Here is a 57,671-nt window from a genome sequence, read left to right as displayed (position 1 = left end):
CGCACGACCGTCACTTCCTGAACATGGTCTGTACGCACATGGCTGACCTGGACTACGGCGAGCTGCGCGTTTATCCGGGCAACTACGACGAATACATGACGGCGGCAACGCAGGCTCGTGAACTGCTGAATGCCAACAATGCCAAGAAAAAGGCGCAGATTGCCGAACTGCAATCTTTCGTCAGCCGCTTCAGCGCCAACGCCTCGAAATCCAAGCAGGCGACCTCGCGTGCCAAGAAGATAGACAAAATCCAGCTGGACGAAGTCAAGGCATCAAGCCGTCAAAACCCGTACATGCGCTTCGAGCAGGACAAGAAACTGTTCCGTAACGCGCTTGAAGTGGAAGGCATCACCAAAGGTTTCGACAACGGCCCGCTGTTCAAGGGCTTCAACCTGATGCTCGAAGTCGGCGAGAAAGTCGCGATTCTGGGTGCCAACGGCGTGGGTAAATCCACCCTGCTGAAAACGCTGGTCGGCGATACGCTGCCAGACGCCGGTACCGTCAAATGGTCCGAAAACAGCAAAATCGGTTATTACGCGCAGGACCACGAATATGAATTCGATGACAACCTGAACGTGTTTGACTGGATGAGCCAGTGGAAAGCCGAATCAGACGACGAGCAGGCCGTGCGCGGTATTCTGGGCCGTCTGCTGTTTGGTCAGGACGACATCAAGAAGAAGGTCAAAGTGCTTTCCGGTGGTGAAAAGGGCCGTATGCTCTTTGGCAAGCTGATGATGCAGAAACCAAATATTCTGGTCATGGACGAACCAACCAACCACCTGGATATGGAATCCATCGAATCACTGAACATGGCGCTGGAAATGTACGAAGGTACGCTTATCTTCGTATCCCATGACCGTGAATTCGTCAGCTCGCTGGCTTCCCGCATTATCGAAATTACGCCAAACAAAATCACTGACTTCACCGGTAATTACGAAGATTACCTGCGTAGCCAGGGCATCAACAGCTAATCAGGCGCGTTGAAAACGAAAAGGCCGATCGCGATGATCGGCCTTTTTTTATGCCCGAAAGTCAGGTTTTAGCTTCCGCACACCTCGCAACGCGGATTCTTCGCAAGCGTCATCTCTCTAAATTGCAGCGTCATGGCGTCGAACATCAGCAGTCGACCCGCCTTGACCTCGCCATAGTGCGTGAGCAGTTTAATCGCTTCCATCGCCTGCAAACTGCCGATGGTGCCGACCAGCGGCGCCATGACGCCCGCTTCGACGCAGGTGAGCGCCTGGTTCGCCGAAAAGTCGGCTAAGGCAACGATAGCAAGGTTCGCCATCCTGATAGGTAAAGACGCTGATCTGGCCTTCCATGCGAATCGCCGCGCCCGACACCAGCGGCGTTTTATGGGTAAAGCAGGCGCGATTAAGCTGATTGCGCGTCTCGATGTTATCGGTACAGTCGAGCACCAGGTCACAGTGGGCGACAAGCGCCGAAAGCGCGTCGGATTCGAGCTGCGTGTCGATTTGCTCGAGCGCCACATGTGGATTGATGCCCGTCAGCGAAAGCGCCGCCGAGGCCACTTTTTTCATGCCGATACGTGCGTCGGTATGCAGCGTTTGGCGTTGCAGATTGGAGAGCGACACGCAGTCGAAGTCGAGCAGGGTAAGACGACCGATGCCGGCGGCGGCCAGATACTGCGCCGCTGCGCAGCCCAAACCGCCAAGCCCGACCACCAGCGCGTGGCTGGCCTTGAGCTTTTCCTGTCCATCGAAATCGAAACCGCGCAGAACTATCTGGCGGTTATAGCGCAGCGTTTCCGCATCGCTCAACTCGGGCAGCGTCATAAGCCTATCCTTTCAGCAGTGCGTTAAACGGCTCGACCTCAACCCATTCGCCGACGGCCACATCGCCGCGTTCGCGTTCAAGCACCACAAAGCAGTTGGCGAGGCTGTAGGAGCTAAAGACGTGCGAACCCTGCGGGCCTGTAGTTCGCGCCTCAAGTTCGCCCTGCGAATTATGACTGAACACGGCGCGCTGGAAATCCAGTCGGCCCGGTGTTTTTTTGAAGGCGGTCGCGGCTTTGGCACGCAGGCGCGGCGGCAGACTCCAGTCACTTTGCGCCGAAAGTTTGGCGATGAGAGGCTGCACTAGTTGATAGAAGGTCAGCGCGGCAGACACGGGATTGCCCGGCAGACCGCAGAACCAGGCGTTGCTCAGTTTCCCGAAGGCAAACGGCTTGCCGGGTTTGATAGCCAGCTTCCAGAAACCGATTTTGCCTATCTCTTCGAGCATGGTTTTGGTGTAGTCCGCTTCGCCGACGGAAACGCCGCCGCTGCTGATAACCAGATCGGCAAACGCGTCGGCCTGGTTAAACGCCTGACGCAGGGCCTCGGGATCGTCGCGAATAATGCCGAGATCCAGCACTTCGCAGCCAAGCTGGTTCAGCATCAGATGTACCGCAAAACGGTTGGTGTCATAGATTTGCCCCTCTTTCAGCGGCGTGCCGACCGGCTGAAGTTCATCGCCGGTCGAGAACACGGCCACCTTGAGACGACGATTGACTTCCACTTTCTCGACGCCCAGGGACGCCAGCAGCGGCAGTTGAGCGGCACCCAGACGCACACCTGCACCCAGCACTTCCTGGCCTTCACGGATGTCGTCGCCTATCAGGCGAATATTCTGTCCCGGCACGATAGAGGCCGTAAAACGTACACCGGCGTCCAGCACTTCTGCTTCTTCCTGCATGATAACTACGTCGGCACCGGCGGGAACCGGGGCGCCGGTCATGATGCGGATGCAGCTTCCCGTCGGCCACTCGCCCGAGAAAGGCGCGCCGGCAAAGGCTTTGCCCGCGACAGGAAAGACGGCGTCGGCATGAAAATCGGCACTGCGAAGCGCATAACCGTCCATCGCGGAGTTATCGAAAGGCGGAACAAACACCGGCGAGCGAACGGGGCTTGCGGTAATGCGCCCGGCCGAGGCGGTCAGCGGCAGCCACTGCGTGTCGTTTTGGGTCAGCGGCGCGGTTTGCGTCAGCATTTTTTCCAGCGCGTCCTGCAAAGAAATCAGGCCGGAAGTGAAGGTGTTTTCCATCATTGAACCCTTTTTTACCGGCCAAAACAGGGCGAAACCTGGCCGGTGATGTAAAAAATATTCTTTCATTATGCCAGAGAAATGGTGGTCCATTAAGCGTACAGCCCCAAGTCGGTGTGCTTTCGTTTAAAAGAAAATGGCGCGTAAAAATGAAATTTATAAAAAAGATCTCAAAATAATGAGATCGATCGCAAAAATGGGTGAGACAACAGCGTATCATTAGCCTCGATTTTGTGATGGATGTCACATAAAATTGTCTTCCGCGTTTGGAGTTGCATCGTGATGAAAAAAACCGCCACCAGGCCATACTGAAATTGGTGGATCAGCATGAGGTAGTTCAGGTAAACGAGTTAGCGCAGTGGTTGGCAGTGAGTCTGGAAACGATTCGCCGCGACCTCAACGAAATGCAAGACAAAGGATTGATTCAGCGCCGCCACGGTAGGGCACGTCGCGTAGATCCCATGCCGTCCTTCGGCTGGATCAACAGCTTGCAGCGCATCTCGCCGAATTGACTATCTCGCCATAAAAAAGGGGAAATCAGCGCCGCTGGTTTTCCTTTTTTATCATTTCCCGCCCCACGTTATTCGATTTTATCCGCAATTTTCTCTAAATATTCTAAGCAATTAACCGCTTTTGCGTGGACTTCACTTTCAGCTTTACTTACGCTGACCGGCTAAATATAGTCAAAATCTTCGACTATTCTTTAGACTGCCTTTGCGGCAAAAGAGCACACTCATGACGAATTCAAGCACCTTGTCTCGCGGCGCTTCGCCACAATCCACCGCGCCGGTTGCGGTTATCGCCATTCACGGCGGCGCAGGCGCCATTACCCGTGCGGCAATGAGCGCCGAAAAAGAGCGCCTTTATCTGCAGGCGCTGGAGCGGATTGTCGCCAGCGGTCAGGCGATTCTGGCGGCGGGCGGCACGGCGCTGGACGCCGTGACCGAAGCCGGTTCGCCTGCTGGAAGAGTGTCCGCTGTTCAATGCGGGGACAGGGGCGGTAATGACCCATCAGGGCACGCACGAGCTGGATGCCTGCATTATGGACGGCCGCACGCTGGATGCAGGCGCGGTGAGCTGCGTCAGCCATATCCGCAACCCGATTCTGACTGCGCGAAAAGTGATGGAAGAGAGTCCGCACGTCCTGTTTACTGGCGCAGGTGCCGAGCAGTTTGCCCGCGACCATCAGCAGGAAATGGTCGCGGCAGACTACTTTTATACGCAGGAGCGTTATGACCAGCTTCAACGCGCGCGCCAGTGAAGGGATCATGCTCGATCACGATGCCGCCTCGCTTGCGGCGTCGCCGTCGGACGATCCTCTCGATCCCGATCGCAAATTTGGTACGGTAGGTGCCGTCGCGCTGGACATAATCGGTAATCTGGCGGCGGCAACCTCGACCGGGGGCATGACCAACAAGCAGGCCGGACGTGTGGGCGATACCCCCATTATCGGCGCAGGGTGCTACGCCAGCAACCGCACGGTCGCGGTTTCAAGCACCGGCACCGGCGAAGTCTTTATGCGCACCGTCGCCGCCTATGATGTGGCAGCACTGATTGAGTATGCGGGCATGACGCTGCAACAGGCCACCGACAAAGTGGTGATGGAAAAACTCGTCGCCCTTGACGGCGCGGGCGGCATGATTGCCATCGACCGTTTCGGCAATGTCTGTTTGCCGTTTAACAGCGAAGGCATGTATCGCGGCTTTGGCTATGTCGGCCAGGCACCCGAGGTTGGCATTTATCGATAAACCATGCGTTTCAGGGAGCAGTAAATGAGCAAGGAGTTACGGTGAACCAGAGAAACCCGGCCCCCTCCATACGGGCAATGCCTGACGAACAGGTCTTGTCGGTGCGCAATCTCGGCGTGCGATTTGCGCACGACGGACAGGTCATCGATGCGGTGCGTCATCTCGATTTCGAGGTAAAACGCGGCGAGACGCTGGCGATTGTCGGAGAGTCGGGATCGGGTAAATCCGTCACGTCGCTGGCGTTGATGCGGCTGGTCGAGCAGGGTGGCGGCGAGCTTCATCAGGGCGACATCCTGTTTCGGCGGCGGGCGGGAAACGTGGTTTCCCTGACCGCAGCCAGCCAGTCCGACATGCGCAAATTGCGCGGCGCGGATATGGCGATGATTTTTCAGGAGCCGATGACCTCGCTGAATCCCGTGTTTTCGGTCGGCGAGCAGATTGCCGAATCCATTCGACTCCATCAGGGCAAGGATAACGCCGCCGCCCGAGCCGAAGCGCTGCGCATGCTTGAGCTGGTACGTATTCCCGAAGCCAGAAATATCCTCGACAGTTATCCCCATCAGCTTTCCGGCGGTATGCGCCAGCGCGTAATGATAGCCATGGCGCTCTCCTGCAAACCCGCGCTGCTGATTGCCGACGAACCCACGACCGCGCTGGACGTCACCATTCAGGCGCAAATCCTGCAACTGATTCGTGTGCTGCAGCAAGAGATGCAGATGGCGGTGATTTTTATCACCCACGATATGGGCGTAGTCGCCGAAATCGCCGACCGCGTGCTGGTGATGTACAAGGGCGAAAGCGTGGAGGAGGGCGAGGTGAGCCGAATTTTCACCTCCCCGCAGCATCCTTACACCCGCGCGCTGCTGGCCGCCGTGCCGCAACTCGGGGCGATGAGGGGAACACAGCTGCCCGCCCGTTTTCCGCTGCTTGACGCCACGGGCCACACGTCCGCCGCCGGGAGCGAGGCGCTGATTCAAACGACCTTGGATCCCGCCGCCCGTCCCGTCCTGCAGGTGCGCAATCTGGTGACCCGTTTTCCGCTGCGCAGCGGCTGGCTCAATCGCGTCACCCGTTATGTTCACGCGGTCGAGAAGGTCAGCTTTGATCTGCATCCCGGTGAAACGCTGGCGCTGGTGGGCGAGTCGGGATGTGGCAAATCCACCACCGGGCGCTCGCTGCTGCGGCTGGTCGAAAGTCAGGGGGATCGGTGATTTTCAATGGCAAGACGGTGTTTGACGGCGAGCACGGTGGGCAAATCTCCGCCTCGTCGTTGCAGCATCTTCGGCGTGATATCCAGTTTATCTTTCAGGATCCCTATGCGTCGCTGGACCCTCGTCTTACCGTCGGGTATTCGATTATGGAACCCTTGCTGGTTCACGGTATCGGCACGCGTCAGGAAGCCAGAGAACGGGTGGCGTGGTTGCTTGAAAAGGTCGGGTTACTGCCCGAGCACGCCGAGCGTTATCCGCACGAGTTTTCAGGGGGCAGCGACAGCGAATCTGCATCGCCCGCGCGCTGGCGCTGAATCCGAAGGTAGTGATAGCCGACGAATCGGTGTCGGCGCTGGACGTCTCGATTCAGGCGCAGATAGTCAATTTGCTGATGGATTTGCAGAAAGAGTTCGGTATCGCATTTCTGTTTATTTCTCACGATATGGCGGTGGTCGAGCGAATCAGCCATCGCGTGGCGGTAATGTATCTGGGGCAAATTGTCGAGATTGGGCCGCGTGCGGCGGTGTTCGAGAACCCGCAGCATCCTTATACCCGCAAGTTGATGGCCGCCGTGCCGGTGGCGTCGCCGCAGCATCGGCGGGTCGAGCGCACATTGCAGGTCGACGAGATCCCGAGCCCGATTCGCCCCGTTGGCGACGACCCCGTGGTTGCGCCGCTGGTCGAGGTGTCACAGGGGCATTTCGTGGCACGTCATGCCGTCTCCAGCCTCTATTGACAGACGCCGTAGCAGGCACAATTGTTACTTTTACAGATGACTAAGGAAAAGGAATCAGTATGCAGCAGAAAATGATGCGCAAGGCTGTTTTGGCGACGCTGATGGTCAGCGCGATGGCCTCCGGCTCGGCCTGGGCGGCGAAGGACGTGGTGATTGCGGTGGGGTCGAACTTCACCTCGCTCGACCCTTACGACGCCAACGACACGCTGTCGCAGGCGGTTGCCAAATCTTTCTATCAGGGCCTGTTCGGCTTTGATAAAGACATGAAACTCGTCAACGTACTGGCCGAGAGCTACACGGTAAGCCAGGATGGACTGACCTATACCATCAAGCTGCATCCGGGAGTGAAATTCCAGGACGGCACCGACTTCAACGCCGCTGCGGTCAAAGTCAACCTTGACCGCGCCAGCAATCCCGACAGTCATCTCAAGCGCTACAACCTGTTCAAGATGATCGCCAACACCGAGGCGGTGGATGCCAACACGGTTAAAATTACGCTGAAAGCGCCGTTCTCGGCCTTTATCAACAATCTGGCGCACCCGTCGGCGGTGATGATTTCTCCTGCCGCACTGAGCAAATACGGCAAGGACATCGGCTTCCATCCGGTCGGCACCGGGCCTTACGCGCTGGAACAGTGGAACCAGACCGATTTTGTGAAGGTGAAGAAGTTTGACGGTTACTGGAAAAAGGGCGAGCCGAAGCTGGACACCATCACCTGGCGTCCCGTGGTGGACAACAACACCCGCGCCGCGATGCTGCAAACCGGCGAGGCGGATTTAGCCTATCCCGTGCCTTACGAACAGGCTGCGCTGCTCGAGAAAAACAGCAAACTGCAATTGGTGACGTCGCCGTCTATCCTGCAACGTTATATTAGTTTCAACGTAACGCAGAAGCCGTTCGACAACCTCAAGGTGCGTCAGGCCATTAACTACGCCATCAACAAGCAGGCGCTTATCAAGGTTGCCTTCGCCGGTTATGCCGTGCCTGCCGAAGGCCCACTGCCTGCCAATATCGAATTCTCCGCCAAATATCAGCCGTGGCCTTATGATCCTGCCAAGGCGCGCGAGACTGCTGAAGGAAGCCGGATATCCCAACGGTTTCAGCACCACGCTGTGGTCGTCGCACAACTCCAGCACCGCGCAGAAAGTGATTCAGTTTGCCCAGCAACAGCTGGCGCAGGTGGGCATCAAAGTGACGGTTACCGCCTTTGATGCCGCGCAGCGCGCCGCCCAGGTAGAAAACGTCGGGCAGAAAGAGTCGGGTCTGCGGATGTTCTACACCGGTTGGTCTGCCTCGACGGGTGAAGCCGACTGGGCGCTGTCGCCGCTGTTTGCCACCCAGTCTGCGCCGCCGAAACAGTTCAATACCGCGTTTTACAGCAATCCGCAGGTCGACAAAGATTTGAGCGATGCGCTGAACACCACCGACAAGGCCGAGAAAGCCAAACTGTACAAAGATGCACAGGACAAGATCTGGGCCGACGCGCCTTGGGCTTTCCTGGCGACCGAACGTCTGCTGTCGGTGAGCAACAAACGCCTGAGCGGTTTCTATGTGATGCCGGATACCTCATTCAACTTCGATGGCGCGGATGTGAAATAACCGCCGATTTGGCCGCTGCCCCGAGGCTACTCGGGGCAATAAAGGGATGAGAGCGTTGATGACAATACCCGTTTTATTATGCTGAATTATTTTATCCGCCGCCTGTTGGGGCTTATCCCGACCCTGCTTATCGTCGCCGTGCTGGTGTTTCTGTTTGTTCACCTGCTGCCCGGCGATCCGGCGCGTATGCTCGCCGGTCAAGATGCCGATGCCAGCGTCGTCGAGCTGGTCCGTCAGGATCTGGGCCTCGATAAACCTCTGTGGCAGCAGTTTATTACCTTCTTCGAGCGCGCGTTGCATGGCGATTTCGGGCATTCGATGGTTTCGAAACGCCCCGTAAGCGAAGAGATAAGTTCGCGCTTTATGCCAACGCTCTATCTCACGCTGACCAGCATGCTGTGGTCGGTGATCATGGGGCTGGTGATAGGCGTGGTTTCCGCCGTATGGCGCAACCGCTGGCCCGACCGTCTCGGCATGGCGCTGGCCGTCTCCGGCATTTCGTTTCCGGCGTTCGCGCTCGGCATGTTGCTGATGCAGGTCTTCTCGGTGCAGCTTGGCTGGCTGCCGACCGTCGGGGCCGACGGCTGGCGTAACTATATTCTGCCGTCACTGACGCTCGGCGCGGCGGTGGCTTCGATCATGGCGCGCTTTACCCGTGCCTCTTTTGTCGAAGTCATGCAGGAAGATTACATGCGCACCGCGCGCGCGAAGGGCGTACGCGAGTCGGTCGTGGTGGTGAAACACGGCCTGCGCAATGCCATGATCCCCGTGGTGACCATGATGGGATTGCAGTTCGGATTCCTGCTGGGCGGCTCCATAGTGGTCGAAAAGGTCTTCAACTGGCCCGGACTCGGACGTCTGCTGATAGACTCGGTGGAGATGCGCGACTATCCGGTGATTCAGGCCGAAGTTCTGCTGTTTTCGCTGGAGTTTATCCTGATTAACCTGTTGGTCGACATGCTCTACGCGGTCATCAACCCTTCCATTCGATACAAGTGAGTGAGCGCATGAAAAACTGGCGACGCAAGGCCGCGCTGGCATCCATGCCGCTGGTCACCCCAGACACACTAAGTCGAACGCCGGTGCGCACGCCGTGGCGCGCCTTCTGGCGACGTTTCCGCAAACAGCATATCGCGCTGGCCGCCGGATTGTTCGTTTTCCTGCTTATAGCCGCCGCCGTGTTTGCGCCGTGGCTGGTGCCGTTCGATCCCGAGAACTATTTTGATTATGACCGTCTGAACGAAGGGCCTTCCGCGATGCACTGGCTGGGTGTGGATTCGCTCGGACGCGATATCTTCAGCCGCATTCTGATGGGCGCACGAATTTCACTGGCGGCGGGCGTGCTGTCGGTTATTCTCGGCGCGGCTATCGGCACGGTGCTGGGGCTGATGGCGGGATATTACGAAGGCGGGTGGGACAGAATCACCATGCGCATCTGCGATGTGCTGTTTGCCTTTCCGGGGATTTTGCTGGCGATTGCCGTGGTGGCGATTATGGGCAGCGGCATGTCCAACGTGATTATCGCCGTCGCCATTTTCAGCATTCCGGCCTTTGCCCGACTGGTGCGCGCCAACACGCTGGTATTGAAGAATCTGACCTATATCGAGGCCGCGCGCAGCATTGGCGCGTCCGATACTGCGATTCTCTTTCGTCATATTCTGCCCGGCACCCTGTCGTCCGTGGTGGTCTATTTCACCATGCGCATCGGCACGTCGATAATCACTGCCGCCAGCCTGTCCTTTCTCGGCATGGGTGCGCAGCCGCCAACGCCGGAGTGGGGCGCAATGCTGAACGAAGCCCGCGCCGACATGGTGATGGCTCCGCACGTCGCCATCTTCCCGAGTCTGGCGATATTCCTGACGGTGCTGGCGTTCAATCTGCTGGGCGATGGCCTGCGCGATGCGCTGGACCCCAAACTCAAAAGTTAGCGGATCGGGCGTCGGGCAGGGTGCAACGGCCTGCTCGACGCCAATTCGACGGAGGGGGATTACTGCAGATTCTCGGCGTGGAAACGCAGGTGATCGTCGATAAAACTCGCAATGGTGAAATAGCTGTGGTCATAACCCGGCTGCACACGCAGCTGCAACGGCCATCCGCGCTGGCGGGCGATTTCGGCGAGTTTCGACGGTTGCAGCTGATCCGGCAGGAACTGATCGCTGTCGCCCTGATCGACCAGGATAGGGAACGTGGCCTGATCCGAAGGCAATACGCTCAGCAGATGACAACTGTCGTACTGCAACCACTGACTTTCGTCTTCACCCAGATACGCGGTGAAGGCTTTTTGACCCCACGGCACCTGTGCCGGATTGACGATAGGCGCGAAGGCCGAAACTGAACGGAAGCGCTGCGGATTGCGTAGGGCCAGCATCAATGCGCCGTGGCCGCCCATCGAGTGCCCCATGATAGACTGGCGATCGCTGATATTGAAATGGCTTTGTATCAACTGCGGCAGTTCGTCCACCAGATAGTCATACATGTGATAATGAGCAGACCAGGGCGCCTGGGTGGCGTTCAGATAGAATCCTGCGCCCTGACCCAAATCGTACCCCTGATCGTTGGCGACGTCGTCACCGCGCGGGCTGGTATCGGGCATGACCAGCACTATCCCCAGCTCGGCGGCTACGCGCTGGGCGCCGGCTTTGGTGGTAAAGTTTTCATCGTTGCAGGTCAGGCCGGACAGCCAGTACACCACCGGCGGCGGGTTGTCATCGCGGGGCGGCGGCAGATAAATGCTGAAAGTCGTGCTGCTCTGCAAGCTGCTGGAAAAATATCGATAGCGCTGCTGCCAGCCGTCAAACATCCGGTGTTCTTCCAGAAGTTCCAATGATGTGCTCATCTATTGCTCCTTGAGTATTTGTATTTTAATGCTTTATTATCAATGGATTGCGTTTATGACAATCAGTGGCTCGGCAACAGCTCGGGCGTGGCCGCGACGGCCTGCTGCTCCAGAATCTGTGCCTTGAGCGCCCGCACGTTCGGACCAAACGCATCGCGTCGCCAGAACAGCCAGGTAGTCGCTTCGGCAAAGGCATCGTCTATTTCATTAACCTGCACGCGCTCGGCACCCGGCAACTGGGCCAGCAGACTACGCGGCAGCATGGCGATGCCCGAACCACTGGCGACGCAGGCCAGCATCGAGTGATAAGACTGAATCTCCATCGTGTTATTGGCCTGCAAACCGGAATGTTTCAACCAGTTTTCCAGCCTTTGACGATACGAGCAGCTTGGGCGAAACGCAAATACCGTGTGTCCGGGGCGGCCCGGCAAATCGACCATCGGCGCTTCACCCAGGGGAGATATGATCACCATTCTTTCATGAAACGCGATGCAACCGCTCAAATCATCATAGTCTATCGGGCCGTCGGCAAGTCCGGCCGCCAGGCGACCCGACCGCACGCCTTCTATCGTTTCACCGGATGTCGCGGTAACGAGGGAGAGGGCAACCTGCGGATAATGCTGATGATATGTCGCCAGTAACGCAGGCAGCCGCGTGGCGGCCGTGCTTTCCATCGCGCCAAGAGAAAACTGGCCTGCGGGTTCACCGGCGTGGGTCAGCGCCATGGCCTCTTCGCTCAATGCCAGAATGCGCTGCGCATAATCGAGGAAGTTGCGTCCAAGCGCAGACAGCCTCAAACGCTGCTTTTCACGAATAAACAGGTCACTGCCCAGCTCCTGTTCAAGCTGGCGCAGGCGGGTTGTGAGATTGGAAGGCACGCGGTGCAACAGTTCGGCCGCGCGGGCCACCGATCCTGTTTCTGCCACGGAACAAAACATGCGGAGCTGGGTAAGATCCATAGCTGTTCTCTTATCGTCACTAAGTTGGTTTTAATTATTCACTATTCGTGATTCTATCTTTGGACCATGATGATGGAAAGCATTTATTCCAGCCGCCGACGACAGAAGTTTCGCGGCCTATCAATTCAAAAGGGGCAGGTATGGCATTTCGAGTGGCATTGACGGGATTTTTAGCGTTCGTGGTGGCGATGGGCATCGGGCGGTTTGCCTTTACGCCTCAGGTTCCCCTGATGATAGCCGAGCACCAGTTTACCCTGACGGGCGCGGGGCTGGTGGCGGCTTTCAACTATCTCGGCTATCTGTTCGGCGCCTATGATGCCATGAAATCAACGCGCCACGTCGAGCGCCGCTTGTGGATTGGCGTCTGGGGCGCAGTGGTGTTGACGCTGTTGTCTGCCGCCGTCACCGGCGAAGTGTGGCACTCGGCAATACGTTTCGCGATTGGCTGGACCAGCGGCTGGGCGATGGTGCTGGTGTCGGCCTGGTGCAATGAACGCCTCGCGCACTTTGGTCGTCCTGCGTTGAGCGCGGCCGTATTTGCAGGGCCGGGCGCGGGGATTCTGCTGAGCGGTATTCTGGCGGTGATTATCCACGGTGCCGCTCTGAGTGCGGCCGAAGCCTGGGCGGTGTATGGCGTGCTGGCCCTGATTCTGGTGGTGCTTATTACCCGCAATCTGCCGCGCGTCGGCGAACTGCATCGCGCCAACACCGTTGCCGAGCCGCTGGTCATGACGCCCGCGCTCAAGCGCCTGCTGCTGTCTTATAGCCTCGCCGGATTTGGTTATATCCTTCCCGCGACTTTTTTCTCGCAGATGGCGAATGCCCGTTTCCCCGACAGCCTGTTTGCCCAGTTTGTCTGGCCGGTATTTGGCGGCGCGGCGATTATCGGCATTATTATCGGTATTTTGACCCGTCATCTTCTGACCACGCATCAGCGGCTGGCGATTACCTTGTGGTTGCAGGGCTGCGGCGTGCTGTGTGCCGAGGTGGTGCCGGGTGTGAACGGCCTGATTCTGGGGGCCTTGCTGACCGGCGGCGGTTTCCTGTGCGTGGTGCAGCTGGCGTTGCAATACAGCCGCGAACTGGCTCCGAATCACAGCCGCTACATGGCCGGATTGCTGACCACGGGATATGCGGTCGGGCAGTTGATGGGCCCGCTGCTGTCGGCGATTTCCACTGCCTTGACACATCGGCTCGAACCGGCGCTTTACGTGGCAATGGCCGGATTTTGCGTGGCTGGGGCTTTGGTGATTCGACGCGGTCGATAACTTGCAGCTATTTCACCCATCATGAAGGACAATCACTGGATTCTGACGGCAGACTCCACTACAGTAAGCCACCTCATTTTGGTGTGCTTGGCACCAGGGTGGTATTAACTGCTGGAGAAGAAGAGAATGGCAACATTGAGTAAAGAAGCTGTACTGGTTCATGAGGCCCTGATGGCCCGTGGTCTTGAAACCCCGCTGCGTGAAGAGCCATCGCTGGACGCCGAGACACGTAAGCAGCGTATTAAAGAGCACATGACCGGTATCATGCAGTTGCTCAATCTTGATCTGACCGACGACAGTCTGGCCGAGACGCCAACGCGCATCGCCAAAATGTACGTCGACGAAATCTTCTCCGGTCTGGATTACGCCAACTTCCCGAAAATCACCGTCATCACCAACAAGATGAAGGTTGACGAGATGATTTCCGTGCGTGACATCACCCTGGTGAGCACCTGCGAGCACCACTTTGTCACCATCGACGGCAAGGCGACGGTAGCCTACATCCCGAAAGATGCGGTCATCGGTTTGTCTAAAATCAACCGTATCGTTCAGTTCTTCTCGCAGCGCCCGCAGGTGCAGGAGCGACTGACTCAGCAGATCCTGATTGCCCTGCAAACGTTGCTGGGCACCAAAGACGTTGCGGTCTCCATCGACGCGGTGCATTACTGCGTGAAGGCGCGCGGTATTCGTGACGCCACCAGCGCCACCACGACCACGTCACTGGGCGGCCTGTTCAAGACCAGTCAGAATACACGTCAGGAATTCCTGCGCACTATCCGCACCATCCGTCATAACTGATTGAAAGCAGTAAACTAAACTTCAGCACTTGCGGCACCTTATGGGTGCCGTTAGTCTATCTGTTTTCCGCTACAGGACGTCATCGATGCGCCCACGTATCGCCACGCTGGATTTCGCCCGTGGTATCGCCATTTTCGGCATTCTTCTGCTTAACATCAGCGCCTTCGGCCTGCCAAAAGCCGCCTATCTGAATCCTGCCTACGCCGGGCAACCTTCGTCGCTCGATGCCTGGACCTGGGCCGTGCTCGACGTGCTGGCGCAGGGCAAATTTCTGATGATGTTCGCGATGCTGTTCGGGGCAGGGCTGCAACTGCTGCTGCCGCGCGGCAAAGCCTGGATCCAGTCACGGCTGTCGCTGCTGGTCCTCTGTGGCCTTGTCCATGCCATTTTTTTCTGGGACGGCGATATTCTGCTGGCCTACGGCCTGATTGGGCTGGTGGTTCTGGCGGCTGGTCGGAGAGGCGAAAAACACGGCGTCGCTGCTGCGCACCGGCATTGTGCTCTATCTCATCGGCGTAGGCGTGTTGCTGCTGCTCGGGCTTATCTCTTCACCCAAACCCGGCAGTTTCTGGACGCCGGGTTACGCCGAAATTCAGTACGAGCGTTTATGGCATATTCAGGGCGGCCTGCAGGCCATCGACAATCGCCTTGATTTGCTGTCCTCGAGTCTGATTTCGATTGCGGTGCAATATGGCTGGGAGTTGGGCGGCGCGATGTTGATTGGAGCGAGCCTGATGCGCAGCGGCTGGCTTCGCGGCGAGTTTGCGCCCCGGCATTATCTGCGCCTTGCGGGCTTGTTGTTACCGCTTTCATGGTTGATGCAGATTGCCGCAGCGACCACCGCCTGGCAGACCGGCTGGGACTATCGCTGGAGCGGGTTTTACCTGCAGATTCCCCGCGAGTTAAGCGCATTGATGCTCGCCGTCGGCTATCTGGCGCTGTGTTACGGCTTTTGGCCCCTACTGGTGAGTCGTCGCTGGGTATGGGCGATATCGCAGGTCGGGCGAATGGCGCTGACCAACTATTTGCTGCAAACCCTGATCTGTGTATTCTTCTTCAATACCCTTGGTTTTTATCAGCATTTCAACCGGCTGCAACTCGTCGCGCTGGTGCCCGCGGTGTGGGCCATCAATTTACTGGTCACGTTAATATGGCTGCGGTATTTCAGGCAGGGACCGCTGGAATGGCTATGGCGCAGACTGACTGCGAAAGTGGCGGGCAGCCCCACCTGATGCATCGAGGCCGAGGCATTCTGTGACTTTTCAGGGAAAGTTGAAAAATTGTATGTAAACGTTTTCTATGCTGTGACGAGATTCACGCTGAACCTTCGTTAAAGCGTTTAGGATAGCGGTCGTGCAGAGTAAGCCGATCGCTTAACTAAAAACAGGAAACACCCATGATCACTGTACTTCTCCCTTTGTCAGACTTCGCCTCTTATCCCCGGGATCTCTCTTCTTCCTGCTCCTGTCGGCCGCTGTTGATGACCCACGGAGCGGCCTATGGTCACCATTCGTGATGTCGCCCGACTCGCCGGCGTGTCCGTCGCTACCGTCTCCCGCGTTCTGAATAATCCGGCCATTGCCAGCGAACAGGCCCGCGAACAGGTGCTGAAAGCGGTCAAGACGCTGGGTTATCGGCCCAATGCCAACGCGCAGGCGCTGGCGACGCAAAGCAGCGACACCATTGGCGTGGTCGTCATGGACGTGTCTGATCCCTTTTTTGGCGCGCTGGTGAAAGCGGTTGATACTGTTGCCCAGCAGCACAACAAATATGTGCTGATCGGCAACAGTTATCATCAGGCTGAAAAAGAGCGTCACGCCATTGAAGTGCTTATTCGCCAGCGATGCAACGCGTTGATTGTGCACGCCAAAGCGTTGAGCGATGCCGAGCTGGCACTGTTTATGGACCAGGTGCCGGGCATGGTATTGATTAACCGCATGGTAACCGGTTACGAGCATCGCTGCGTCTCGCTAAACAATGTCGTGGGGGCCGAAATGGCCACTAAATTGCTGATAATGCAGGGACATCAGCGCATTGGCTATATCGGTTCCAGTCATCCTATCGCCGATCAGCAGCAGCGGCTGGAGGGTTACCTGACCGCGATGCAGCAGACACGTCATTTCCCTTCGGAAAGCTGGCACGCCGTAGGTTCACCCGATCTCGCGGGCGGCGAGGCGGCAATGGTCGAACTGCTTGGCCGTAATCTGCACCTCAGCGCCATCTTTGCCTATAACGACTCTATGGCGGCCGGGGCGCTTGCGGTTCTAAAAGAGAATGGAATCAGCGTACCTCAGGATTTCTCGCTGATTGGTTTCGATGACATTCCCATTGCCCGCTACACCAGTCCCAAGCTCACTACCGTGCGTTATCCCATCATTTCAATGGCGACGCTGGCTACCGAACTGGCCTTGCAGGGGGCTGCCAATCAGCTGACGGCGGGTGTGTCCCACTGCTTTATGCCTACCCTCGTTCAACGCCATTCAGTCGCGCCGTTTCAAAGTGTGGCACCCGTCACTCAATGAGTATTTATTATCATGTAACCGTTTTCAATCTGTGAGAACTTTCACAGTTTATTAACAGGGCACCGATTATGATTCAGGCGTTTTCAGGATGATTCATGATGTGTCATCCCGTTGGCTACACGGCAGCAGTGAGATTGCATCGTCTGATTAGGGTTTTTAAAACAGACGATGAATTGAGCCAAAAATAATAACTATTGATGATAAGCAATTCCGGAAGATCCTGGTCAAGGAAGGCAGGTATCCAGTCACTCTTTCCCCAGGAGCGGCGGATGCCAACTTAGTACCCCCTACATAAAACCGGAGATACAAATGAATAAGAAGGTTTTCACCCTGGCGACTCTGGCTGCCTGCATGATGTTTGGCACTGCCGCACACGCTGCCGACACGCGCATTGGCGTCACTATCTATAAATACGATGACAACTTCATGTCCGGTCTGCGTAAAGACCTCGAAAAAGATGCCAAGGCCGCGCCAAATATTCAGCTGTTGATGAATGACTCGCAAAACGACCAGTCCAAGCAGAACGATCAGGTTGACGTGCTGATTGCCAAGGGCGTTAAAGCGCTGGCGATTAACCTCGTTGACCCGGCGGCCGCGCCTGTGATTATCGAAAAAGCCCGTGGCGCAGATATCCCTGTGGTGTTCTTCAACAAAGAACCTTCCCGCAAGGCGCTGGACAGCTATGACAAGGTTTATTATGTCGGCACCGACTCCAAAGAGTCCGGCGTCATTCAGGGCGAACTTATCGGCAAACACTGGAAGGCGAATCCGGCCTGGGACCTCAATAAAGACGGCGTAATCCAGTACGTGTTGCTGAAAGGCGAGCCGGGTCACCCTGATGCCGAAGCGCGTACTTCTTATGTCATCAAGACGCTGAACGAGAAAGAGGGCATCAAGACCCAGCAGCTGCAACTTGATACCGCGATGTGGGACACCGCTCAGGCGAAAGATAAAACCGACGCCTGGTTCTCCGGCCCCAACGCCAACAAGATTGAAGTGGTTATCGCCAACAACGATGCCATGGCGATGGGAGCCATTGAAGCCCTGAAAGCCCACAACAAAACGGCGATTCCGGTATTCGGTATCGATGCCCTGTCAGAAGCGCTGGCGCTGGTGAAATCCGGTGCGATGGCCGGTACCGTATTGAACGATGCGGAAAATCAGGCGAAAGCGACCTTTGATCTGGCGAAAAATCTTGCCGAAGGCAAACCGGCGGCAGACGGAACCCAGTGGAAAGTGGTTGATAAAGTCGTACGCGTTGCCTATAAGCCGGTCGATAAAGACAACTTGTCCGACTACGTGAAATAATGTTTTGGAGTACCGAACGCTGTAAAAGTTATTAAGTTTCGACCTTTATATTTAAAGAAAAAAGTCAAACGGCTAATAAGCTAAAGCAGTGGCATGTTTTAAGCAAAACTTTAAGTAATAAAGACTCTGCGTTATGTCGCTTAGGTCAGCCGGTCAGGAACGTTCTGGCCGGCGATTTTAATCATTAGCCAGATTTCATTTAATTAGGTAGCGCTATGGCCGATCTTGGTACGGAACAGCCCCGCGAGTGGCTGCTGGAAATGAGCGGTATTAATAAATCGTTTCCGGGCGTAAAGGCGTTAGACAATGTGAATTTAAAAGTGCGTCCGCATTCTATCCATGCCTTGATGGGAGAAAACGGGGCCGGTAAATCGACATTATTAAAATGCCTGTTTGGTATTTACAGTAAAGACTCGGGGACGATTCTTTTTCAGGGTAAGGAAGTTAATTTTAAAAGCTCCAAAGAGGCGCTGGAACAGGGCGTTTCGATGGTTCACCAGGAATTGAATCTGGTGTTGCAACGTACCGTGATGGACAACATGTGGTTGGGGCGTTATCCGACCAAAGGTTTCTTTGTCGATCAGGACAAAATGTATCAGGACACCAAAGCTATCTTTGATGAGCTTGATATCGATATCGATCCCCGTGAAAAAGTCGGCAAGCTTTCCGTCTCGCAAATGCAGATGATTGAAATTGCCAAGGCTTTCTCCTACAACGCAAAAATTGTGATTATGGATGAACCGACCTCGTCTCTTACCGAGAAAGAGGTTAATCATCTGTTCACGATTATTCGTAAATTAAAGGAGCGCGGCTGCGGCATTGTCTATATTTCCCATAAGATGGAAGAGATATTCCAGCTGTGTGACGAAATCACGATACTGCGCGACGGACAGTGGATTGTGACCCAGCCGCTTGAAGGGCTGGACATGGACAAAATCATCTCGATGATGGTGGGCCGTTCGTTAAGCCAGCGTTTCCCGGATCGCCTGAATACGCCGGGTGAAGTGATTCTCGAAGTACGCAATCTGACGTCTTTGCGCCAGCCTTCCATTCGCGATGTGTCGTTTGATTTGCACAAAGGCGAGATTCTCGGCATTGCCGGGCTGGTGGGCGCCAAACGTACCGATATCGTCGAAACGCTGTTTGGTATTCGCGAAAAAGTGCAGGGCACCATCAAACTGCATGGCAAGAAAATAAATAATCACAGCGCCAACGAAGCCATTAACCACGGTTTTGCACTGGTGACGGAAGAGCGGCGGGCAACCGGTATTTATGCCTATCTGGATATCGGCTTCAATTCGCTTATTTCCAATATTCGCAGCTATAAAAATAAAATCGGCCTGCTGGATAATAACCGCATGAAAAGTGATACCCAATGGGTTATCGATTCAATGCGGGTGAAAACACCGGGGCACCACACCAGTATTGGTTCATTGTCAGGCGGTAATCAGCAAAAGGTCATTATCGGCCGTTGGCTGCTGACCCAGCCCGAAATATTAATGCTGGACGAGCCGACACGCGGTATCGATGTTGGCGCGAAATTTGAAATCTATCAGTTGATGACAGAACTGGCGAAGAAAGAGAAAGGGATCATTATTATCTCTTCCGAAATGCCCGAGCTGCTGGGAATTACTGACAGAATTTTAGTCATGAGCAATGGACAGGTTGCCGGGATCGTTGAAACCAAAACGACCTCGCAGAATGAAATATTACGCCTTGCCTCTTTGCACCTCTAATTTTAAGGGTTCTTATTATGAAAGCATTAAATAAGAAAAGCCTGCTCACTTATTTCAAAGAGGGCGGGATTTATGTGGTGCTGTTTGTGTTGCTGGCGATTATTATCTTCCAGGATCCGACATTCCTGAGCTTGATTAACCTGGGTAATATTTTAACCCAGTCTTCCGTGCGCGTAATTATTGCGCTGGGTGTGGCCGGACTCATTGTCACGCAGGGTACCGACCTGTCCGCAGGGCGTCAGGTAGGGCTTGCGGCAGTAGTGGCAGCGACCATGTTGCAGGGAATGGACAACGTCAACAAGGTCTTCCCGCATCTTGAGGTTGTGCCAATCCCGCTGGTGATTCTGGCCGTATGTTTAATCGGTGCCATTATCGGCCTGATTAACGGGATTATTATCGCCTATCTCAACGTGACGCCGTTTATTACCACGCTCGGCACGATGATTATCGTTTACGGGATAAACTCGCTGTATTACGACTTCGTGGGAGCTTCGCCCATTGCCGGATTTGACTCTAATTTCTCGCATTTCGCGCAGGGCTTTATCAACGTCGGCGGCTTGAAGCTTTCCTATATTACCTTCTACGCGATTATTGCCATCGCCTTCGTCTGGGTGTTGTGGAATAAAACCCGCTTCGGCAAAAATATCTTTGCCATCGGCGGCAACCCGGAAGCGGCGAAGGTTTCGGGGGTCAACGTTCCGCTCAACCTGATCATGATTTATGCCCTGTCCGGTGTGTTCTATGCTTTCGGCGGCCTGCTTGAAGCCGGACGTATCGGCAGCGCCACCAACAACCTCGGCTTCATGTATGAGCTCGATGCCATCGCGGCCTGTGTGGTCGGTGGCGTGTCGTTCGCGGGAGGCGTGGGGTCGGTAGCAGGCGTCGTAACGGGGGTACTGATATTTACGGTCATCAACTACGGTCTGACCTATATCGGTGTGAACCCTTACTGGCAATACATCATCAAGGGCGGGATCATCATCTTCGCCGTTGCGCTCGATTCACTTAAGTACGCCAAGAAGAAGTAAGTTAAAACTTATCGATAGCCACGCTCAACGTCACGGAAGTGCAGTTTCCGGCGCGATGAGTCAGCAGAAGCCCTTTATGCAGAGTACAGGATTGTACTCTGCTTTTTTTATGCCCGTTATTTGGCGGGAAAGGGCGGGATGACATCCTGCGATGCGGCTTCGGGGCGCTCGACCTTGTCAGGCTGCGCGGCTAGCCGCTTCTTCTGGGCCGCTTTCTTCTCGGCTGCCAGCGTTTGTTGCAGCGCAACCACCTGTTCCGGCGTGACGGCAGGATAACCCTGGGCATCGTCGGGAATGCGGTGAACGGCAGGAATAGGGATAAGCGGGCCGAGAAAACGCGGCTGACGCTTGAGAATATAGAGATCGTTAAGTGCGCCGAGGCGGGCAAAGATCTCGCGGCTGCGCACATTGAGCATGTTTTTGGGTGACGGCACGGCGAAACACTGCGCCTGAATGCCCATATGCAGCGCGATAAACAGCGCACGTTCACAGTGGAAACGCTGGGTTATCACCAGAAAATCGTTAGTATCGAATACCTTGCGGGTACGGACGATGGAATCGAGGGTGCGGAAACCGGCGTAGTCGAGCACGATGTCGCTGGAAGGAATACCGGCCGCCATCAGGTCACGGCGCATGGTCATCGGTTCGTTGTAACTTTGCAGCGCATTGTCGCCGCTCAACAGCAGGTATTTCACTTTGCCGCTGTTGTAGGCGTTGATGGCACCCTGAATGCGGTAAAGATAATACTGATTAATCACGCCGGTACGATAATACTTGGCAGTGCCGAGCACGACGCCAACCTGCCGATGCGGCAACTCCTGCACCTCGTCGTAAATATAATCTTTGGTTTTCCAGCTTATCCAGCGGTCAAGTCCAATAGCGACAATCAGCATTAACACGATAATGCCGATGAAGCCCACTATTAGCCGCTTAATCATGGAATTGCCTTAAAGTCACAGAAGAGTTACAGAAGATTCAAGGCTACTTTACCTGCGGGGCTGACGCAATAAAATGGGACTTAATGCGGCACGTCCGCTGTATTTTTCAGCTAAATCCGGCGTCGTTGACGTGATGACTGCGTTGACTGCACTGACTCACCCGAATCACTTACCAATATAAGCTCACTCACTTAAACAACATCAAGGGCGCGGCAGCGCCCGGAATGACGAGTTAGAACGAGGTGCGCTTATAGCTACGGTATTGCGGCGCCCAGAAGTTGTGTTCGATGGCTTTCGACAGCGCTTCTTCGGTGGTGACCTGTGCAACGCCTTCGATTTGCGCGGCTTTGCCCACTTCCATTGCGATGCATTTCGAAACGCCCTGAATATCGTTTACATCGGGCAGCAGGGAGCCTACGCCGTCGGTGGCGAGCGGTGAGCATTCGGCGAGTGCGCGACTGGCGGCCATCAGCATGCCGTCGGTCACCTGCCTGGCCCCCGAGGCTATCACGGCAAGGCCGATGCCAGGGAAGATATAGGAGTTATTGCACTGTGCGATCGGGTAGACCTTGTCTTTGTAGCTCACCGGCGCGAAAGGACTGCCGGTCGCGACCAGCGCTGCACCGTCGGTCCAGCTGATGATGTCGGCCGGATGCGCCTCCACGCGCGAGGTCGGGTTCGACAGCGGCATCACGATAGGACGTTCGCAGTGCTTGTACATCTCGCGGATGATCTCTTCCGTAAACAGGCCCGGCTGACCGGAAACACCAATCAGGACGGTCGGCTTGGCGTGGCGCACCACTTCCAGCAGCGAAATGTTGTCTGTGTTGACGTCCCAGCCCTGCAAGTTGTCACTCTTCTGCACCAGTTTGCTCTGGAAATCCAGCAGGTTGGTCAGTTTGTCGGTCAGCAGACCAAAACGGTCGACCATAAAGATGCGTGAACGGGCCTCGTCTTCGCTCAATCCTTCCGATTTCATCTGCGCAATGATTTGCTCGGCAATGCCGCAGCCCGCAGAACCGGCTCCGAGGAAGGTTACAGTCTGATCGCGCAGGCGGCTACCTGCGGCGTGGCTGGCGGCCAGCAGACTGCCTACGGTGACGGAAGCGGTGCCCTGGATATCGTCATTGAAGCAGCACAGCTCCTCACGATAGCGGTTGAGCAACGGCATGGCATTCTTCTGGGCGAAGTCTTCGAATTGCAGCAGCACGTTCGGGAAACGGACCTTGACCGCCTCGATGAACTGATCGACGAACGCATAGTATTCATCGCCCGTAATACGCGGATGACGCCACCCCATGTACAGCGGGTCGTTGAGCAGTTGCGGATTGTTGGTACCGGCGTCGAGTACGACCGGCAGCGTGTAGGCCGGACTGATGCCGCCACAGGCGGTATAAAGGGAAAGTTTACCGATAGGAATACCCATTCCGCCGATGCCCTGATCGCCGAGGCCGAGAATACGTTCGCCGTCTGTCACCACGATAACTTTAACGTGCTGTTTGGTGGCATTTTGCAGCATGTCATCGATGTGTTCGCGATTCGGATAGGAGATAAACAGTCCACGTGCGCGACGATAGATTTCAGAGAAATGCTCGCAGGCTTCGCCGACCGTCGGCGTATAGATGACCGGCATCATTTCGCTTAGATGCTCGTCAATCAACCGATAAAACAGCGTTTCGTTGGTGTCCTGAATATTGCGCAGATAAATGTGTTTATCGATATCGGTTTTGAAATCCTGAAATTGACGATAGGCGCGCGCGGCCTGTTCTTCAATAGTTTCAACCGTTTCCGGTAGCAGGCCGTGCAGGTTGAAGTTGGCGCGCTCTTCCTGGCTAAAGGCGCTGCCTTTGTTCAATAAGGGGAATTCAAGCAGGATAGGGCCTGCATGCGGAATATAAAGCGGGCGTTTACTTTCGTATTCTAGTTCCATTGATTTTACTCTTCAGGTCTCGGAAAGGGCAGAAAAGGCAAAGTGAATAAGTGTAGATGATCACATCGATTTTATAATGGCCTGTGTGACCCAAGGACTTTAGCAGAGGAGAAAGGCGCAACTCAATGGTTTCCCTGTCGGGAAGCGGGCAGTTGATGCTTTGTTGAAGAGAACCGCGGAGCAGGCCATCCGCGATGGCCTGTTCGGGTCGATTAAAGAGGGATGTGATCCAGTGCCAGACAGCCAAGCGCGGCGAGCGTGGCGCGTGTGGCGTCATACTGACTGACCAGCGGATCCTGACGCTCGACCAGCACCGCCCGGGTAATCTTCAGGCAGTCTTCTCCGGCAAGATTCAACACCACCAGCGCCGCCTGCAAAGGCGGCAGGCTCGGGTTGAACGCGGCGTTTTCGGCGTAGCGGCCGGTAAACAGCTTGCCGTTTCCGCTTTCCAGCGCAATACCGCTGTGAGACTGGCTGTAGGGAGCATGGCTTTGGTTGCAGGCAATCAGCGCCTGCTGCGCCAGTTCGTCGTGATGTGGCGTGTCGGCCGGAAGCGAATAGCCGTGATCGACGTCGTCCATCAGCAGCGTCGCGATGTCCAAATCACGAGGTCCGAAGGAGTAGGGAAGGTAGTCCCCCAAACTGGCGACCGCTCTGTCCGGCAAGTGGATAGCCAACTCGGTACCGCTATTCAATTCATTCATAAACTGTCGACAGTGGCCACACGGCGTGTAGTTGACCGTGATTGAGGCAAGGCGCGCTTCGCCCCGCATCCAGGCGTGCGTCACCGCCGATTGTTCGGCGTGAACCGTCTGTTGCATCGATGCGCCGCGAAACTCCATATTGGCACCGAAATAAAGATTGCCGCTAACGCCGCGAGCCACGGCACCGACATAAAATCTTGAAATGGGTGCGACGGAGCAGGCGGCGGCGAGGGGCAGTAACGCAAAGGCCAGCGCGGCGTCGTCCAGTCCTGTCAGGGTCTTTATCGACTCGACCTGAGTGGCTGTGAGCATCGCGGGGAAGTCATCATGGCGGAGTATCGGCTCAAGGGCAGATTGCAGTGAAGCGGTCAGGCCGGCGAAAGCATCGATAAAACGAGTGTGCATGGAGACATCCTTGAAAACGTTGTGGCAGGCTATTCTAAGGGGCTTTTTGCCTGTTTAGTGTGACAATAATCACTTTATTTATGTAATCACTGCAATAAATCTCGAGATTGCGAGAGGTATCGCCGTCATCGCGTCCTTATCCATTCGCCTTGGCGGCTTTTTTCCACCTAATCAACCTATTCACCAAGCCTATAATCACGTATCTGACCATAAAATTTGGACATGGATTATGCCTATAGGAAAAATCTACCAGAACTTACCGTTGACTCAGGGTGACCGTAAGCTCTCTTCCGGCTCTTCAAATTCCACGGATTCCTCCAACTCTTCCAAGACCTCCGGCTATTCGTCCGCCAGTCAGCAGAGCCAGAACCGGCTGGAGACGTATCTGGACAAACAGAAAATGAGGGCTATCGTCAACCGGGTCAATGCCGCGAATCAGGTAAAAATCGAGTTCGTGACGGAACAGCACATGGCGGCGATGGAAAACGCATCGCGAACCGGTAATTTTGCGGGGAGTTTCCGTTCTGCCGGTGGGCCGACGCTCGATGCGCTGAATCAGGGCGCTGCCGCCAAAGGGCACAACATCCTCGAGAAAACCATCAAGAAAGCCTCGGTAGAAAAAGCCTATGGCGCGGCAGAAAGCGGCAATATTTTGCAGTTGGCGAGAGATAAGGGCCTGATTGGCATGGTGGGCCGTTGGGACAAAGAGACCAAAAGATCACGGGCGTATACATCTATGACACCAAAGCCAAAATGGATACCGTGTTTGAACTGGATTTAGATGACGACGCCAAGATTGGTCAATATAAGCAGGCTGTTGAAAATAAAGAAATAATTCCATATACGGGCGATTACGACATGCACGACATCATCAGCTTCGACAAAGGGGGCAAAGGCGGGCATGTGCCCGTGGCGGATGAAAGTGAAGAGGAGAAGGTGAAGAATCTGATCAACCTTGAGGTATCAAAACTTGATGCCAACAGACCTTATGACTTCATCGAAAAAAATGTCGTGCGCCACGGGCCACAGGTCAACTTTGTTCCCCACATGTGGAATCATGAAAAAGACAACGTGGTTAAAAGCGGAGGTTACCTCGGCGTAGTGGCAAGAATGGGGAATTCCCTATCGCCTTTGTGAATAAAGGCAAGTGGGAGATAGTCCGCAACTGGGTTGATTTATATCGCTATTATTTCGAAAACGGCACCAAGATCCCGAGCCATTGGCAACAAGGCGGGTTGACGGAAAGGAAGAATGGCTTTGTGGCTACGCCCGAGCATGCGGACGAGCTGGACAAGAAGGGAAGTTAACCGTTTGAAAAGGCAGGGAACAGGACACATCATCATGCATCGATGATATGTCCTGCTGCCATGTTAGTCTCGACGTTCGAAAGCCAGCGCACGGCGTTCAATCAGGCGCATCATCAGCGTGAGCAGCCCGTTGACACACAGATACACCACGCCCGCCGCACCAAAGACCATCACATCGTAGCTGCGGCCATACATCAACTGGCTGTGCCCCATGATATCCATCAGCGTAATGGTGTACGCAAGCGAGGTGCTTTTGAATACCAGCACCACTTCGTTGGAATAGGAAGAGAGCGCGCGTTTAAAGGCAAACGGCAGCAGAATGCGCAGCGACTGCTTTCTCGACATCCCGAGAGACTGGCAGGATTCCCACTGACCGCCCGGAATGGCCCGCACCGCGCCAACAAACAGCTGCGTGGTATAGGCCGCACTGTTCAACGCCAGCGCAAACATCGCACAGAGCCAGGGTTGCGACAGCGTCTCCCACAGCCACGGGATCTCGCGAATCGAGGGAAACTGCCCCGGTCCATAGTAAATCAGGAAGATCTGCACCAGCAGCGGCGTACCGGTAAACAAGGTGATGTAAGCACGCACTATCGGGCTTAACACCGGCACCTTGAGTGTCAGCACAATGGTAAACAGCACGGACAATACCAGCGCGACAAGCAGCGCCGCCAGAGTCAGCGTCAGGCTGGTATGCAGACCTTTCAGCACTTCAGGCAAATATTCCCACATCAGGAAGCACTCCGTTCAAAGCGGGTGGTACGGAGTTCGATGCGTTTAATGACGAACTGGCTAACTAGCGTCACAACCAGATAAATCGCCGCCGCCGTCATGTACCAGGTAAAGGGTTCCTGCGTGCGCGTGGCAATGCTCTTGGTTTGCAGCATCAGATCATTGACGCTGATAAGCGACACCAGCGCGGTATCCTTGAGCAGCACCAGCCACTGATTGCCGAGACCCGGCAGGGCATGACGCCACATCTGCGGCATGATCAGGCGGAAGAAGATGGCGACTTTGCGCATCCCGAGCGCCTGACCCGACTCCCACTGGCCGTGCGGTACGGCTTTCAGCGCGCCACGCAGCGTTTGCGACGCATAGGCCGAGTACAGCAGCGACAGCGCAATCACGCCGCAGACAAACGGGCTGACTTCGACGTTGTCGACGGGCAGTTTGACCGGAATCTGCACGAAATACAGATTGATGTTGAATCCATCGGCCAGCGTCAGCAGCAGCTGCGACGAGCCGAAATAGATAAACAGCACCACCAGAATTTCGGGCAGGCCGCGCAGGATGGTGACCCACGCGGTACCCAGCCAGCTCAGCGGTTTCCAGGGCGCGGACTCCCACACGGCAAACAGCATCGCCAGAAACAGGCCGAGGACCAGTGCGCAAAGGGCAAGGCCGACGGTCATGCCGGCGGCGCTTAGCAGAGGTTGAAAGTCAATCATCACTGTTCAGATTATTGCTGGAACCATTTGGTATACAGCGCCTTGTAGGTCCCGTCTTGTCTGACTTTGGCCAGCGCGTCGTTCATTTTGCCGAGCAGCTCGGTGTTGTTCTGACGAACGGCGATACCTAAACCGCTGCCGAAGTAGCTCTGGTCGGTGATTTTATCGCCCACGGTAGACAGATTAGGGTTCTTTTTCAGGAACTCCTGGACCACGGCGGTATCACCAAAGACGGCGTCGATACGGCCGTTTTTCAGGTCCAGCACGGCATTCTGATAGCTGTCGTAAGGCACGGCCGTGATTTCGGAATGTTTGTCCATCAGGAATTTCTGGTGGGTCGTACCGTTCTGAATGCCGACACGTTTGCCTTTCAGCGCGGCCAGATCGGCGAATTTGCCTTTCTGCGCGAAGAAAATGGCGGAGTTGTCATAGTAGGCGTTGGTGAAAGCTACCTGCTTCAAACGCTCTGCTGTGATGTCCATGCCGGAGATAACCGCGTCGATACGACGGAATTTCAGGCTTGGGATCAGGCTGTCGAAGGACTGATTGGTAAAGGTACAGGTCGCCTGCATCTCTTTGCACATGGCATTGGCGAGATCGATATCAAAGCCCTGAATCTGGTTGTTCGAGTCCACGAACTCAAACGGAGCATAACCGGCTTCTGTCGCGAAGCGGATGGTATCAGCGGCACTGGCAGAGAGGCTGACACCGGCTAAAACGGCCGCAATAATAAGCTTTTTCATTGCAAACTACTCCATTAGGTAATCTATAATTTTATATGAATCAATGGGATAAATAGCTGGCAAACTCGCGAGTCTGCGGCTGCGCGAAGCAGTTGGCATCGCCTTGTTCAACGATGCGGCCATTTTCCATGTACACCACGCGGGTTGCCGTTTTGCGGGCAACGTCGACTTCATGCGTGACGATAACCTGTGTAATGCCGGTTGCAGACAGCTCGCGAATGATGCTGACGATTTGTGCGGTAATCTCCGGGTCCAGCGCGGCGGTCGGCTCGTCAAACAGCAGAACCTGCGGCTCCATCATCAACGCGCGGGCAATCGCCACACGTTGCTGCTGACCGCCGGAAAGGTGAAGCGGATAGCGTTTGGCATAGTCGTTGAGGCGCAGGCGCGTCAGCAGTTTCTCGGCGCGCGCGAGGGCGGCCTCCTTGCTTAACCCCAATACGCGGCACGGCGCTTCGAGCAGGTTGTCGAGCACGGTACGGTGCGGCCACAGGTTGTATTGCTGGAACACCATGCCCACATTCTGACGCAGTTCGCGAATGGCCTTTTCTTCCGGCTTCTTCTGGAAGTCGAATTGATTGCCGGCGATGTGCAGCGTGCCCGAACGCGGCATTTCAAGCAGGTTAAGCACGCGCAGCAGCGAACTTTACCCGCGCCGCTTGGGCCGAGCAGCACCAGAGTTTCACCCGCAGGGCACTCGAGCTGGATGTCAAAGAGAGCCTGATGGACTCCGTAGAAGCAGTTGATACTGTTTAGTTGAATACTCATGCGCAAATACTGAATAGCCATTAATGCCGCAGAGGGTACCCTCTGTAGCATAGTTATGCAACAAAGGAGGGTTAAAATTTATTTGTGTGCGGACTGAATCATAAAGCTAGCATAAGATCTCGTTAACGCCCTGTTACAGGCATGCTTAACTTATGCGTAATAAATGCGGGAATTCAGCTCCGACCGCAAAAAATTCCTTTTCAATCATCCTCATCCTTGATGGCCCAACGTTGAATGCGTTGAAAGAATAAGTATAAAAGCGATTTCTAATGTTGCATCACCCGTTACACTTCTACCAGACATAAAGCGCTCATTCAGCAAAGGCAGGACGATGAACTTTTTACCATATTGGCGGCATTTGATCTTGCCAAGCCTCCTGTTACTGGCGGGATGTCAGTCACATAACCCGCAAAAACCTCTCGCGGGCTATGTGCTGGAACAATCTCGTCAGGCGCAGGGGGCGGATCAGCGGATTCGTTTTCTGGTGATTCATTACACGGCCGAGGATTTTCACAGTGCCTTGAACACCCTGACCGACGAGCACGTGAGCGCCCACTATCTGATTCCCGAAGAACCGCCATTGGCCGAAGGGAAACCGGTCGCCTGGCAGCTGGTGCCGGAATCGATGCGCGCGTGGCAGGCGGGGGCCAGCTTCTGGCGCGGCAGAACCAATCTCAATGACACCTCGATTGGCATCGAGCTGGTCAATAAAGGCTATACCCGCCGCCTTCTCGGCAGGCGATTCTATCCGTTCCCGGCCGCGCAGATGAGTTTGCTGACCTCGCTCAGTCGCGACATCGTCGCGCGTTATCAGATAAAACCGCAGAAACGTGGTGGCGCACAGTGATATCGCGCCGCAGCGCAAAGAGGATCCCGGCCCGCTGTTCCCGTGGCAGCAACTCGCGCAACACGGCATCGGGGCGTGGCCGAACGCCGAACGCGTCAGGGTCTTGCTGGCGGGACGTGCGCCGCTGCAACCGGTCGATACCCGGGGATTACTCGACAGGCTGGGGCGTTACGGATATCCGGTCACGGAAAATATGACGCCGCAGGCGCAGCGTCGGGTGATTGCGGCTTTCCAGATGCATTTTAGGCAACAGGACTATCGCGGCAATGCGGATGCAGAGAGCGAGGCTATCGTCGATGCGCTGCTTGAGCAGTATCCGACCACCAGCGATTAGTTCGGGTGGCCGACAATGCCTTGCTGTTTTTGCAGTTTGCCATGATCTTTCAGCCAGACGGCGGTGCGGCGGATCCCTTCGTCGAGCGAGACAATCGGGCGATAGCCCAGCTCGGTTTCGGCGCGCTGCGTGTCGAGAGTGACATCAAAATTCAGCTTCGCAACGCTGTAGTGTGTCAGCATCGGCTCGTGGTGCTGCTTGCGGCCCAGTTTTTCCATGCCGCGCGCCATCATGTCGAGCAGGGGATACGGCACCGAGCGAATGCGGTATTTGACGTCAAGCCCGCTCATCAGCTGTTCAATCAGTGACTTGAGAGGGCGCGGCTGCATGTTGGAAATGTTGTAGGCGCGCCCCGAGGCGTGATTCTGGCTTTCGGTTGCCAGCCACATGGCGTGCGCGACATTCTCCACGTAGGTCATGTCGACCAGCGCCTCGCCGCCGCGCGGCAGCATCAGCGTACCGTATTTGATCATTTGCAGCAGTCTGGGCAGCAGCACATTGTCGTGCGGACCAAAAATCCCCTGCGGACGCAAAAGGGTGAAACGTGTCTGCGGATTCGACAGCGCAAGCGTTGTTATCACCTGTTCGGCGGCGGCCTTGCTGCGCGCAAACTGGTTGGCGAAGCGCGCAGGGCGAAAGTCTTCGCTGATATTGCGATGGTGGTGAAAATCGAAATAAATAGCCGGTGACGAGAGATGAATAAAGTTCTCGACGCCATAGGCGGCAGCCCATTCGCCCAGACGACGGGTGGCGCGAACGTTGGCCAGCTCGAAATCCTGTTCGCTGCCCCACGGTGCGCTAAGGCCGGAGCAATGCCAGAGGGTATCGACGTCGGCAAGCAGCACTTTCGCCTGCGAGGAAACCAGATGGGTCAGGTCGGCATGAATGAATTCTGCGCCCAGTTTCTCAAGCAGCGGCCCCATCGCGGCATTGCGGCCCGTGGCCCTCACCTTGATGCCTTTTTTCCGCAGATATTCTACTGCGTTGCGGCCGGGACCACTGGTTGCGCCGGTAACCAATACCTTCATAAATATCCGAATTCCGTAAAAATGTCGTTGCCCGGCAGGCTATCCTGCCTTACGGGCAAATAGGCGCTCATTCTTTCGTGAAATCAGACTCTATGCAATGAGAAACAGGGAAAGTTGTGAGCCTCGGAGTGCGTTTGCCTGCAAAATAGCCCGGCCCCGTTTTCAGTGGCCGCGACGGTCTTTTTGACGCGCCAGACTGGCGATTCGTTTGGCCATCCCGCGGAACAGGAAAAGATGGGCGGGCATCATGCCGTACCAGTAACACAGTCCGCGAGCGCCCGCCGGATGCCACCACGCGCTGATGTCCAGACTGCGCCGTTCGCCATGATCTTTCAGCGTAAAGGTGAGCCTGCCGAGGCCGGGGGCTTTCATGCCAAACAGCAGCGTCAGGGATTTCTCCGGCACCAGGCTGATGACCGTCCAGCCATCGATGCTGTCACCGACCGCAAGTTTTGGCCGAGCGGGACGGCCGAGGCGAGTCTTGTTGCCCGCCAGCCGGTCGAGACGCTGGCGCAGACGCCACAGGGCGGGCGCATAGAAAAATCCTTCTTCGCCCCCAGCTGTTGCAGCACGGACCACATCGCCTGCGTGGAGGCCGAGGTTTCCAGACGAAATCCGACCTGTTTCGGGTAAAAGGCATAGCCCGGCCGCCAGCGCCGATGGGCATCGGGAGAGCTGGCCCATTCCGGCGTATTCAATACCTGCTGCGCCTCGGTGGCGAGCGTGTGGTTAATCGCCTCGTCAATCGTGGTCAGCGGCCGGGGCAGCAGTTGACGCAGCGCGTCACTGTTGGCCGGTAAATCCTGACGTAACCCCTGAATCAGTGATTTCACCAGCGGCGAAGGCACCGAGGTGAGAAGGTTGAGAAAGGCCAGCGTCAGCAGCTGCGTCGGCAGGGGAACCGGCACCAGCCAGCGCCGTTTGCCGCTCAACGCGATAAAGCGCTCCATCAACTGACGATAACTCAGGTATTCGGGACCGGCGGCCTCGAAGATCCGATGCTGTTCGGCCGGATGCTCGACCAGTCCGGCGAGATAATACAATAGGTCATTCAGTGCAATCGGCGAGGCGTGCTTGCGCACCCAGCTCGGCGGTGTGAGAACGGGCAGGTTGTAAATCATGTCGCGCATGACTTCAAAGGCGGCGGACCCCGGACCGATAACCATACTTGCCCGCAGTTCGGTCACCGGAATGCTGCCCATACGAAACAGCGTGCCGGTCAGCTTGCGGGCCTGCAAATGGGTCGAAGACGGTTTTTCGGGCTGCATCGCGCCAAGATAGATAACCTGCTGAATAGACGAATCTTTCAGCGCCAGCAATGTATTTTGTGCCGCCTGACGCTCTTTTTCGAACAGCTCGTCGTCATCGCTCATGGCGTGGACCAGATAAATCAGGATATCGGCATCGGCAAAGGCATCACGCAGGCTGGCATTGTGATAGACATCGGCAAAGCAGCAGCGCACGCCCGGCCATTTCTGTGCAACCAGCCAGTCACGGCGTCTTGCGGCGGCCGTGACCTGATAACCCTGCTGACGGAGCAGCGGAACCAGATGCTGGCCGATATAGCCACTGGCACCGAGAACGACGACGCGTGTCTCCGAGGTTGCCCGTGTCTGTAAGTGAGATAAAGGCATCTTCCATTTTGCTCGTTCAAAGTGACAAGGAAAATGCCCGCAGGCGGCGAGTCAACTCCCGACTCGCTCCCTCTGCGGGCCGTAGTTTAGCCCGGATCGCGCAGGAAACGCTGCCACAGTTCGACAACCTTCTCCAGATCCTGACGGCTGATATTAATGTGCGTAATCAAACGGGTAAGCGGAGCGGAGGAGATAAGCACGCCCCGTTCGCGCATCCACGGACCCAGTCGGGCCGCCCTTTCGGCAGACTGGCGAAGATACAGAATATTGGTCTGCGCGCCGGGTGCCACGATGTCGAGGCCGATGGCGCGCAGCTGCTGTTCCAGCCAGCGGGCGTTATCATGGTCTTCCTGCAAGCGCTGCACATTGTTTTCCAGCGCATAAATCGCGGCTGCGGCCAGAATACCCGACTGGCGCATTCCGCCGCCGGTCATTTTTCTCCAGCGGTTGGCGCGCTGGATGAACTCCCGGCTGCCGCACAGCACCGAACCTACCGGCGTACCCAGCCCTTTCGACAGGCAGATTGTCAGCGTGTCGCAATAACGGGTGATGTCGCCCAGCGGAACGTCTAGCGCGACCGCCGCATTCATGATGCGTGCTCCGTCGATATGCAGCGCCAGACCTTTTTCGCGCGTGAAGGCGAAGGCCCGTTGCAGATAGTCGAGCGGCAGCACTTTGCCGCTGTGGGTATTTTCGAGGCTGAGCAGGCGGGTACGGGCGAAGTGGATGTCATCGGCCTTGATGGCGGCGGCGACCTTGTCGAGCGGGATTGTGCCGTCTTCGGCCATATCCAGCGGCTGAGGCTGAATACTGCCGAGCACGGCCGCACCGCCGCCCTCATACATGTAGTTATGGGCCTTCTGACCGACGATATACTCGTCGCCACGCTGGCAGTGAGAGAGCAGGGCAACCAGGTTGGCCTGAGTTCCGGTCGGGAAAAACAGCGCGGCTTCCTTGCCGGTTAGTTCACAAACCTGCGCCTGCAGCGCGTTGACGGTCGGGTCATCGCCGTACACATCATCGCCGACTTCGGCCTGGTACATGGCCTTGCGCATCGCCTCACTCGGGCGCGTAACGGTGTCACTACGTAAATCGATCAACGTTGCTTCCTCTCACTCTTGGCATTAAAAGACAGGAGACGACACGCGCCTCCCCGGGAATGTGACTTCCACTATATACCTCTAAATTGCCAAAAAGCAGAGCGCTTTCCCTAACGCAGCCAGTTAGTTTTCGCCAAATCAACGACTTCATCACCGCGACCGTTGATGATGGCGCGCAGCATATAGAGGCTAAAGCCCTTTGCCTGCTCCATTTTTATCTGTGGCGGCATCGCGAGTTCTTCCTTGGCGGTACGGGCGTCGATAAGTACCGGGCCGTCGTGCGCGAAGGCTTCCTGCAGGGCGGCATCGACGTCGGAGGCTTTTTCAAGACGAATGCCCTTGATGCCGGTCGCCTCGGCAATGGCGGCAAAATCGGGATTGTTCAGCTCGGTGCCGTCTGTCAGATAGCCACCGGCCTTCATCTCCATCGCCACAAAACCCAGTGAACTGTTGTTGAAAATCACCAGTTTGACCGGCAGTTTATGCTGCGCGATAGACAGGAAATCGCCCATCAGCATCGCAAAGCCGCCGTCGCCACACATCGCGACGACCTGACGGTTTCTGTCGATAGCCTGTGCACCGATAGCCTGCGGCATGGCGTTGGCCATGGAGCCGTGGTTGAAGGAGCCCAGTAGACGGCGTTTGCCGTTCATTTGCAGATAACGACAGGCCCAGACGGTCGGCGTGCCGACGTCGCAGGTGAAAATCGCATCTTCATCGGCAAACTTGCTGATTTGCTGCGCCAGATATTGCGGGTGAATCGCCTGCTTGTCATTGGCGGTGGCGAGGTCGTCCAGACTTTTGCGCGCATCGAGATAGTGCTTGCGCGCCTTGTCGAGGAAGCGGGTGTCGCTCTTGGCCGCCAGACTCGGCAGCAGCGCCGTGAGGGTCGATTTAATGTCGCCGACCAGCGCCATATCCACGTGGCAATGCGAGCCAATGCTGCCCGGATTAATATCAATCTGAATGATGTTGGCATCGGACGGATAGAAGGCGCGATAGGGGAACTGCGTGCCGAGCAGCACCAGCGTATCGGCGTTCATCATCGCGTGATAGCCCGACGAGAAACCAATCAGCCCGGTCATGCCGACGTCGTACGGGTTGTCCCATTCCACGTATTCCTTGCCGCGCAGGGCGTGAACAACCGGCGCTTTCAGCGTTTCGGCAAGCTGAACCACTTCCTGATGCGCGCCCGCACAGCCACTGCCGCACATCAGCGTGATGTTGGCCGAACCGTTGAGCAGTTTCTGCAAGCTTGTCCAGCTCCGAGCGTGGCGGATGAACCACCGGCAGGAGAGGCTGATACCACGTGGTGTCTGCCCCTTCCGGAGCCGGTAGCAGCGCCACATCGCCCGGTACGACGATGACTGAAACGCCCTTGTTCAGAATCGCCTTGCGCATCGCGATGCCCAGCACCTGCGGCAGCTGTTCGGGGTTGGTTACCATTTCGCAGTAGTGGCTGCACTCCCGAAACAGTTCGGTCGGATGCGTTTCCTGAAAATAGCCGCTGCCGATTTCGCTGGAAGGAATATGTGCGGCAATGGCGACCACAGGCACGTGGCTGCGATGGCATTCGAACAGGCCATTGATTAAATGCAGGTTGCCCGGTCCGCAGGAGCCTGCGCACACGGCGAGTTTGCCGGTAATCTGCGCTTCGGCACCGGCGGCAAAGGCTGCCACCTCTTCGTGACGCGTCCCGAGCCACTCGATGGTGCCCATGCGGTTGAGGCTGTCACTCAGGCCGTTCAGCGAATCGCCCGTAACGCCCCAAATTCTTTTGACTCCAGCCTCTTCGAGCGTTTTTGCGATGAATGCCGCGACGGTTTGTTTCATGAATCCCTCCGGTGTTTACTGTTTTTATTACCGCAGGAAAAAGGCCTGCGGTTTCAATAAATTTAAAAGCACTGGGGGTAAGCATAGACGATAAGTTTTTCAGGACGAGAAGACGGCCATTAAAATCGGGGCAATCAGGCTTAGTACAAAGCCGTGTACCACGGCGGCCGGGACCATATCGAGTCCACCGCTGCGTTGCAGAACCGGCAGGGTGAAGTCCATCGAGGTCGCACCGCAAAGCCCGAGCGCCGAGGAGCGACTGGTGCGCACCAACGTCGGGATAAGCATGATGGCGCAGAGTTCGCGGGCCAAATCGTTGAAAAAGGCGGCACTGCCGATGACCGGTCCAAACGCGTCGGTCAGCACGATGCCCGACAGGGAATACCAGCCATACCCCGAAGCGACCGCGAGTCCGGTTTTCAGCGGCAGGCCGAGCAGCAGGGCGGCAATCAGGCCGCCGCCGAGCGAGGCAATGCCCACCACGCCGGCCACCAGCATGCCGCGGCGATTAAGCACAATCTGGCGCAGCGTCATGCTGCTGTTGCCCAGTTGCAGCCCGACCAGCACCAGCAGGAAAATCAGCGCGGCTTCGCTGGCTTCTCCGGCGTAGGTCAGCCAGTGCCATTGCGTCAGGCCGAGCATGAATCCGGCCACCACCACGCCGCACAGGCGCAGCGAGTCCAGCGCCATGCGCAATCTTGACGGCAGGGCTTCCTGTTGATATTTCGATTTCCACGGCTTGCGGCGCTCAAGCAACCACAGAGCGAAAAGGTTGATGGCAAAAATACAGACAAAAAAGACCGAGCTGTATCGGAAAATCATTAATAAGTTGGTGCCGAGATTGTCGAGAAACGCCAGACTGATGCCCATAATGAACAGGATAACGTAGACCATCCAGCTCAGCATTTGATTCACAAGATGCAGAAGCCCGCGATTTTTGACCGGGATCAGATACCCCAGAACAAGGGGAACAAGAATGATGAGCAGTCCAGAATACATAGAAAAACAACGTCCATATTGATAGAGGAAGAAAACGTGCCACAACCTAGCGAAAATGCCCTGTAGAGTAAAGTTCGGTAGCAGGGCATCGCGCGTTTTCTTATCGTTGCTTGACCAACACCCCATTTTGTCGTCATCCTCGGATGAGGAACCCGAACGGGAATAAACGCTGCACGGGAGGTGCCAATGTATCTTGAGCATATCGATATCGCCGGATTCCGGGGGATAAACCGCCTCTCGTTGACTCTGACCCAGCCTGACCGGCGCGGGGTGGCACTTGACGCACTCAGCACTGCGCGTCCGACGACGCATCAGGGCACGCTCAACACCAATACGGTGCTGCTGGGCGAGAATGCATGGGGTAAATCCAGCCTGCTCGACGCGCTGAGCCTGCTGTTGTCGCCCGAATCCGACCTCTACTGTTTTCAGGAACAGGATTTCCATTTTCCGGCCGGTGAGCTGAAAGAGAAGCAGCGCTACCTGCATGTGGTGTTTACTTTCTGCGAGAATCAGCCGGGCAACCACATGTCGCCGCGTTTCAATCCGCTGTCGCCGCTGTGGGTGCGCTGTAGCGATAAACTGAACCGCATCTATTATCGTCTCGAAGGCGAAATGGACGATGACGGCAGCGTGGCCACCTGGCGAACCTTTTTGTCGGCAAACGGTGAGCCGCTGGCACTGACCACCATCGATCCTCTGGCGAAAGCCCTGATCAGACTGCACCCGGTACTGCGCCTGCGCGATGCCCGTTTCATCCGCCGGATAAGCAAGGAAGATCTCGCGCCGCAGTTGCAGCAGGACAACGCCAGTCTGGCGCGTCAGCTCGACGAACTGACGCAGGGGCTGGTTCACAATCCGCAGCTGTTGACCAACGCCGAATTGCGTCAGGGTCTGGCGGCGATGCAGCAACTGCTCGAGCACTACTTTGGTATGAACAGTTTTACCCCCGGCAGTTTCGGCGCAGACAAACAGGCCGTCACTCACCTCGAAGCCACGGGCGGCGGGGCAAAGGGAGTTCTGTCGACTCTGCCTGAAATGCGAAGTGATAAAGGGAGCGCCACAGGGCTTGCCGAAGAGCGTCGTCGCAACCGGCATACCTGGCAGCAGAAACGTCAGGGCAGGGCCGAAAGCCGTCAGGCGTGGCGTTCGTTGAATAACATCAACCAAATGATTGCCGAACCCAACAGCCGCAGTATGCGCGTGATGCTGCTCGCCATGTTCTCGACGCTGTTGCAGGCCAAGGGTTCCGTAGCCCTGCATCCCGACGCGCGACCGCTGTTGCTGATAGAAGACCCCGAAACCCGCCTGCACCCGATCATGCTGTCGGTGGCGTGGGGCTTGCTCGAACAGCTCCCTTTGCAACGCATTACCACCACCAACTCCGGCGACTTGCTGTCGCTGGTGCCGGTCGAGCAGATTTGCCGACTGGTCAGAGAGTCCGGCAAGGTGGCCGCCTACCGCATCGGGCCGCAGGGCATGAGTTCGGAAGACAGCCGTCGCATAGCCTTCCACATTCGCTACAGTCGTCCGTCGTCGCTGTTTGCCCGTTGCTGGCTGCTGGTTGAGGGCGAAACGGAGGTCTGGCTATTAAACCAGCTGGCGCGTCAGTGCGGCTACAATTTCGAGTCGGAGGGCATCAAGGTTATCGAATTCGCGCAAAGCGGATTAAAACCGCTGCTGCGCTTTGCCCGTCAGATGGGTATCGAGTGGCACGTGCTGGTGGACGGCGATGAAGCAGGCAAGAAATATGCCGCAACCGTTTCCAGCATGGTCGAGAACAACGACGAAATGCTGCGTCATCGATTGACGGCATTTCCCGCAATGGACATCGAAAATTATCTTTATCGCCATGGTTTCGAAGAAGTATACCGACGCGCAGCAGGCACGCCGGAGCACGCCAATGTCTCGACACGACAAATCATCGAAAACGCGGTACGCCGCAGTTCAAAGCCGGATCTGGCAATAGAAGTCGCGATGGCGGCGGCAGGGCGCGGCGGAGGTGCAGTGCCGACGGTGTTGAAGCAGATGTTTTCGCGTGTAGCCTGGCTCGCGCGTGGGCGTGCAGACTAATAGGCTTCGTATTTGAAGCTGTAGCGGTGTTGGCTACGCGCGCGCACCCCGGTCACTGACTTATGTCAGCTCCCGGGGATTTGCTTACTTGCCGCCTTGCTACAACTTCAACTACTTTGCCTATCCCATTTGTTCACTAACTTCGGGTGTAGAGCCTATGCTTCACACTTGAAAATCAGAATTTCTCCCTTATCTGCATTTCCATATCGTCGAGCAGTTGATAGCGGCGGCGGTATTCTGCGCGTTTCTTGCTGGCGATATCGTCCAGCGATTTGTGGGTCACCTGAAGGGGAAAATGGTAATAGCCGTTGCTGTGCTGATGCGCGCCGAGGGTTTGCCAGAAGGCGTCGTAATCGGCAAAGACAAACTTTTTACGTTTGTTATAGCGCGGGCATTCATAGATATGCGTTTTATTCCCGACGGCAAACACCTGCTGCATATTCATTTTATCGGCTATCAACAAGACGGCTTCCATTAATATCCGCTTGGGAAAGAGTCCGTGGCAGGCTTTAGTCGCCTGTTGAATATGTTGATGTTCAATATGTTGCGCGGGTCCCTGAATTGCCCCGATAAATAACGTGGGTAAGGAGTCGAGATGAATAAACGCAAAGGTGATGTTAGCCAGCGCCGTATTATTTTTATCGATAAACCTTAAGGTTATTTCGCCTTCTTTATCGACGTGTTGTGTGGCATTCATGGCGATGGAAAAAAGGGTCTGGTCTTTTCCTGCAAAGGTTGCAAGTTTCAGCGGCGTAGCGGAGAGATGGCCGAGTTGCAGGGCAAGCGGCATCCTGTCGCGGATAAACTGATAATGATCGCACAGGCCTTGCACGTGCTGTCTGCGTGTCATATTGGCCGCCAGATAGGGGCGATGCACCTTGCAGGGTAAGGTGGGCTGGGCCAGCAGAATTTCGTCCCTGAGCGGATGTGCCGCCAGCTGGTTCATGACCTGAAGGGTGGCACGTGGGTAAAACAGACTGCGTGCCATAAACTTCAGGCGATACGAAAATTTTCGCCACATTCTGCCGGGCATGGCGTGACCGGTTATCAGCGAGCAAAGTAGCGCCAGGCCGGATTGCGGTGTGGATTGCGATGAAGGTAAGCTTAGCGTCGACATAGTAATAGACCAATAGGGGAAATTGGCGCTATTTGAGCAGCAGAACGCTAAACCAGATTGCAACGATAATAGGGCGAGTTAACAGTCTTATTAAGCTGTTTATGAAGGGTTTATCTTGATGACACGCACGGCGTGAGCAGACGGCGATAAAATAAAGTTAAATTATTTTGAATAGAACGCTTGAAGAGCGAAACTTTCTCCCCATAAATAAAATACCAGCCAACAGCGACTGGTATTTTATCAAGTTTGCATGATTGTCTGCTGTTATCACCCGACGTTGAGTGGGCCGGTCAGGCGACCGCTTCGGTTTCAACTGGAATGATAATGCTGGCATGGTTTCCTTTAGGGCCTTCATGAACATCATAGCTGACCTGTTGCCCTGCCTTGAGTGTTCGATAACCCTCCATTTTGATGGTGGAGTAGTGGGCGAAGATGTCCTCGCCGCCGCCCAAAGGACAGATGAAACCGAAACCCTTGGCATTATTGAACCATTTAACAGTACCCGTCTCCATGCTCTCACATCCCTCTCATGACTAAGATGGCAGTTATAAAGAGTTAAAGCCCGATTTTAGACGTATTTATGCACGAAAATACGTGAAAAAGGAGGATGTGCAATAGCTCATCCGGCTTATAAATTTACACTCTAGTGTATTAGTCTAAGACGTCAAGAGAGGACTAATTGTCCGGGGCAGGCAGTTATTCAAAGTTTGAAGCAGGTAACGATATTAAGATTTTTTAAGCGGATTTTGTGTCAATCAGTCTGAAAAAAATCGCAACCTATCACCTGCGGCAAGGATGCTCAAAAAATGATAAAATAGCTGAAGTGCTCCAGTGACCGGACGAGAGAAAAAGCAGCAGCGCTTTCGTCGCGTGTCGATTTGGACGGTCTTCAACAGTATTCAAGATACAAAAGGTACGGACAGGCGATGGGCGACAATCAAGATTGGCAAAATTTTGAACATTTGGCAGCGGACAAGCAAAAGGAAGAGCTAAAACCGCCATCTATGTATAAAGTTATATTAAACAACGACGATTACACTCCAATGGAATTTGTGATTGACGTTTCTGCAAAAGTTCTTTTCTTATGATATTGAACGTGCAACGCAACTGATGCTTACAGTGCACTATAAAGGCAAGGCCGTATGCGGTACCTACACCGCGGAAGTGGCTGAAACCAAAGTCGCACATGTGAATAGCTACGCCAAGGAGAACGAGCATCCGTTGCTGTGTACGCTGGAAAAAGCCTGATTAAGGCAATCTATTTGGGAGGTGCCTATGCTCAATCAAGAACTTGAACTCAGTCTCAATATGGCTTTCGCAAGAGCCCGCGAGCACCGGCATGAGTTTATGACCGTCGAGCACCTGCTGTTGGCGTTGCTGAGCAACCCGGCGGCTCGTGAAGCGCTTGAGGCCTGTACGGTCGATCTTGTGGCCTTACGTCAGGAATTGGAAGCCTTCATCGAACAGACCACACCCACTTTACCTGCAAGTGAAGAAGAGCGAGATACCCAGCCGACGTTGAGTTTCCAACGTGTGCTGCAACGCGCTGTTTTCCATGTGCAGTCTTCAGGCCGAAGTGAAGTGTCCGGCGCGAACGTGCTGGTCGCCATCTTCAGTGAACAGGAATCTCAGGCTGCCTATCTGTTGCGCAAGCACGATGTCAGCCGCCTTGACGTGGTGAACTTCATTTCCCACGGTACGCGTAAAGACGAAGCGAGCCAGGCTCCGAACAATGCGGAGAACCCGGTTAACGAAGAGCAGTCGGCAGGGGAAGATCGTATGGAGAACTTCACCACAAATCTTAACCAGTTGGCGCGTGTTGGTGGCATCGACCCGCTGATTGGCCGCGATAAAGAGTTGGAACGTGCTATTCAGGTGCTGTGCCGCCGTCGCAAGAACAATCCGCTGCTGGTGGGTGAGTCCGGCGTAGGTAAAACAGCGATCGCCGAGGGTCTCGCCTGGCGTATTGAACAGGGCGATGTGCCGGAAATCATGGCCGACTGCACGCTCTATTCTCTGGACATTGGTTCACTGCTTGCCGGAACCAAATACCGCGGCGATTTCGAAAAACGCTTCAAGACTTTGCTGAAACAGCTCGAGCAGGACAAGAACAGCATTCTGTTCATCGATGAGATCCACACTATCATCGGCGCAGGTGCCGCGTCCGGCGGTCAGGTTGATGCCGCGAATCTTATCAAACCGCTGCTGTCGAGCGGCAAGATCCGTGTGATCGGCTCAACGACGTATCAGGAATTCAGCAGCATCTTCGAAAAAGATCGCGCGCTGGCCCGACGTTTCCAGAAAATTGATATCACCGAGCCTTCTCCGGAAGAAACGGTGCAGATTATCAATGGCCTGAAAACCAAGTACGAAGCGCACCATGACGTGCGTTACACCGCCAAGGCGGTGCGTGCTGCGGTTGAACTGTCGGTGAAATACATCAACGACCGTCATCTGCCGGACAAAGCCATCGACGTCATTGACGAAGCCGGTGCGCGTGCCCGTCTGATGCCGGTGAGCAAGCGCAAGAAAACCGTTAATGTCAGCGATATCGAAAGCGTGGTTGCCCGTATTGCCCGCATTCCGGAGAAAACCGTGTCAGCCACCGACCGCGATGTGCTGAAAAACCTCGGCGATCGCCTGAAAATGCTGGTATTCGGACAAGACAACGCCGTCGAAGCGCTGACCGAAGCTATCAAGATGAGCCGTGCCGGTCTGAGCCAGGACCGCAAGCCTGTCGGTTCCTTCCTGTTTGCCGGTCCGACCGGTGTCGGGAAAACCGAGGTCACGCTTCAGCTTGCGAAAGCGCTGGACATCGAACTGCTGCGTTTCGATATGTCGGAATATATGGAGCGTCACACCGTGAGCCGTCTGATCGGTGCGCCTCCAGGCTATGTTGGTTTCGATCAGGGCGGTCTGCTGACCGATGCGGTTATCAAGCATCCTCACGCGGTCGTGCTGCTCGATGAAATCGAGAAAGCGCATCCAGACGTCTTCAACCTGCTGCTGCAGGTCATGGACAACGGTACGCTGACCGATAACAACGGCCGCAAAGCCGATTTCCGTAACGTGATACTGGTCATGACCACCAATGCCGGTGTGCGTGAAACCGAGCGTAAATCGATTGGTCTTATTCATCAGGACAACAGCCCTGACGCCATGGACGAGATCAAGAAAGTGTTTACGCCAGAGTTCCGCAACCGTCTGGACAACGTGATTTGGTTCAACCACCTGTCCACCGAGGTTATCCAGCAGGTTGTCGACAAGTTTATCGTCGAACTGCAGGCTCAGCTGGATGCGAAAGGCGTGTCGCTTGAAGTGAGTGACGAAGCGCGCGACTGGCTGACCGTGAAAGGGTACGACCGTGCCATGGGCGCTCGCCCGATGACGCGTACCGTGCAGGAAAACCTGAAGAAACCGCTGGCCAACGAACTGCTGTTTGGTTCACTGGTTGACGGCGGTTCCGTGTCTGTCGGACTAGACAAAGCGGCCGACAAACTGACCTATCACTTTATGAGTGCGCAGAAGCTGAAAGAAGAGGGCGCGGTTCACTGACCCCGCTTTAGAAGGCACAAGGCGTTAAAATAGAAAAAGGCGATGTGAAAACATCGCCTTTTTTATTGATATTTACCGGCAAACGAAAGGCTCACCGGTTATCTGTATTATCTTCTGAAGCCGCTTATTAGGCTCTGAATAGCGGATATCACAAAACGCCCTCGCCACGCTTCATTACTGAATGTGGGAAGAGCGAAATGGGTAACCTCAGGTATCGCGAGAAAAATCAGCGATGAGCGAGCCTATCAGCGGCTACGGAAGACAATGCGGCCTTTGCTCAGGTCGTACGGGGTCAACTCTACAGTGACTTTGTCGCCCGTCAGGATGCGGATGTAGTTCTTGCGCATTTTACCGGAGATGTGTGCGGTTACCACGTGTCCGTTTTCCAATTCAACGCGGAACATGGTGTTTGGCAACGTATCCAATACGGTGCCCTGCATTTCAATGTTGTCTTCTTTGGCCATCGAGTCCTCTAGGTGTTACTACCATAGTTTTTTAATCGGCAAGATAATGCCGAAAAACCCACATTATGTAAAGAATTGTTGGCGTTTGCCGCACTCATTCCCTATTCCATCAGGAGGGATGGCAAATCAACGTCATGTGGGGGTAAGTCTTGGGGCAACCAGCATTCCGGCGGCAACTGGCGTTGCGAAAGTCGGGATAACTGCTGCAAAAATTGGCGGCGGGGGATCTCTCTCGCACCCAGCGACGCAGTGTGAGGGTTGAGGACCTGACAGTCAATCGGTTCTCCGCCAATTGCGGTAAAATAGTGGCAAAAAGTCATTATTGCACACTTGGATGCATTGACGCGGCGGCTAAACATCGACTCGCCGCAGAACAGCCCGCCAACCGCCACACCATACATGCCGCCGACCAGTTCATCGCCAGACCAGACCTCAATCGAATGCGCATGACCCTGATGATGCAGGGCAAGATAACCCTGCTGCACCAGCGGACCTATCCAGGTGCCGTCCTGACGGGCTTCGGCGCAGGCGTGAATAACCTGTTCAAAGGCGCGATTCAGGGTGTAGCGATACGCGGTCTGCCGCAGAAAACGTCGTAGGCTGCGGCTGATATGGCGTTCTTCAGGGTACAGCACGGCACGCGGGTCCGGCGACCACCACAGAATCTCCTCGCCCGGTTCGAACCACGGGAAAATCCCGTGCCGATAGGCATTGAGCAGGCGGGGAGGGGAGAGATCGCCCCCAATCGCCAGCAGACCCTCGGGCTGGCGCAGGGCAGTTTCCGGCGGCGGAAAATCGACTGAATGGGCTGAAAGCTGGACCAGACGCATAGCATTCCTGAAATCTGCGGGAGCGCGCGCTCCCTGAAATATAATAAGTTTGCCTGATTATAGATGAGTTTAGGGCGAAATTATCCTGCCTGCTTCCATCGTGATTCGGCGATCCATTTTTTCCAGCCCTGTCAGCCGATGCGTGATAAGCAGCAGGGTTTTATCTCGGCAATGGGTGTCGAGCAGCGTCAGGATATGGCGCTCGGTTTCGGCATCCAGTCCTTCGGTGGGCTCGTCGAGGATCCACAGCGGCGCATCGTGCAGCAAGGCACGCGCCAGCCCCAGCCTTCGCTGTTCGCCGCCCGAAAGCTGACGGCCGCCTTCACCCAGCCAGGCATCAAGCCCGCTATTTTCCAGTAATGCCTGCAAATCAACCTGACTTAACGCCACGGCAAGAGCCGCGTCATCACTGGCGGGCGCGGCAAGCAGCAGATTATCGCGAAGCGTAGCGTTAAAGACGTGAACACGCTGGCTTAACACGGTCACCATGCTGCGCAGGGTCGATTGTTGATAATCTTCCAACGAAACACCGTTAAGCAGAATATGGCCCTGCTGAGGGTCCCAGGCGCGGGTTAACAGTTGTGCCAGCGTCGATTTTCCGCAGCCGGTTTTGCCAAGCAGCACAACGTGCTCACCCGCGCGGATTTCAAGCGTAATGTCTTTGAGCACCTCGAACGGTTGAAAAGGGTAACGGAAGCTGACGTGCCGTATCGACACGTGCGCCGTCGCCGCAGAAGACGCGCCCTGTATAGGAAACGTGACAGCGGGTTGCTGACCGATAATCTGACTGACCCGTTCTGCCGAGGCCACAACCTGACCCACATGCGGGAACGCGCCCGCCACGGGACCCAGCGCTTCAAAGGCCGCCAGCGGCGTGAACACAAACAGCGCCAGCAGCGCACCCGGTTCGGGCAATGCGTCGATACCCCTGCCGCGAGCCATAACAGCAGGCAAACGGTCAGGCCCGAGGCGGCAATCATTAGCGCCTGCGAAAGTCCGGAGAGTCTGGCTTGCTGCTGCTGGCGATGCATCCAGCGGCGTTCGACGGCATCCAGCTGTTGTCGTCGACTCGCCTGCGCCCCGAAAATCACCAGTTCGGCCTGCGCCTGCAACCAGCCATCGAGTTGCGTACGATACTCGCCGCGCAGATGGGTGAGGTCACGCCCGAGCGGTTTTCCGGCGCGGTAAAACGCGAGGGGCAGCAGCAAAAGCAGCGCCAGCATGATGCCGCCCAGCAGCAGGGCCAGATGAACATCCAGAAAACTCATGCCGAAAGTCACCACCACAATAACGGCCAGCGCGGCGATCAGCGGAGAAATCACCCGCAGATACAGATGGTCGAGGGTATCGACATCGGCCACCAGCCGGTTCAGCAGTTCAGCTTTCTGAAAGCCTGCCAGTCCGCCCGGCGTGAGCGGCAGCAGTTTACTGAACGTAAATACACGCAGATGCGCCAGCACGCGGAAGGTGGCGTCGTGGCTGGCGAGTCTTTCGGCATAGCGTCCGGCGGTGCGAATAATGGCAGCTCCGCGCACGCCTGCCGCGGGAAGCATGTAGTTAAAGCTGTAGATCCCGGCCAGCCCCGCGAGCGAGGCGGCAGCCAGGAACCAACCCGACAGGGTCAGCAGGCCGATGCTGGCCAGCAGTGTCACAATGGCAAGCAAAATCCCGAGGGCCATGCGAATCCAGTGGCGGCGGTAAAGCGCCAGAAACGGCAGCAAGGTTCTCATGACTGTGGCTCCGAAATGCGCTGAGTGAGCAGGCTGGCAAACCGCCCGTTGCGGGCAACCAGCGGCTGATAATGACCTTGCTCGACCAGCATGCCGTTTTCCATGACCCACACCTCGTCATACTGCGCGGTGTCTTCAAGCCGATGCGTGACCAGCAGCGTGGTCTGGCGTTTCGCCGCCTGATTGAGCGCGTGCATCACCCGCCGTTCGCTGTCGGCATCGAGGCTCGCCGCCGGTTCGTCGAGCAGCAAAAGTGCGCATGGAGACAAAAGGGCGCGAGCCACGGCCACACGCTGCGCCTGCCCGACGGAAAGCCGCGCCGCCTCTTCGCCGATAGGCGTGTCGATTCCCTGTGGCAGCTGCGCGGTAAATTCATCGACATGGGCCTGCAAGATAGCGTCTTCGAGCCGTTGCAGGCCGACGTTCGGCTGACCCAGCATAATGTTTTCCCTTATCGTGGATTCCGGCAGATGAGGGTTTTGCCCTACCCAGCCGAGGTGCTGCCGCCAGTCGTCTACCGCAATCTCGCGCAGCTCGCAGCCGTTGACCCGCAGTTGACCGCGATAGGGTAAAAACCCGAGCAAGACGTTGAGCAGCGAACTTTTACCGGCGCCGCTCAGCCCGACAATCGCCACACGGCGGCCCGCTGCCAGCGTAAAGTTAAGGGGACCCGCGAGTCTCTCGCCCTGCGGCGAAAGCACGATGAGGTCGAGGGCCTCGAGGGTGACAGGACCGGCATCTTTCCAGGGCTGTTGACCGCAGGAAGGAGGTGTCCCTTCGGCACCTAAAAAGGCGACCAGACTTTCTGCCGCGCCCACGGCCTGCGCCTTGGCATGATAAAATACCCCGAGATCGCGCAGCGGCTGGAAAAACTCGGGTGCCAGAATCAGCACCAGAAAGCCCGAAAACAGGGTGATCGGCGTGCCGTAATGCCCGAAATTCAGCTCGCCCATATAGGAAAAACCAAAGTATACGGCGACCACGGCAATGGAAATCGAGGCAAAAAATTCCAGCACGGCGGATGAGAGAAAGGCCAGTCGCAGCACGTCCATCGTGCGGGCGCGGAAATCCTCTGTCGAGGCGGTTATTTGCGCAAGCTCGGCCTCGGCGCGGTTGAACAGCCGTAGCGTGTCAAGCCCGCGCAGGCTGTCGAGAAATTGTCCGCCGAGCCGCGCCAGTGCCTGAAAGTTGCGGCGATTGGCATCCGCCGCGCCCATGCCGACCAGCGCCATAAACAGCGGAATGAGCGGGGCGGTGACCAGCAGAATCAGGCCGGCAGCCCAGTTAATCGGAAAGACGCTGACCAGAATCAGCAGTGGAATGATCCCCGCCAGTGAAATTTGCGGAAGATAGCGCGCGTAATAGTCCTGCATCTCTTCGATTTGCTCGAGGATAAGCGTTGCCCAGCTTCCGGCCGGTTTGCCTTTTATCCAGGCCGGGCCAAGTTGATGCAGGCGATCCAGCACCTGTTTTCGCATCGCCTCGCGAACAAGGCGACCGCAGATAAAGCCGACCTGTTCGCGCAGCCAGGTGACGCCCGCGCGCAGCACAAAGGTGAGCGCCAGAAAGAGAAAGTTTTGCCACAGTGCGCTGCGTGGAGTGTGCAGAACGACAAGATGATGCAGCAACCCTGCGAGCAGCCATGCCTGCGCCAGAATCAGCAGACCGGAAAGCAGGCCGAGCATCATGGAAAGCCGCGTCCATTTTTTCGCTCGGCCGCTCTGTTGTTTGAGCCAGCGGAGGAGTTCTTGTTGCCGTGTTTTATTCATTGCGCGAAGCCCGAATGCAGAATAGGTGATTCCAAAAGCACGCCAAGGTGCTTCCAACCCTGATTTCCAGGCGAAATGGAAAGCCCGCATAGTCTACAGGGTCTTTCGCGAGATGAACACTTGAGGCCGAGAAAAAGCCGCAATAAAAAAGGCGACCCGAAGGCCGCCCTGTTTGCACTGACTGTTAAAGAGAGTCAGGCAGATTACTGGAAGTTGGCTTCCGCCAGGCCGTCCAGATAACGCTCGGCATCAAGCGCGGCCATACAGCCGGTGCCTGCGGAGGTGATAGCCTGACGGTACACGTGGTCCATCACATCGCCTGCCGCGAACACGCCCGGAATACTGGTCTGGGTCGCGTTGCCCTGAATGCCGGACTGCACTTTGATGTAGCCGTTTTCAAGCTCCAGCTGACCCTGGAAGATACCCGTGTTCGGGCTGTGGCCGATGGCGATAAACATTCCGGCTACATCGACTTTCGCCAGTTCGCCGTTATGAATGTCGCGCAGGTTGGCACCCGTCACGCCCATTTCGTCGCCGGTGACTTCGTCCAGCGTCTTGTTGGTGTGCAGCACGATTTTGCCGCTGGCAACTTTCTCGTTCAGGCGGTCAATCAGGATTTTTTCCGCACGGAAGACTTCGCGACGGTGAATCAGATGGACTTCAGAGGCGATGTTTGCCAGATACAGCGCTTCTTCAACCGCCGTGTTGCCGCCGCCGACCACCGCGACTTTCTGGTTGCGATAGAAGAAACCGTCGCAGGTGGCGCAGGCAGACACACCGCGGCCCTTGAAGGCTTCTTCGGAAGGCAGACCCAGATAGCGCGCAGATGCACCGGTCGCAATAATCAGCGCATCGCAGGTGTACTCTTCGCTGTCGCCAAACAGGCGGAAAGGACGAGATTGCAGATCTACGCGGTTGATATGGTCGAAAATGATTTCGGTGTTGAACTTGGTCGCGTGCTCGTGCATGCGGTCCATCAGACCCGGTCCAGTCAAACCTTCAGGATCACCCGGCCAGTTTTCCACTTCCGTGGTGGTGGTCAACTGACCGCCTTTTTCGATACCGGTGATGAGGACCGGTTTCAGGTTGGCGCGTGCAGCATAGACTGCCGCCGTATAACCTGCAGGGCCAGACCCTAGAATCAATAACTTGCTGTGTCTTACTGTACCCATGAGAATGAATCTCCGTTTTGGCAAACTGCATGATGGGAGAGATTGTAGGGAAAACTGACGCGTAAAAAAAGCATACTCAGATGTTGTTAGCGATTTGTCTGATAGTTTTTACCTGAAATCGCCTGTAAAAATGTTTTCCGTTCGAGTTTCTCTGTCGGCTTTTGTTATTGTTCATTCTGAAAAGACAGCAAAAAAGGACGTTGTCAGATTTCTATCCGGCATGTTCTTCTGATTTTGCTTCTTTTACTTTGACAATCCGCTGTGCATTTGCGAAAACATCTAGGGAAGAAGAAATTAAACGCCAGCCAGCGTTTTAAAATCACACAATGTGCTACCGCTTTACTCGTTTGAGGTACAGGTTGTCTGTTTTTTAAACACTTGCAATCGTATTATGGGTTTTGTCTAGCCTGATTAGTCACTTAGCGTTATTTCTTTTTTCGGCTCCGCTCTAAAATTCGTTTCCTTATGACAGGGGTATGACGTCTTGAGATGAGTCGTAACAACCTATAAAAAACAGGTCTTCGCTTAGGATAAGCCCTTATTACATTGAAGTTGGTTAGGGTATGGCAAGTGCAGGGAAGGACATCAGAGAGATAATAATAATGGTAGATAACAAGAAGCGTCCGGGTAAAGATCTCGACCGTATTGACCGTAACATTCTTAATGAGCTGCAAAAGGATGGCCGGATCTCTAACGTCGAGCTTTCAAAACGTGTAGGTTTGTCGCCTACACCATGTCTGGAGCGCGTTCGCCGTCTGGAACGTCAAAACTTCATTCATGGCTACACTGCGTTGCTTAATCCTCACTATCTGGATGCATCGTTGCTGGTGTTCGTTGAGATTACCCTCAACCGTGGCGCACCGGATGTGTTTGAGCAATTCAATGCAGCAGTACAAAAACTAGAAGATATTCAGGAGTGTCACCTGGTCTCCGGCGACTTCGACTATTTGTTGAAAACGCGTGTACCGGATATGTCTGCTTACCGTAAACTGCTGGGCGAAACGTTGCTTCGTTTGCCGGGCGTTAACGACACCCGTACCTATGTGGTCATGGAAGAAGTGAAACAGACTAACCGCCTGGTAATTAAGACCCGGTAAGCAAAAGGTTCAGGTGCAAAACCTAATTTATTTCGCTACACTCCTGTTTATTCATACAGCTCTGGCGTCGGGGTTTGTTCCCGGCGCTATCGCTATTTCAGTTCACAGGAACCTGGAGAGCCTTTCTTGAGCCAGGAATATACAGAAGACAAAGACGTTACCTTGAGAAAACTGAGCGGAAGCCGACGAATTCTGGAGGCTGTGCTGGTTGTGGTGGCGGTGTTTGCCATTTATTTGATGGCGGCATTACTCAGTTTCAATCCGTCCGATCCGAGTTGGTCCCAGACCTCCTGGCACGGTCCTATCCATAATTTGGGAGGCGGTGTCGGTGCCTGGATGGCCGATACGCTGTTCTTTATTTTCGGGGTGCTGGCCTACGCCATTCCACCTATCATGATTTGCCTCTGCTGGGCCTCTTTCCGACAGCGAGACAGTCAGGATTACATTGATTTCTTTACCCTTTCGCTACGTCTGATAGGCACGTTGGCGCTCATTCTCACGTCTTGTGGTCTGGCATCGCTCAATATCGACGACCTTTACTACTTCGCCTCGGGCGGGGTGATCGGCAGTCTGCTCGGCACCGCCATGACGCCGTGGTTCAACAACGTGGGCGCAACGCTTGTGCTGCTTTGCGTATGGGCGGCCGGTCTGACCCTGTTTACGGGCTGGTCCTGGTTAACCATCGCCGAAAAGATTGGCGGCACCGTGCTGGGTGCGACCACCTTCATGACCAACCGTTCGCGTCGCGATGACGAAGCGTATGACTACGACTACGATGAAGAACACGACGACACGCTGCTGAAGAATCAGTCGAAAGAGGGCAATGAGGCGCATCATACGCCGGCATCGCCTGCACAGGTTGCCGCCGCCGATGCGGTGACGATTTCTGCTGCGGCTATGGGCGATGACGAAGACGACGTGCTGTTCTCGGCACCGGCCGTGGGTCAGTCCGCTGCGCCACAGCCTGCTGCACCGGCCAATGCCGCCACGCAGCCGCTTGCCGAAAACGCGGCAACGGTCACGCCAGCCTCTGCGCCGCATGTCGACGCGCAGGCCCAGTCGCCTGTCGAGATGCCAGTTCAGGCTGCAACGCCGCAGCCAACGCCTTCCGCCACGACGTCTGCTCATTCTGCTTCACAGCAATATGTGCAGGAGCCGGAGGCAACGCCGCCGCTGTACAGTTTCGAGATCCCGGAAGAGACGCCGGCGCCTCGTCACGTTCAGTCGCCGGCCGAAACCTCGTCTCGCCGTTATGACGAGCCGCAGATGGGCGACTGGAATCAGGTTGCCGAACCGCATCACGACCGTTCTCCGTTCGAGTTCACGGCCCCGCCGGATGCCGCAAGCATTGCCGCGACGGCCGCGCTGGCGACCGGTCTGGCACAGGCGGGCAAAGCTTCTGCTGCCGAAGCCGCCAACACCTTTATGCCTGCGTTCAGCGCCACCAGCGACGATAATCCGCAAATCAAGAAAGGATTCGGCCCCGAGTTGCCTCGCCCTAATCCGGTCAAATTGCCTACCCGTCGCGAAATGGCCTCCTACGGCATCAAACTGCCTTCGCAGCGCATCGCCGAGCAGCAGGAGCAGGAAGCGGCTCGTCTGGCACGCGAAGCGCAGGCACAGCAGCCGCCTTCAGGGGTGTCTTCTGCCGAAGAGGAAGAAGAACAGCAGCAGGCCGCACTGCGTCAGGCATGGGTCGAGCAGCAGAATCAGCGCTATGGCGAAACCGCCGAGGTCGAGACTGCCAATGTGCACTCCGCCGACGCCGAGCCGGTTATCGAAGATGACGAAGAGGCGCTGATGCAGGCGCAACTGCGTCAGGCCTTTGCCGAACGCGAGCAGGCCCGTTATCAGGCCGCGCCGGTGCCGCCAACAACGCCACAGTATCAGGAGCCCGTTCGCCGGCAGCCTGAGCAGACCGCGCCCGTTTCGCCGCACAATATCAGCACTCATGACGCCTTCAATTTCTCGCCGATGGCCGATTTGATTGATGATACGCCGGTCGAACCGCTGTTTACACTCTCGCCACAGGTTGAAGCATCGACGCAACCCGCGACCTATGGTCAGCATGCGCAAGCGGCTACCGAACCGCGTCAGCAGGTCGAGCCGCCGCATTATTCGCAGCAGCCGCAGCGGGTAGAGCCCCAGGTTTATGCAGAACCGCATTCGCAGTATGGCGCGCCGCAGCCCGTCGAGCCGCAGAAATATGTGGAGCCACAGCAGCCCGTCGAGCCACCTAAACCGGCGATGGACAGCCTGATTCACCCGTTCCTGATGCGCAACGATCAACCGCTGAGCAAACCGACGACGCCGTTGCCGAGTCTGGATCTCCTGACCTCTGCGCCTGCCACCGAAGAGCCGGTCGATATGTTTGCGCTTGAGCAGACCGCCCAGCTCATCGAGGCGCGCCTCAACGACTATCGCATCAAGGCAGAAGTGGTCGACAAACTGCCGGGGCCTGTGATTACCCGTTTCGAACTGGATTTGGCACCGGGCGTAAAAGCCGCGCGTATCTCGAATCTCTCCCGCGATCTTGCGCGCTCACTGTCTACCGTGGCCGTGCGTATCGTGGAAGTGATTCCGGGCAAGCCTTATGTCGGGCTTGAGTTGCCGAACAAGAAACGTCAGACCGTTTATCTGCGCGAAGTGCTGGATTGTCCGCAGTTTAAAAACGATCCGTCGCCGTTGACGGTCGTGCTGGGTAAAGACATCGCCGGTGAGCCGGTGGTGGCCGATTTGGCGAAAATGCCGCACCTGCTGGTAGCCGGTACCACCGGTTCCGGTAAATCGGTCGGCGTGAACGCCATGATCCTCAGCATGTTGTACAAGGCAACGCCGGAAGACGTGCGTTTCATCATGATCGACCCGAAAATGCTCGAGTTGTCCGTGTATGAAGGCATTCCGCATCTGCTGACCGAAGTGGTGACCGACATGAAAGATGCAGCCAATGCGCTGCGCTGGTGTGTCGGCGAGATGGAGCGTCGTTACAAGCTGATGTCCGCGCTGGGCGTGCGTAATCTGGCCGGTTACAACGAGCGGGTGAAAGAAGCGGAAGACATGGGTCGTCCTATTCCTGACCCGTTCTGGAAACCGAGCGACAGCATGGGCACCGAGCCGCCAATGCTCGAGAAACTGCCATTTATCGTGGTGCTGGTCGACGAATTCGCCGATCTGATGATGACCGTGGGTAAAAAGGTCGAAGAGCTGATTGCCCGTCTGGCGCAGAAAGCGCGAGCAGCAGGGATTCACCTGGTGCTCGCGACGCAGCGTCCGTCGGTCGACGTGATTACCGGCCTTATCAAGGCCAACATCCCGACGCGTATCGCCTTTACCGTGTCGAGCAAAATCGACTCCCGAACCATCCTCGATCAGGGTGGCGCAGAGTCCCTGCTCGGAATGGGTGACATGCTTTACATGGCACCGAACTCCTCGATTCCTATCCGTGTTCATGGCGCGTTCGTGCGTGACCAGGAAGTGCACGCGGTGGTTCAGGACTGGAAAGCGCGGGGTCGTCCGCAATACATCGACAGCATCATCAAGGGCGGTGAAGAAGGCGAAGGCGGCGGCGGTCTGGAAGAGGGCGAAGAGCTTGATCCGCTGTTCGATCAGGCGGTCGAGTTTGTGGTCGAGAAACGTCGAGCCTCTATTTCCGGCGTTCAGCGCCAGTTCCGTATCGGTTACAACCGCGCGGCGCGAATCGTTGAACAGATGGAGGCGCAGTCTATCGTCAGTACGCCCGGTCATAACGGTAATCGTGAAGTGCTGGCACCGGCACCGAATGGGCAGTCTTAAGTCAACCCAAGCCGTTATTGCGTCAATAATTCAAGGGCCGCTGCTGCGGCCCTTGCCAATTCTGCCGCGTCATGAAGGGCATGCGCTGTCGAAGACAAGAATGCAAAGAATCGTAAAACCTATAATTCTCAGATAATTGAGCTATCGCAGGGCCTTAAGGCTAGGCTAAAGTTTAGCGCTCGGGGTTGTTTTTCCGGGGATCCCCCAATTGTTGGGAGAGGTCGTCCAGTTCGCCATAGATTTTGAGGTAACAATAACAATGAAAAAATTATTAGCTGTAAGCTGTTTGTTGACCGCATTTATTTCAGGATCTGTACTGGCCGATGCCAGCAGCGATTTAAAAACCCGCCTCGGCAAGCTGAATACTTTCCATGCCAGCTTCACCCAGACGGTAACCGGTGATGACGGCTCCAACATCCAGCAGGGCGAAGGCCAGCTGTGGGTGAAACGTCCGAACCTGTTCAACTGGCATATGACCACGCCGGATGAAAGCATTCTGGTCTCCGACGGCAAGACGCTGTGGTTCTATAATCCGTTTGTCGAGCAGGTGACGGCAACCTGGCTGAAAAATGCCACGGGCAACACGCCATTTATGCTGATTACCCGCAACGACAGCAGCGACTGGGCAAAATACAACGTGACCCAGAAAGGCGACGATTTTAATCTGACCCCGAAATCGGCGACCGGCAATCTCAAGCAGTTTGCGATTACCGTGACGCCATCCGGCACCATCAAGAGCTTTACTGCCGTTGAGCAGGACGGTCAGCGCAGCGCCTACGCGCTGAAAGGCGAGCAGAATGCTGCCGTTGATGATGCCAAATTCAAATTCACCCCGCCGCAGGGGGTTACGCTGGACGACCAGCGTCAGTGAGGACCTAGTGAGCAATCTGTCACTCGATTTTTCCCATAACGAATTTCAGCCACTGGCCGCAAGAATGCGGCCGGTAACCCTGGCTGAATATATCGGTCAGCAGCATCTGCTGGCGCCGGGCAAGCCGTTGCCGCGCGCTATCGAAGCCGGTCAGCTGCACTCCATGATCCTGTGGGGACCGCCCGGTACCGGAAAAACGACGCTGGCAGAGTTGATTGGCCGCTATGCCAACGCCGATGTCGAACGGATATCGGCAGTAACCTCCGGCATTAAAGAGATCCGCGAAGCCATCGAGCGCGCCCGTCAGAATCGAAATGCAGGCCGACGCACCATTCTGTTTGTCGACGAAGTGCATCGCTTCAACAAAAGTCAGCAGGATGCGTTTTTGCCGCACATCGAAGACGGCACCATTACCTTTATCGGCGCGACGACCGAAAACCCGTCGTTCGAGCTGAACTCGGCCTTGCTGTCTCGCGCCCGTGTCTATCTGCTTAAAGCTCTGACCGCCGATGACATCGAAAAGGTCATCGATCAGGCGATGGGCAACGGCGAACCGCGGTTATGCCGGACAAAACATCCGTATTCCACCGCAAACGCGACGCATGCTGGCCGAGCTTGTGAATGGAGACGCCCGTCGAGCGCTGAACAGCATCGAGATGATGGCCGATATGGCCGAAGTCGACGCCAACGGCGTAAGAGTGCTGACGCCCGAGCTGCTTAACGAAATCTCCGGCGAACGCAGCGCCCGTTTCGATAACAAGGGTGACCGCTATTACGACCTTATCTCCGCTGTGCACAAGTCTATTCGCGGCTCGGCTCCTGACGCCGCGCTGTACTGGTATGCCCGCATAATTACCGCAGGCGGGGATCCTCTGTATGTCGCCCGCCGTCTTCTGGCGATTGCCTCCGAAGATGTGGGCAACGCCGATCCCCGCGCCATGCAGATTGCCGTGTCGGCCTGGGACTGCTTTACCCGTGTCGGCCCGGCGGAGGGCGAAAGGGCGATTGCGCAGGCCATCGTCTATCTGGCCTGTGCGCCGAAGAGCAACGCCGTTTATACCGCCTTCAAGGCCGCGCTTCGCGACGCCAAAGAACAGGCAGATTACGACGTGCCCGAACATCTGCGCAACGCGCCGACCAAGCTGATGAAAGAGATGGGATTAGGCGCGGAGTACCGTTACGCGCATGACGAACCCAACGCCTATGCCGCTGGCGAGAGCTATTTCCCTGCCGAAATGGCCGAAACCCGATACTATTATCCGACCGCACGCGGGATGGAAGGTAAAATCGGCGAGAAACTGGCATGGTTGACTGAACAAGATCAAAATAGCCCGACAAAACGCTACCGATAAATTTGCGGGTGCGGTAAGGTTACGGCTGATAACTCTTTGACATGCTGCTGTTTCAGGCAGCCTGTAACTTCAAAATTTTATTTAATTCAAAACGAACAGGATTAGCATGCTCGATCCCAATCTGCTGCGTAATGAGCTAGACGCAGTTGCAGAAAAACTCGCTCGCAGAGGCTTTAAACTCGATGTAGAAACATTGCGCGCTCAAGAAGAACGTCGCAAGGTGCTGCAGGTTGAAACGGAAAATCTTCAGGCTGAAAGGAATGCACGATCGAAATCGATCGGTGCGGCCAAGGCGCGTGGTGAAGACATCGATGCCCTGCGTCAGGAAGTCAATGAGCTGGGTGACAAGTTGAGCGCGGCCAAGGCCGAGCTGGAAACGCTGCTGGACGAGATGAATAAAGTCACTCAGGCGCTGCCAAACCTGCCTGATGATTGCGTTCCTGTTGGTAAAGACGATAGCGAAAACCTGGAAGTCAGCCGCTGGGGCGAGCCACGTCAGTTCGATTTCGACGTTCGCGATCACGTGTCGCTTGGCGAGCTGGCGGGTGGCCTCGATTTTGCGGCCGGTGTCAAACTGACCGGCGCACGTTTCGTGGTAATGCAGGGTCAGATTGCCCGTATGCACCGCGCGCTGTCGCAGTTCATGATTGATCTGCACACTGAACAGCATGGCTACATTGAAACGGCCGTGCCTTATCTGGTCAACCACGACTCGCTGTTTGGTACCGGTCAGCTGCCGAAGTTTGGCGAAGACCTGTTCCACACCAAACCGCTCGGCGAAGAAGCGGGCAGCAGCAACTATGCGCTGATCCCGACCGCCGAAGTGCCACTGACCAACCTCGCGCGCGACGAAATTCTTGAAGAAGAGTCTCTGCCGCTGAAGCTGACCGCCCATACGCCGTGCTTCCGTTCCGAAGCGGGTTCCTATGGTCGTGATACCCGTGGTCTTATTCGTATGCACCAGTTCGACAAGGTCGAGATGGTTCAGATAGTGCGCCCTGAAGATTCCATGCAGGCGCTCGAAGAGTTGACCGGTCATG

37 protein-coding genes and 12 pseudogenes (2 of these 49 running past the window's edge) are annotated in these 57,671 nt (G+C 55.9%); 26 read left to right on the top strand and 23 right to left on the bottom strand.

The annotated features are described in order from the left end of the window. Positions 1-971, top strand: the 3' portion of a protein-coding gene (locus tag O1V66_RS11485; RefSeq protein ID WP_072045037.1) for an ABC-F family ATPase. 625 nt of this gene lie to the left of the window's left edge; the window shows 971 of its 1,596 coding nt (coding positions 626-1,596); the start codon falls outside the window, past its left edge; its stop codon occupies positions 969-971. Positions 972-1,039: 68 nt separating this feature from the next. On the opposite strand, the pseudogene moeB reads toward O1V66_RS11485, so the two are convergent. Next, positions 1,040-1,796 (bottom strand): annotated as a pseudogene (moeB, locus tag O1V66_RS11480) (molybdopterin-synthase adenylyltransferase MoeB). A 4-nt stretch (positions 1,797-1,800) separates the two neighbouring features. Continuing rightward, complete coding sequence (gene moeA, locus O1V66_RS11475) at positions 1,801-3,045, bottom strand: molybdopterin molybdotransferase MoeA (protein ID WP_045046312.1); 1,245 nt, start codon at positions 3,043-3,045, stop codon at positions 1,801-1,803. Positions 3,046-3,317: 272 nt separating this feature from the next. Between moeA and O1V66_RS11470 the strand changes: the two genes are divergently transcribed. The 6 genes and pseudogenes from O1V66_RS11470 (at position 3,318) to gsiD (ending at position 10,267) form a co-directional block, all read left to right on the top strand. Next, positions 3,318-3,557 carry a DeoR family transcriptional regulator gene (locus O1V66_RS11470; protein WP_269127478.1) on the top strand — a complete coding sequence of 80 codons (240 nt, stop codon included), beginning with the start codon at positions 3,318-3,320 and terminating at the stop codon, positions 3,555-3,557. A 223-nt stretch (positions 3,558-3,780) separates the two neighbouring features. Then, a pseudogene (locus O1V66_RS11465) lies at positions 3,781-4,793 on the top strand (isoaspartyl peptidase/L-asparaginase family protein). A gap of 77 nt (positions 4,794-4,870) precedes the next feature. Further along, positions 4,871-6,740 (top strand): annotated as a pseudogene (locus O1V66_RS11460) (dipeptide ABC transporter ATP-binding protein). 59 nt (positions 6,741-6,799) lie between these two features. Then, a pseudogene (gene gsiB / locus O1V66_RS11455) lies at positions 6,800-8,339 on the top strand (glutathione ABC transporter substrate-binding protein GsiB). Positions 8,340-8,417: 78 nt separating this feature from the next. Then, positions 8,418-9,338 (top strand): glutathione ABC transporter permease GsiC, encoded by a 921-nt coding sequence (gene gsiC, locus O1V66_RS11450; protein ID WP_045046317.1) that lies wholly within the window; start codon positions 8,418-8,420, stop codon positions 9,336-9,338. An 8-nt stretch (positions 9,339-9,346) separates the two neighbouring features. Then, entirely contained in the window at positions 9,347-10,267 is a 921-nt protein-coding gene (gene gsiD / locus O1V66_RS11445; RefSeq protein ID WP_045046318.1) for a glutathione ABC transporter permease GsiD, read from the top strand. A gap of 59 nt (positions 10,268-10,326) precedes the next feature. Here gsiD and fghA read toward each other — a convergent pair whose 3' ends face one another. After that, entirely contained in the window at positions 10,327-11,175 is an 849-nt protein-coding gene (fghA, locus tag O1V66_RS11440; RefSeq protein WP_045046319.1) for an S-formylglutathione hydrolase, read from the bottom strand. A 62-nt stretch (positions 11,176-11,237) separates the two neighbouring features. Then, entirely contained in the window at positions 11,238-12,134 is an 897-nt protein-coding gene (gene ptrR, locus O1V66_RS11435; RefSeq protein WP_045046320.1) for a putrescine utilization regulator PtrR, read from the bottom strand. 140 nt (positions 12,135-12,274) lie between these two features. On the opposite strand from ptrR, the gene O1V66_RS11430 reads away from it, so the two are divergent. The 7 genes and pseudogenes from O1V66_RS11430 (at position 12,275) to mglC (ending at position 20,794) form a co-directional block, all read left to right on the top strand. Next, a complete protein-coding gene (locus O1V66_RS11430; protein ID WP_045046321.1) occupies positions 12,275-13,402 on the top strand; it encodes a YbfB/YjiJ family MFS transporter in 1,128 nt (375 codons plus the stop codon). A gap of 126 nt (positions 13,403-13,528) precedes the next feature. Then, positions 13,529-14,200: a GTP cyclohydrolase I FolE gene (gene folE / locus O1V66_RS11425; protein ID WP_045046322.1), complete on the top strand. Its 672-nt coding sequence runs from the start codon at positions 13,529-13,531 to the stop codon at positions 14,198-14,200. Between the two features lie 85 nt (positions 14,201-14,285). Next, positions 14,286-15,432, top strand: a pseudogene (yeiB, locus tag O1V66_RS11420) (DUF418 domain-containing protein YeiB). A 267-nt stretch (positions 15,433-15,699) separates the two neighbouring features. Then, positions 15,700-16,722: an HTH-type transcriptional regulator GalS gene (gene galS / locus O1V66_RS11415; protein WP_045046324.1), complete on the top strand. Its 1,023-nt coding sequence runs from the start codon at positions 15,700-15,702 to the stop codon at positions 16,720-16,722. A 309-nt stretch (positions 16,723-17,031) separates the two neighbouring features. Beyond that, positions 17,032-18,030 (top strand): galactose/glucose ABC transporter substrate-binding protein MglB, encoded by a 999-nt coding sequence (gene mglB / locus O1V66_RS11410; protein ID WP_045046325.1) that lies wholly within the window; start codon positions 17,032-17,034, stop codon positions 18,028-18,030. A gap of 215 nt (positions 18,031-18,245) precedes the next feature. Continuing rightward, entirely contained in the window at positions 18,246-19,766 is a 1,521-nt protein-coding gene (gene mglA / locus O1V66_RS11405) for a galactose/methyl galactoside ABC transporter ATP-binding protein MglA (RefSeq protein WP_045046326.1), read from the top strand. Positions 19,767-19,783: 17 nt separating this feature from the next. Next, the gene (gene mglC / locus O1V66_RS11400) at positions 19,784-20,794 is read left to right on the top strand and encodes a galactose/methyl galactoside ABC transporter permease MglC (protein ID WP_045046327.1); all 1,011 of its coding nucleotides are present in this window, start codon (positions 19,784-19,786) and stop codon (positions 20,792-20,794) included. A 116-nt stretch (positions 20,795-20,910) separates the two neighbouring features. Here the strand turns inward: mglC and sanA are convergent, their stop codons facing one another. The 3 genes from sanA to cdd form a co-directional block, all read right to left on the bottom strand. Then, entirely contained in the window at positions 20,911-21,732 is an 822-nt protein-coding gene (gene sanA, locus O1V66_RS11395) for an outer membrane permeability protein SanA (protein ID WP_045046328.1), read from the bottom strand. Positions 21,733-21,964: 232 nt separating this feature from the next. After that, positions 21,965-23,662 (bottom strand): NAD-dependent malic enzyme, encoded by a 1,698-nt coding sequence (locus O1V66_RS11390; RefSeq protein ID WP_045046329.1) that lies wholly within the window; start codon positions 23,660-23,662, stop codon positions 21,965-21,967. A gap of 212 nt (positions 23,663-23,874) precedes the next feature. After that, entirely contained in the window at positions 23,875-24,771 is an 897-nt protein-coding gene (gene cdd, locus O1V66_RS11385) for a cytidine deaminase (RefSeq protein WP_045046330.1), read from the bottom strand. Between the two features lie 229 nt (positions 24,772-25,000). Between cdd and O1V66_RS11380 the strand changes: the two genes are divergently transcribed. The 3 genes from O1V66_RS11380 to O1V66_RS11370 are packed head-to-tail and all read left to right on the top strand — an operon-like array spanning position 25,001 to position 26,078. Beyond that, entirely contained in the window at positions 25,001-25,552 is a 552-nt protein-coding gene (locus O1V66_RS11380; RefSeq protein ID WP_269127469.1) for a hypothetical protein, read from the top strand. Then, positions 25,534-25,908, top strand: coding sequence for a hypothetical protein (locus tag O1V66_RS11375; RefSeq protein ID WP_269127467.1), 375 nt, complete (start codon positions 25,534-25,536; stop codon positions 25,906-25,908). The genes O1V66_RS11380 and O1V66_RS11375 overlap by 19 nt, the downstream gene beginning before the upstream one ends. Then, entirely contained in the window at positions 25,905-26,078 is a 174-nt protein-coding gene (locus O1V66_RS11370; protein WP_269127465.1) for a hypothetical protein, read from the top strand. The genes O1V66_RS11375 and O1V66_RS11370 overlap by 4 nt, the downstream gene beginning before the upstream one ends. 63 nt (positions 26,079-26,141) lie before the next feature. Here the strand turns inward: O1V66_RS11370 and artM are convergent, their stop codons facing one another. The 4 genes and pseudogenes from artM to artP form a co-directional block, all read right to left on the bottom strand. Beyond that, positions 26,142-26,810, bottom strand: coding sequence for an arginine ABC transporter permease ArtM (gene artM / locus O1V66_RS11365; RefSeq protein ID WP_045046332.1), 669 nt, complete (start codon positions 26,808-26,810; stop codon positions 26,142-26,144). Next, positions 26,810-27,526, bottom strand: a complete 717-nt coding sequence (gene artQ / locus O1V66_RS11360) for an arginine ABC transporter permease ArtQ (protein WP_045046333.1) — start codon at positions 27,524-27,526, stop codon at positions 26,810-26,812. The genes artM and artQ overlap by 1 nt, the downstream gene beginning before the upstream one ends. Positions 27,527-27,537: 11 nt before the next feature. Further along, complete coding sequence (gene artJ / locus O1V66_RS11355; protein ID WP_045046334.1) at positions 27,538-28,269, bottom strand: arginine ABC transporter substrate-binding protein; 732 nt, start codon at positions 28,267-28,269, stop codon at positions 27,538-27,540. 40 nt (positions 28,270-28,309) lie between these two features. Then, a pseudogene (gene artP / locus O1V66_RS11350) lies at positions 28,310-29,037 on the bottom strand (arginine ABC transporter ATP-binding protein ArtP). A gap of 331 nt (positions 29,038-29,368) precedes the next feature. Between artP and O1V66_RS11345 the strand changes: the two are divergent. Next, positions 29,369-30,218: pseudogene (locus O1V66_RS11345) on the top strand (N-acetylmuramoyl-L-alanine amidase). Here the strand turns inward: O1V66_RS11345 and O1V66_RS11340 are convergent. From O1V66_RS11340 to O1V66_RS11320, 5 genes and pseudogenes are all read right to left on the bottom strand, one after another. Beyond that, positions 30,215-31,246 (bottom strand): NAD-dependent epimerase/dehydratase family protein, encoded by a 1,032-nt coding sequence (locus tag O1V66_RS11340; protein ID WP_045046337.1) that lies wholly within the window; start codon positions 31,244-31,246, stop codon positions 30,215-30,217. The pseudogene O1V66_RS11345 and the gene O1V66_RS11340 sit on opposite strands and share 4 nt — an antisense overlap. 162 nt (positions 31,247-31,408) lie before the next feature. Further along, positions 31,409-32,880 (bottom strand): annotated as a pseudogene (locus O1V66_RS11335) (DUF2867 domain-containing protein). A gap of 86 nt (positions 32,881-32,966) precedes the next feature. Next, the gene (ltaE, locus tag O1V66_RS11330) at positions 32,967-33,980 is read right to left on the bottom strand and encodes a low-specificity L-threonine aldolase (RefSeq protein WP_072045038.1); all 1,014 of its coding nucleotides are present in this window, start codon (positions 33,978-33,980) and stop codon (positions 32,967-32,969) included. Positions 33,981-34,090: 110 nt separating this feature from the next. Next, positions 34,091-35,813: pseudogene (gene poxB, locus O1V66_RS11325) on the bottom strand (ubiquinone-dependent pyruvate dehydrogenase). 99 nt (positions 35,814-35,912) lie between these two features. Then, on the bottom strand, positions 35,913-36,812 hold the full coding sequence (locus O1V66_RS11320; RefSeq protein ID WP_045046340.1) for a LysO family transporter: 900 nt from the start codon (positions 36,810-36,812) through the stop codon (positions 35,913-35,915). A 186-nt stretch (positions 36,813-36,998) separates the two neighbouring features. On the opposite strand from O1V66_RS11320, the gene O1V66_RS11315 reads away from it, so the two are divergent. Next, complete coding sequence (locus tag O1V66_RS11315; RefSeq protein WP_045046341.1) at positions 36,999-38,882, top strand: ATP-dependent nuclease; 1,884 nt, start codon at positions 36,999-37,001, stop codon at positions 38,880-38,882. 175 nt (positions 38,883-39,057) lie between these two features. On the opposite strand, the gene O1V66_RS11310 is transcribed toward O1V66_RS11315, so the two are convergent. Together O1V66_RS11310 and cspD are read right to left on the bottom strand one after the other, a co-directional pair. Next, positions 39,058-39,999, bottom strand: a complete 942-nt coding sequence (locus tag O1V66_RS11310) for a VirK/YbjX family protein (protein ID WP_045046342.1) — start codon at positions 39,997-39,999, stop codon at positions 39,058-39,060. 290 nt (positions 40,000-40,289) lie between these two features. Next, positions 40,290-40,511 carry a cold shock-like protein CspD gene (cspD, locus tag O1V66_RS11305; RefSeq protein WP_045046343.1) on the bottom strand — a complete coding sequence of 74 codons (222 nt, stop codon included), beginning with the start codon at positions 40,509-40,511 and terminating at the stop codon, positions 40,290-40,292. 414 nt (positions 40,512-40,925) lie between these two features. Here cspD and clpS point away from each other — a divergent pair. Then, positions 40,926-41,247, top strand: a pseudogene (gene clpS / locus O1V66_RS11300) (ATP-dependent Clp protease adapter ClpS). Positions 41,248-41,274: 27 nt separating this feature from the next. Next, positions 41,275-43,554, top strand: a complete 2,280-nt coding sequence (gene clpA, locus O1V66_RS11295) for an ATP-dependent Clp protease ATP-binding subunit ClpA (protein ID WP_045046345.1) — start codon at positions 41,275-41,277, stop codon at positions 43,552-43,554. Between the two features lie 245 nt (positions 43,555-43,799). Here the strand turns inward: clpA and infA are convergent, their stop codons facing one another. From infA to trxB, 5 genes and pseudogenes are all read right to left on the bottom strand, one after another. Further along, on the bottom strand, positions 43,800-44,018 hold the full coding sequence (infA, locus tag O1V66_RS11290; RefSeq protein WP_002211347.1) for a translation initiation factor IF-1: 219 nt from the start codon (positions 44,016-44,018) through the stop codon (positions 43,800-43,802). Between the two features lie 101 nt (positions 44,019-44,119). Then, the gene (gene aat / locus O1V66_RS11285; protein ID WP_269127454.1) at positions 44,120-44,848 is read right to left on the bottom strand and encodes a leucyl/phenylalanyl-tRNA--protein transferase; all 729 of its coding nucleotides are present in this window, start codon (positions 44,846-44,848) and stop codon (positions 44,120-44,122) included. A gap of 69 nt (positions 44,849-44,917) precedes the next feature. Further along, a pseudogene (gene cydC, locus O1V66_RS11280) lies at positions 44,918-46,578 on the bottom strand (heme ABC transporter ATP-binding protein/permease CydC). Further along, complete coding sequence (gene cydD, locus O1V66_RS11275) at positions 46,575-48,347, bottom strand: heme ABC transporter permease/ATP-binding protein CydD (protein ID WP_045046862.1); 1,773 nt, start codon at positions 48,345-48,347, stop codon at positions 46,575-46,577. The pseudogene cydC and the gene cydD overlap by 4 nt, the downstream one beginning before the upstream one ends. 203 nt (positions 48,348-48,550) lie before the next feature. Next, positions 48,551-49,519 carry a thioredoxin-disulfide reductase gene (trxB, locus tag O1V66_RS11270; protein ID WP_045046348.1) on the bottom strand — a complete coding sequence of 323 codons (969 nt, stop codon included), beginning with the start codon at positions 49,517-49,519 and terminating at the stop codon, positions 48,551-48,553. A gap of 602 nt (positions 49,520-50,121) precedes the next feature. Between trxB and lrp the strand changes: the two genes are divergently transcribed. The 5 genes and pseudogenes from lrp to serS form a co-directional block, all read left to right on the top strand. After that, complete coding sequence (gene lrp, locus O1V66_RS11265; protein ID WP_009636652.1) at positions 50,122-50,616, top strand: leucine-responsive transcriptional regulator Lrp; 495 nt, start codon at positions 50,122-50,124, stop codon at positions 50,614-50,616. Between the two features lie 126 nt (positions 50,617-50,742). Beyond that, entirely contained in the window at positions 50,743-54,408 is a 3,666-nt protein-coding gene (locus O1V66_RS11260; protein WP_045046349.1) for a DNA translocase FtsK, read from the top strand. Positions 54,409-54,667: 259 nt separating this feature from the next. After that, complete coding sequence (lolA, locus tag O1V66_RS11255) at positions 54,668-55,279, top strand: outer membrane lipoprotein periplasmic chaperone LolA (RefSeq protein ID WP_045046350.1); 612 nt, start codon at positions 54,668-54,670, stop codon at positions 55,277-55,279. Between the two features lie 7 nt (positions 55,280-55,286). Continuing rightward, positions 55,287-56,631, top strand: a pseudogene (locus O1V66_RS11250) (replication-associated recombination protein A). A 106-nt stretch (positions 56,632-56,737) separates the two neighbouring features. Further along, positions 56,738-57,671 carry the 5' portion of a serine--tRNA ligase gene (gene serS / locus O1V66_RS11245; protein ID WP_045046352.1) on the top strand. 359 nt of this gene lie beyond the right edge of the window, so 934 of the gene's 1,293 nt are visible here — the first part of the coding sequence; it begins with the start codon at positions 56,738-56,740; its stop codon lies off the right edge, out of view.

It is taken from the genome of Rouxiella chamberiensis (assembly GCF_026967475.1).
In the GTDB taxonomy this organism is placed as follows: Bacteria; Pseudomonadota; Gammaproteobacteria; order Enterobacterales; family Enterobacteriaceae; genus Rouxiella; species Rouxiella chamberiensis.
This window is presented reverse-complemented; position numbering and strand designations above follow the sequence as displayed.

Excerpts from the sequence above, each read along its gene's own strand:
- galS (WP_045046324.1), top strand. The coding sequence starts at position 15,700 with ATGGTCACCATTCGTGATGTCGCCCGACTCGCCGGCGTGTCCGTCGCT.
- O1V66_RS11430 (WP_045046321.1), top strand. The coding sequence starts at position 12,275 with ATGGCATTTCGAGTGGCATTGACGGGATTTTTAGCGTTCGTGGTGGCG.
- sanA (WP_045046328.1), bottom strand. The coding sequence starts at position 21,732 with ATGATTAAGCGGCTAATAGTGGGCTTCATCGGCATTATCGTGTTAATG.
- clpA (WP_045046345.1), top strand. The coding sequence starts at position 41,275 with ATGCTCAATCAAGAACTTGAACTCAGTCTCAATATGGCTTTCGCAAGA.
- gsiC (WP_045046317.1), top strand. The coding sequence starts at position 8,418 with ATGCTGAATTATTTTATCCGCCGCCTGTTGGGGCTTATCCCGACCCTG.
- infA (WP_002211347.1), bottom strand. The coding sequence starts at position 44,018 with ATGGCCAAAGAAGACAACATTGAAATGCAGGGCACCGTATTGGATACG.
- artQ (WP_045046333.1), bottom strand. The coding sequence starts at position 27,526 with ATGATTGACTTTCAACCTCTGCTAAGCGCCGCCGGCATGACCGTCGGC.
- mglA (WP_045046326.1), top strand. The coding sequence starts at position 18,246 with ATGGCCGATCTTGGTACGGAACAGCCCCGCGAGTGGCTGCTGGAAATG.
- gsiD (WP_045046318.1), top strand. The coding sequence starts at position 9,347 with ATGAAAAACTGGCGACGCAAGGCCGCGCTGGCATCCATGCCGCTGGTC.
- folE (WP_045046322.1), top strand. The coding sequence starts at position 13,529 with ATGGCAACATTGAGTAAAGAAGCTGTACTGGTTCATGAGGCCCTGATG.
- mglB (WP_045046325.1), top strand. The coding sequence starts at position 17,032 with ATGAATAAGAAGGTTTTCACCCTGGCGACTCTGGCTGCCTGCATGATG.
- lrp (WP_009636652.1), top strand. The coding sequence starts at position 50,122 with ATGGTAGATAACAAGAAGCGTCCGGGTAAAGATCTCGACCGTATTGAC.
- O1V66_RS11310 (WP_045046342.1), bottom strand. The coding sequence starts at position 39,999 with ATGTCGACGCTAAGCTTACCTTCATCGCAATCCACACCGCAATCCGGC.
- O1V66_RS11380 (WP_269127469.1), top strand. The coding sequence starts at position 25,001 with ATGCCTATAGGAAAAATCTACCAGAACTTACCGTTGACTCAGGGTGAC.
- trxB (WP_045046348.1), bottom strand. The coding sequence starts at position 49,519 with ATGGGTACAGTAAGACACAGCAAGTTATTGATTCTAGGGTCTGGCCCT.
- cydD (WP_045046862.1), bottom strand. The coding sequence starts at position 48,347 with ATGAATAAAACACGGCAACAAGAACTCCTCCGCTGGCTCAAACAACAG.
- lolA (WP_045046350.1), top strand. The coding sequence starts at position 54,668 with ATGAAAAAATTATTAGCTGTAAGCTGTTTGTTGACCGCATTTATTTCA.
- O1V66_RS11390 (WP_045046329.1), bottom strand. The coding sequence starts at position 23,662 with ATGGAACTAGAATACGAAAGTAAACGCCCGCTTTATATTCCGCATGCA.
- O1V66_RS11315 (WP_045046341.1), top strand. The coding sequence starts at position 36,999 with ATGTATCTTGAGCATATCGATATCGCCGGATTCCGGGGGATAAACCGC.
- cspD (WP_045046343.1), bottom strand. The coding sequence starts at position 40,511 with ATGGAGACGGGTACTGTTAAATGGTTCAATAATGCCAAGGGTTTCGGT.
- fghA (WP_045046319.1), bottom strand. The coding sequence starts at position 11,175 with ATGAGCACATCATTGGAACTTCTGGAAGAACACCGGATGTTTGACGGC.
- ptrR (WP_045046320.1), bottom strand. The coding sequence starts at position 12,134 with ATGGATCTTACCCAGCTCCGCATGTTTTGTTCCGTGGCAGAAACAGGA.
- mglC (WP_045046327.1), top strand. The coding sequence starts at position 19,784 with ATGAAAGCATTAAATAAGAAAAGCCTGCTCACTTATTTCAAAGAGGGC.
- artM (WP_045046332.1), bottom strand. The coding sequence starts at position 26,810 with ATGTGGGAATATTTGCCTGAAGTGCTGAAAGGTCTGCATACCAGCCTG.
- aat (WP_269127454.1), bottom strand. The coding sequence starts at position 44,848 with ATGCGTCTGGTCCAGCTTTCAGCCCATTCAGTCGATTTTCCGCCGCCG.
- O1V66_RS11340 (WP_045046337.1), bottom strand. The coding sequence starts at position 31,246 with ATGAAGGTATTGGTTACCGGCGCAACCAGTGGTCCCGGCCGCAACGCA.
- artJ (WP_045046334.1), bottom strand. The coding sequence starts at position 28,269 with ATGAAAAAGCTTATTATTGCGGCCGTTTTAGCCGGTGTCAGCCTCTCT.
- cdd (WP_045046330.1), bottom strand. The coding sequence starts at position 24,771 with ATGCACACTCGTTTTATCGATGCTTTCGCCGGCCTGACCGCTTCACTG.
- O1V66_RS11320 (WP_045046340.1), bottom strand. The coding sequence starts at position 36,812 with ATGTATTCTGGACTGCTCATCATTCTTGTTCCCCTTGTTCTGGGGTAT.
- moeA (WP_045046312.1), bottom strand. The coding sequence starts at position 3,045 with ATGGAAAACACCTTCACTTCCGGCCTGATTTCTTTGCAGGACGCGCTG.